At 64.5% G+C, this 56,054-nt stretch carries 50 protein-coding genes, 1 tRNA gene and 1 pseudogene (1 of these 52 running past the window's edge); 31 read left to right on the top strand and 21 right to left on the bottom strand.

Annotation, left to right across the window (positions count from 1 at the left end):
- The 5 genes from EJV47_RS22240 to EJV47_RS22220 all read right to left on the bottom strand — a co-directional run.
- Positions 1-710, bottom strand: the 5' portion of a protein-coding gene (locus EJV47_RS22240) for a pyridoxal phosphate-dependent aminotransferase (protein ID WP_126695414.1). Its footprint begins 514 nt before the window's first position; the window shows 710 of its 1,224 coding nt (coding positions 1-710); its start codon is at positions 708-710; the stop codon falls past the left edge of the window.
- A 338-nt stretch (positions 711-1,048) separates the two neighbouring features.
- A complete protein-coding gene (locus EJV47_RS22235) occupies positions 1,049-3,040 on the bottom strand; it encodes a glycosyltransferase family 2 protein (protein ID WP_126695413.1) in 1,992 nt (663 codons plus the stop codon).
- A gap of 45 nt (positions 3,041-3,085) precedes the next feature.
- Positions 3,086-4,048 (bottom strand): S41 family peptidase, encoded by a 963-nt coding sequence (locus EJV47_RS22230; protein ID WP_126695412.1) that lies wholly within the window; start codon positions 4,046-4,048, stop codon positions 3,086-3,088.
- 264 nt (positions 4,049-4,312) lie between these two features.
- A complete protein-coding gene (locus tag EJV47_RS22225) occupies positions 4,313-4,801 on the bottom strand; it encodes a hypothetical protein (RefSeq protein ID WP_165903879.1) in 489 nt (162 codons plus the stop codon).
- 107 nt (positions 4,802-4,908) lie between these two features.
- On the bottom strand, positions 4,909-6,111 hold the full coding sequence (locus EJV47_RS22220; RefSeq protein WP_126695410.1) for an acetate/propionate family kinase: 1,203 nt from the start codon (positions 6,109-6,111) through the stop codon (positions 4,909-4,911).
- 145 nt (positions 6,112-6,256) lie between these two features.
- Between EJV47_RS22220 and EJV47_RS22215 the strand changes: the two genes are divergently transcribed.
- The 4 genes from EJV47_RS22215 to EJV47_RS22200 all read left to right on the top strand — a co-directional run bounded on the left by EJV47_RS22215 (position 6,257) and on the right by EJV47_RS22200 (position 10,165).
- Positions 6,257-6,493: a hypothetical protein gene (locus tag EJV47_RS22215; RefSeq protein ID WP_165903878.1), complete on the top strand. Its 237-nt coding sequence runs from the start codon at positions 6,257-6,259 to the stop codon at positions 6,491-6,493.
- Between the two features lie 442 nt (positions 6,494-6,935).
- On the top strand, positions 6,936-7,940 hold the full coding sequence (locus tag EJV47_RS22210) for a hypothetical protein (protein WP_126695408.1): 1,005 nt from the start codon (positions 6,936-6,938) through the stop codon (positions 7,938-7,940).
- A gap of 316 nt (positions 7,941-8,256) precedes the next feature.
- Positions 8,257-8,775 (top strand): hypothetical protein, encoded by a 519-nt coding sequence (locus tag EJV47_RS22205; protein ID WP_126695407.1) that lies wholly within the window; start codon positions 8,257-8,259, stop codon positions 8,773-8,775.
- Between the two features lie 307 nt (positions 8,776-9,082).
- Entirely contained in the window at positions 9,083-10,165 is a 1,083-nt protein-coding gene (locus tag EJV47_RS22200) for a DUF695 domain-containing protein (protein WP_126695406.1), read from the top strand.
- A gap of 50 nt (positions 10,166-10,215) precedes the next feature.
- On the opposite strand, the gene EJV47_RS22195 is transcribed toward EJV47_RS22200, so the two are convergent.
- Positions 10,216-11,154, bottom strand: a complete 939-nt coding sequence (locus EJV47_RS22195; RefSeq protein WP_126695405.1) for a DUF808 domain-containing protein — start codon at positions 11,152-11,154, stop codon at positions 10,216-10,218.
- A gap of 312 nt (positions 11,155-11,466) precedes the next feature.
- Complete coding sequence (gene pta, locus EJV47_RS22190) at positions 11,467-13,560, bottom strand: phosphate acetyltransferase (protein ID WP_126695404.1); 2,094 nt, start codon at positions 13,558-13,560, stop codon at positions 11,467-11,469.
- A gap of 149 nt (positions 13,561-13,709) precedes the next feature.
- On the opposite strand from pta, the gene EJV47_RS22185 reads away from it, so the two are divergent.
- Positions 13,710-14,003 (top strand): hypothetical protein, encoded by a 294-nt coding sequence (locus EJV47_RS22185; protein ID WP_126695403.1) that lies wholly within the window; start codon positions 13,710-13,712, stop codon positions 14,001-14,003.
- Positions 14,004-14,213: 210 nt separating this feature from the next.
- On the opposite strand, the gene recR is transcribed toward EJV47_RS22185, so the two are convergent.
- Together recR and EJV47_RS22175 are read right to left on the bottom strand one after the other, a co-directional pair.
- A complete protein-coding gene (gene recR / locus EJV47_RS22180) occupies positions 14,214-14,828 on the bottom strand; it encodes a recombination mediator RecR (protein ID WP_126695402.1) in 615 nt (204 codons plus the stop codon).
- Positions 14,829-14,921: 93 nt separating this feature from the next.
- Positions 14,922-15,203: an ATP-dependent Clp protease adaptor ClpS gene (locus EJV47_RS22175; protein ID WP_126695401.1), complete on the bottom strand. Its 282-nt coding sequence runs from the start codon at positions 15,201-15,203 to the stop codon at positions 14,922-14,924.
- Between the two features lie 175 nt (positions 15,204-15,378).
- Here EJV47_RS22175 and EJV47_RS22170 point away from each other — a divergent pair, with 175 nt between their 5' ends.
- From EJV47_RS22170 to EJV47_RS22160, 3 genes are all read left to right on the top strand, one after another.
- On the top strand, positions 15,379-17,616 hold the full coding sequence (locus EJV47_RS22170; RefSeq protein ID WP_207895966.1) for a S9 family peptidase: 2,238 nt from the start codon (positions 15,379-15,381) through the stop codon (positions 17,614-17,616).
- A 259-nt stretch (positions 17,617-17,875) separates the two neighbouring features.
- Positions 17,876-18,427, top strand: a complete 552-nt coding sequence (locus tag EJV47_RS22165) for a hypothetical protein (RefSeq protein WP_126695400.1) — start codon at positions 17,876-17,878, stop codon at positions 18,425-18,427.
- A gap of 134 nt (positions 18,428-18,561) precedes the next feature.
- Positions 18,562-19,305: a hypothetical protein gene (locus EJV47_RS22160; RefSeq protein ID WP_126695399.1), complete on the top strand. Its 744-nt coding sequence runs from the start codon at positions 18,562-18,564 to the stop codon at positions 19,303-19,305.
- 98 nt (positions 19,306-19,403) lie between these two features.
- On the opposite strand, the gene EJV47_RS22155 is transcribed toward EJV47_RS22160, so the two are convergent.
- Both EJV47_RS22155 and EJV47_RS22150 read right to left on the bottom strand, forming a co-directional pair.
- Complete coding sequence (locus tag EJV47_RS22155; RefSeq protein WP_126695398.1) at positions 19,404-20,051, bottom strand: YceI family protein; 648 nt, start codon at positions 20,049-20,051, stop codon at positions 19,404-19,406.
- Positions 20,052-20,105: 54 nt separating this feature from the next.
- A complete protein-coding gene (locus EJV47_RS22150) occupies positions 20,106-20,555 on the bottom strand; it encodes a MarR family winged helix-turn-helix transcriptional regulator (RefSeq protein ID WP_126695397.1) in 450 nt (149 codons plus the stop codon).
- Positions 20,556-20,711: 156 nt separating this feature from the next.
- Here EJV47_RS22150 and EJV47_RS22145 point away from each other — a divergent pair, with 156 nt between their 5' ends.
- Entirely contained in the window at positions 20,712-21,305 is a 594-nt protein-coding gene (locus tag EJV47_RS22145) for a DUF6799 domain-containing protein (protein ID WP_126695396.1), read from the top strand.
- Between the two features lie 213 nt (positions 21,306-21,518).
- Here EJV47_RS22145 and EJV47_RS22140 read toward each other — a convergent pair whose 3' ends face one another.
- On the bottom strand, positions 21,519-22,541 hold the full coding sequence (locus EJV47_RS22140) for a dipeptide epimerase (protein WP_126695395.1): 1,023 nt from the start codon (positions 22,539-22,541) through the stop codon (positions 21,519-21,521).
- A gap of 181 nt (positions 22,542-22,722) precedes the next feature.
- Here EJV47_RS22140 and EJV47_RS22135 point away from each other — a divergent pair, with 181 nt between their 5' ends.
- From EJV47_RS22135 to EJV47_RS22100, 8 genes are all read left to right on the top strand, one after another.
- Positions 22,723-23,961 carry a DUF6799 domain-containing protein gene (locus EJV47_RS22135; RefSeq protein WP_243651273.1) on the top strand — a complete coding sequence of 413 codons (1,239 nt, stop codon included), beginning with the start codon at positions 22,723-22,725 and terminating at the stop codon, positions 23,959-23,961.
- A 113-nt stretch (positions 23,962-24,074) separates the two neighbouring features.
- On the top strand, positions 24,075-25,508 hold the full coding sequence (locus EJV47_RS22130) for a dicarboxylate/amino acid:cation symporter (protein WP_126695394.1): 1,434 nt from the start codon (positions 24,075-24,077) through the stop codon (positions 25,506-25,508).
- 221 nt (positions 25,509-25,729) lie between these two features.
- Entirely contained in the window at positions 25,730-26,407 is a 678-nt protein-coding gene (locus EJV47_RS22125) for a hypothetical protein (protein WP_126695393.1), read from the top strand.
- A 167-nt stretch (positions 26,408-26,574) separates the two neighbouring features.
- Positions 26,575-27,936 (top strand): M16 family metallopeptidase, encoded by a 1,362-nt coding sequence (locus EJV47_RS22120; protein ID WP_126695392.1) that lies wholly within the window; start codon positions 26,575-26,577, stop codon positions 27,934-27,936.
- Between the two features lie 139 nt (positions 27,937-28,075).
- A complete protein-coding gene (locus EJV47_RS22115; protein ID WP_126695391.1) occupies positions 28,076-29,635 on the top strand; it encodes a M16 family metallopeptidase in 1,560 nt (519 codons plus the stop codon).
- A gap of 362 nt (positions 29,636-29,997) precedes the next feature.
- Positions 29,998-30,945, top strand: coding sequence for a T9SS type A sorting domain-containing protein (locus tag EJV47_RS22110; RefSeq protein ID WP_126695390.1), 948 nt, complete (start codon positions 29,998-30,000; stop codon positions 30,943-30,945).
- A 303-nt stretch (positions 30,946-31,248) separates the two neighbouring features.
- Positions 31,249-31,875 carry a hypothetical protein gene (locus tag EJV47_RS22105; protein ID WP_126695389.1) on the top strand — a complete coding sequence of 209 codons (627 nt, stop codon included), beginning with the start codon at positions 31,249-31,251 and terminating at the stop codon, positions 31,873-31,875.
- Between the two features lie 76 nt (positions 31,876-31,951).
- Entirely contained in the window at positions 31,952-34,288 is a 2,337-nt protein-coding gene (locus tag EJV47_RS22100) for a GAF domain-containing protein (protein WP_126695388.1), read from the top strand.
- A 60-nt stretch (positions 34,289-34,348) separates the two neighbouring features.
- Here EJV47_RS22100 and EJV47_RS22095 read toward each other — a convergent pair whose 3' ends face one another.
- From EJV47_RS22095 to EJV47_RS22085, 3 genes are all read right to left on the bottom strand, one after another.
- Entirely contained in the window at positions 34,349-35,008 is a 660-nt protein-coding gene (locus EJV47_RS22095; protein ID WP_126695387.1) for a phosphatase PAP2 family protein, read from the bottom strand.
- Positions 35,009-35,289: 281 nt separating this feature from the next.
- A tRNA-Leu gene (locus tag EJV47_RS22090) sits at positions 35,290-35,371 on the bottom strand.
- 161 nt (positions 35,372-35,532) lie between these two features.
- Positions 35,533-36,249 (bottom strand): phosphatase PAP2 family protein, encoded by a 717-nt coding sequence (locus tag EJV47_RS22085; RefSeq protein WP_126695386.1) that lies wholly within the window; start codon positions 36,247-36,249, stop codon positions 35,533-35,535.
- Between the two features lie 100 nt (positions 36,250-36,349).
- Here EJV47_RS22085 and EJV47_RS22080 point away from each other — a divergent pair, with 100 nt between their 5' ends.
- The 3 genes from EJV47_RS22080 to EJV47_RS22070 all read left to right on the top strand — a co-directional run bounded on the left by EJV47_RS22080 (position 36,350) and on the right by EJV47_RS22070 (position 40,567).
- On the top strand, positions 36,350-36,994 hold the full coding sequence (locus EJV47_RS22080) for a class I SAM-dependent methyltransferase (protein ID WP_165903877.1): 645 nt from the start codon (positions 36,350-36,352) through the stop codon (positions 36,992-36,994).
- A 268-nt stretch (positions 36,995-37,262) separates the two neighbouring features.
- Complete coding sequence (locus EJV47_RS22075; protein ID WP_126695384.1) at positions 37,263-39,146, top strand: M61 family metallopeptidase; 1,884 nt, start codon at positions 37,263-37,265, stop codon at positions 39,144-39,146.
- 185 nt (positions 39,147-39,331) lie between these two features.
- Positions 39,332-40,567 carry an MFS transporter gene (locus tag EJV47_RS22070; protein ID WP_126695383.1) on the top strand — a complete coding sequence of 412 codons (1,236 nt, stop codon included), beginning with the start codon at positions 39,332-39,334 and terminating at the stop codon, positions 40,565-40,567.
- A 342-nt stretch (positions 40,568-40,909) separates the two neighbouring features.
- On the opposite strand, the gene EJV47_RS22065 is transcribed toward EJV47_RS22070, so the two are convergent.
- Together EJV47_RS22065 and EJV47_RS22060 are read right to left on the bottom strand one after the other, a co-directional pair.
- Positions 40,910-41,644: a Bax inhibitor-1/YccA family protein gene (locus tag EJV47_RS22065; protein WP_126695382.1), complete on the bottom strand. Its 735-nt coding sequence runs from the start codon at positions 41,642-41,644 to the stop codon at positions 40,910-40,912.
- A 96-nt stretch (positions 41,645-41,740) separates the two neighbouring features.
- Positions 41,741-42,397, bottom strand: a complete 657-nt coding sequence (locus EJV47_RS22060) for a hypothetical protein (RefSeq protein WP_126695381.1) — start codon at positions 42,395-42,397, stop codon at positions 41,741-41,743.
- A 112-nt stretch (positions 42,398-42,509) separates the two neighbouring features.
- On the opposite strand from EJV47_RS22060, the gene EJV47_RS22055 reads away from it, so the two are divergent.
- Positions 42,510-43,538 carry an MBL fold metallo-hydrolase gene (locus tag EJV47_RS22055; protein WP_126695380.1) on the top strand — a complete coding sequence of 343 codons (1,029 nt, stop codon included), beginning with the start codon at positions 42,510-42,512 and terminating at the stop codon, positions 43,536-43,538.
- Between the two features lie 303 nt (positions 43,539-43,841).
- Entirely contained in the window at positions 43,842-44,339 is a 498-nt protein-coding gene (locus EJV47_RS22050) for a YciE/YciF ferroxidase family protein (protein ID WP_126695379.1), read from the top strand.
- Positions 44,340-44,637: 298 nt separating this feature from the next.
- Here the strand turns inward: EJV47_RS22050 and EJV47_RS22045 are convergent, their stop codons facing one another.
- Positions 44,638-44,892: a hypothetical protein gene (locus EJV47_RS22045; protein ID WP_126695378.1), complete on the bottom strand. Its 255-nt coding sequence runs from the start codon at positions 44,890-44,892 to the stop codon at positions 44,638-44,640.
- Positions 44,893-45,021: 129 nt separating this feature from the next.
- Here EJV47_RS22045 and EJV47_RS22040 point away from each other — a divergent pair, with 129 nt between their 5' ends.
- The 9 genes from EJV47_RS22040 to EJV47_RS22000 all read left to right on the top strand — a co-directional run bounded on the left by EJV47_RS22040 (position 45,022) and on the right by EJV47_RS22000 (position 53,586).
- Positions 45,022-46,083, top strand: coding sequence for an NAD(P)H-dependent flavin oxidoreductase (locus EJV47_RS22040; RefSeq protein ID WP_126695377.1), 1,062 nt, complete (start codon positions 45,022-45,024; stop codon positions 46,081-46,083).
- Between the two features lie 240 nt (positions 46,084-46,323).
- On the top strand, positions 46,324-47,826 hold the full coding sequence (locus EJV47_RS22035; RefSeq protein WP_126695376.1) for a sodium:solute symporter: 1,503 nt from the start codon (positions 46,324-46,326) through the stop codon (positions 47,824-47,826).
- A 53-nt stretch (positions 47,827-47,879) separates the two neighbouring features.
- Complete coding sequence (locus EJV47_RS22030; RefSeq protein WP_126695375.1) at positions 47,880-48,362, top strand: energy transducer TonB; 483 nt, start codon at positions 47,880-47,882, stop codon at positions 48,360-48,362.
- A gap of 104 nt (positions 48,363-48,466) precedes the next feature.
- Complete coding sequence (locus tag EJV47_RS22025) at positions 48,467-50,317, top strand: ABC transporter ATP-binding protein (RefSeq protein ID WP_243651272.1); 1,851 nt, start codon at positions 48,467-48,469, stop codon at positions 50,315-50,317.
- Positions 50,318-50,351: 34 nt separating this feature from the next.
- On the top strand, positions 50,352-50,567 hold the full coding sequence (locus tag EJV47_RS28490) for a type II toxin-antitoxin system HicB family antitoxin (RefSeq protein ID WP_207895964.1): 216 nt from the start codon (positions 50,352-50,354) through the stop codon (positions 50,565-50,567).
- A complete protein-coding gene (locus tag EJV47_RS28745) occupies positions 50,567-50,755 on the top strand; it encodes a type II toxin-antitoxin system HicA family toxin (RefSeq protein ID WP_126695373.1) in 189 nt (62 codons plus the stop codon). Before EJV47_RS28490 ends, EJV47_RS28745 begins: the two co-directional genes overlap by 1 nt.
- Before the next feature lie 412 nt (positions 50,756-51,167).
- A complete protein-coding gene (locus EJV47_RS22010) occupies positions 51,168-52,175 on the top strand; it encodes a hypothetical protein (protein ID WP_126695372.1) in 1,008 nt (335 codons plus the stop codon).
- A gap of 8 nt (positions 52,176-52,183) precedes the next feature.
- Positions 52,184-52,432, top strand: a complete 249-nt coding sequence (locus EJV47_RS22005; protein ID WP_126695371.1) for a hypothetical protein — start codon at positions 52,184-52,186, stop codon at positions 52,430-52,432.
- 107 nt (positions 52,433-52,539) lie between these two features.
- The gene (locus EJV47_RS22000) at positions 52,540-53,586 is read left to right on the top strand and encodes a DUF2911 domain-containing protein (protein WP_126695370.1); all 1,047 of its coding nucleotides are present in this window, start codon (positions 52,540-52,542) and stop codon (positions 53,584-53,586) included.
- Between the two features lie 230 nt (positions 53,587-53,816).
- On the opposite strand, the gene EJV47_RS21995 is transcribed toward EJV47_RS22000, so the two are convergent.
- The 3 genes and pseudogenes from EJV47_RS21995 to EJV47_RS29170 form a co-directional block, all read right to left on the bottom strand.
- The gene (locus tag EJV47_RS21995) at positions 53,817-55,532 is read right to left on the bottom strand and encodes a sodium:solute symporter family protein (protein ID WP_126695369.1); all 1,716 of its coding nucleotides are present in this window, start codon (positions 55,530-55,532) and stop codon (positions 53,817-53,819) included.
- Complete coding sequence (locus EJV47_RS28180; RefSeq protein WP_165903876.1) at positions 55,529-55,684, bottom strand: hypothetical protein; 156 nt, start codon at positions 55,682-55,684, stop codon at positions 55,529-55,531. Before EJV47_RS28180 ends, EJV47_RS21995 begins: the two co-directional genes overlap by 4 nt.
- A gap of 263 nt (positions 55,685-55,947) precedes the next feature.
- Positions 55,948-56,054 (bottom strand): annotated as a pseudogene (locus tag EJV47_RS29170) (IS982 family transposase); the annotation flags it as partial.

Here is a 56,054-nt window from a genome sequence, read left to right as displayed (position 1 = left end):
TGGTCTTTTACTTCCTCGAACTGGGCCAGGCTGGCGTGCTCCCCCACGAAGTTGATGTACTCGTAAATCTCGTCGGCCACCACCAGCACCTGCGGGTGCCGGGCTAGTACCGCGGCAATATCGGCCAGCTCCTGCCGCGACCAAACGGCCCCGGTGGGGTTGCAGGGCGAAGAGTACATGACGAGCTTGGTGCGCGGCGTAATGGCGGCTTCCAACTGGGCGGCCGTCACTTTGTAATCGTTTTCGAGGGCTCCTTCCAGGCGCACCGTCACGCCCTCGGCCAGCTTCACCATCTCCTCGTAGCTTACCCAGAAGGGCGAGAAGATAATGACCTCGTCGCCGGGGTTCACCAGGGCCAGCACGGCGTTGGCCAGGGCCTGCTTGGCGCCGGTGCTCACCACGATGCTGTCGGGCTGATAATCCAGGTTGTTGTCGCGCTTGAGCTTGTCGCAGATGGCCTGCCGCAACTGCGGAATGCCGGGCACCGGGGTGTAGAAAGTGAAGCCCTCGTCGATGGCCTGCTTGGCCGCGTCCTTGATGTACTGGGGCGTCTGAAAGTCCGGCTCCCCGAAGCTCAGGCTGATGACGTCGACGCCCTGGGCGGCCAGGGCCCGCGCCTTTTTGGCCATTTCGATGGTCTGCGGGGCTTCAAGGGCATTGATGCGGTCGGAAATAACGGAAACGGCAGGCGTAGCGGCGTCGGTCGGCATGAGCAAGGGAAAAAGCGGGGTCGGGAAGATAGGAAAAGGCGGTAAAGGTACGCAGCCGGCGCGGGGCAGTCAGAACCTGGCGCCGGTTTAGCCGTCGAAGACGGCGTAACCGGTGCCCGAAATAAGGCAGGCTTTCAGCCTGCGTCCGGCGCCCTCACGTGCTGTCAGGTTTGATGCCGCAACGTTCCACGCAGTTGAGGCTCGGCTGGCTGCCGGGGACCTTCCCCAGCAACGGTCGGAGTCAGCAACACGCCACGCAGGTTGGAAACCTGCTTTATGGTGGGCACCGGTTACGCCGTCTTCGACGGCTAAACCGGCGCCAGCTACAAACTGTCCCGCTACTCCCTACCCAACCCGCGCAGGTTCTGCAGCACCAGGCGCAAGTCGTCGGTGGGGGTGTAGTCGCGGGCGTAGAGCAGCTCCAGGCGGCGGCGGGTGGCTTCGGTGAGCGGCAGGGTTTCGGCCTCGGCGCGGTCGGCGGGCGAGAGGACGGCCCGGGCCGAGCCTTGCCGCGGGGCGGAGTAGCGCAGGCCTACCCAGGTGCGGCGGCCGGCCAGCACCCGCAGCACGTTGCGCAGGTAGCCCCCGGCCTGCCGCTGCAGCCACAGCAGCAGCGGCGCCCCGATGAGCAGGCCCAGGCTGAGCAGGATGTCCACCAGGCGCTTGGCGCGGCGCTGCTGGGGCTTGTAGAGGTTCAGCTCGATGTCGAGGGCGTAATAGTCGCCGGGCGCGTCCTTCGAGGAGGAGCCGATGATGTACTGGCTGTCCTCGGGCAGGATCTTGAAGGCCACGTCGGGATGAGTCTGCTGCAGCTGCACCATGCGGGCCATGATCTGCCCGGCCGACAGGTCCTTGCCGCAGAAAATCAGCTCGTCCAGCGCGTAGATGCGCAGCACCTCGTCGAGCTGGCGCAGGGAGCCGAGCAAATCCTCGGGCCCGTCGGGGGCGTTGGCACCCTCCTCGGTGGGGCTCACGAAGCCAATGACGCGGGCCTTGACGGCGGCGGCTTCGAGCAAATGGCGCACCCGGCGGCTTTCGGCCTCGGAGCCCACGATGGCAATGTTTTTCTGCCGCCGCTCCGAGAGGCGCAAGTCCCGGTACTGAATGAAGTGCTGCACCAGCCGCCGCCCCACCATGGCCGCCACCGCCCAGGCGCCCCCGAGCACAATCAGCGCCTTGGAGAAGCGCCAGGCATCGAGGAAGTTGGAGGCGGCCGAGATGAGTACCGTGCCGATAAACACCCCGCGCACGATGCGCGACGACTGCGTGGGCTCGTCGTAGGCGCCGCTGAGGTAGCTGCTGCCCAGCCAGCCGGCAATGTAGGCCGGCACGGCCACCAGCATGTACTGCGGCGGGTAGGGCGTGGGCACGTACTTGTGGTTCCGCTCCCAGTACGTCTTCAGGAAGTACATGCCCACGAAGATGATCAGCGCGTCGAGCAGGATGGGCCAGGCCTGGTCCCAGAACCGCCGCGCAATGGCCACCCCGGCGCGCAGCCAGATGGCCATATTGATCAGCAGGGAGAACATGCCCGCCCGCTGCGGCGCGAAATGCTTGCGGGCGAAAATCACCATGGCGCGGTAGAACACGAACACGTAGTTCACCGACGTGCGCTTGGTACTCTCGCCCTTGTAGTGGATGATGCGGGTGCCCGGGTAGTAGTAGTTCTGCCAGCCGCCCTGCGTGAGCCGGTACGAGAGGTCGATGTCCTCCCCGTACATGAAGTAGTCCTCGTCGAGCAGCCCCACCTGGTCCAGCGCCGCCTTGCGCATCAGCATAAAGGCCCCGCTGAGCACCTGCACCGGGTGCGTCTCGTCCTTGTCGAGGAAGCCCAGGTGGTAGCGCCCGAAGCGCCGGGACTTGGGAAACAGGGCCGCCAGCCCGAACACCTTGTAGAAGGCCACCCAGGGCGTGGGCAGCCCCCGCTTGCTTTCGGGCAGGAACTTGCCCTGCCCGTCGAGCATCTTCACGCCCAGGCCGCCGCAGTCGGGGTGCTGGTCCATAAACTCGCAGCAGCGCAGGAAGGTGTCTTCCTCCACCACCGTGTCGGGGTTCAGCAGCAGCTGGTACTCGCCCCGGGCCACGCGCAGGGCCTGGTTGTTGGCCTTCGAGAAGCCCGGGTTGTCGTGGTTTTCGATGAGGATGACCTCGGGGAAGCGCTGCTTCACCATGGCCACCGAGCGGTCCACCGAGTTGTTATCGACCACGAACACCTCCACCGGCTGGCCCAGCTTTTCCACCGCGCGCCGCACCGACAGCAGCGTCTGCTCCAGGAAGTAGCAGACGTTGTAGTTGACGATGACGACGGAAAGCTTGACGGGGGCGGGCACGGGCGGGCGGTACGGACCGCGAAAGTTAAGCAGAGTTGTGGCTTCTCAGGGCTGCGCCTGAATCCAGCGGGCGGCCTGCGTCAGCGCGTCCCCGTCCTCTACGGGCTCATCGGGCAGCACGGCCTGGCCGTAGGGGCGGCAGCTGCGGTCGGCCATGACGGCGGTGGTCAGGTTCAGCAAGGAGCCGTCGGCGAGGCGAAACGTCTGGTTGGACGTCGACAGGCCGCGGGTGCCCGTACCGAAGCTGCGGGTGCGGGGGCGCCCGCGGAAGGCCACCGCCACGGCCTCGCCCGAGCTGGCCGTCTGCCGGCTGGTAAGCACCGCCACCGGCAGATCCGGCCGCTGGCAGCGCAGCTCGGCCGCTGCGAAGGGCAAGGCCTGCCCGGCCACGTACACCCGCCCCTCGCGGTAGCTCCACTCCGATACCTTACCGCGCAAATTGTCGAAGTAGCCGGCTACGCCCTCGCCCAGCACCGGCCCGATGCCCAGCAGCATGGGCCACATGTTGCCGCCGGTATTGCCCCGCAAATCGACCACCCAGCCCCGGAGGGCGGGGCCGTCCTGCTGCCGGATCTGGGCGTGCAGCTGCGCCACGTACTGCCGCACCAGCGAGTCGTTGCCCCCACTGAAACGGGGTATGCGCACGTAGCCCACGCCCGCGGGCAGTGCCGGCGGCCCGGGCGCGGCGGCGTTCAGTGCGGCGGCCTGCCGCCGCGTCTGCCCCGCCAGGGCCGAGGCCGGCACAAAATGGCTGTGGTGGTCGTCGAGGCTGCCCAGCGCCACCTGAATCAGGAGGTAGGTTTCGGGGATGCTGCTCACCTGAAAGGCCCGGCTTTTCAACTGCTGCCGCAGCTGCGGCCAGTCGACTTTGTCCCGGTTGAGGGCATACCGCTGCATCAGGTCCAGCGCGTCATCGAAGTATTTTTCGGCCGCCAGGGTGAAATTCTGGGCCGCAGCGGCACCGGAATAAAGCGCGCAGCACAAGGCGAGGGTAATTGTTCGGAGCATTGGCGGGCTGATAAGGCAGTTAATGAATATTGCCTGAACGCCCGGATGGCCGGTGGTATTATCTGACTACCCCGGGCTTCCCTGCTCGGAGACGGGCCTGCGCCGTCGGCTTCGAGCACCGCCACGCACTGCCGGGCTCTTGCCAGCTCCTCGTTATTTCGGCCCGGCCGCCAGCGTTTCCGGAGTTGTTGCCACCGGTTACTGATGCTGACGAGCCGCTGCCAATACCTGCAAACCGCCAGCCCGTCGGCGGCCGGCGGCCCCCTACTGCGCAGCCGCCCGAGTTCCTTGGTGCTCGGTCAGGTGCCCGTGCGAATCCACTTCCCGGGCAACTTTCAGTTGGTTGACGGTGACGAAATCGGCCATTACCTTCCTCTGGCCGGTTTCGGCTACGTATTCGGCCGTTAGTTGGCGCGCCCCGTGGAAGCGCAAGCCCAGCAGCCGGCCGTCGGTGGTGAGCAGTAACTGGTTGTACCGCCGGGCGGTCAGGCGCGTGCCATCCGCGCGGCAGACGATGAGCCGGCTACGCTTGGTTTTCCAGCCCCAGTATTTTTCCGTGGCCACGCTATGGCAACCGGTACGATAATGCTTGACTACGAGCCCGAAAAAGCGGGTACGATGCTGCACCACCGTTACACCAGGCGTCAGCACGATGCGCGTGGTCGTCCGCAGCGGCCAGGTGCGCGGTTTGGTTGCCTGGGCCGATACCGTGGCTACTGGCAGTAACAAGCAACAGAGAGTCCCAAAGCGCATAATCCCCGCCCCTGGTTAGGTTCGACAGTGCTAATCTAACACCATAACGGTCCGACTCCAGCTCTTACCCGCTTGGCTTTCGGAACTTTGGGTGATAAACCAGGCCATCAGGCCAGCAGCGCCGCGCACTGCCGGGCTATTTCCAGCTCCTCATTGGTGGGCACCACCAGCACCCGCACCGCCGCCCCGGCCGGGCTGATTTCGCGCAGTTCCCGGCTGCGCACGGCGTTGCGCTCCTCATCCACCTGCACGCCCAGAAACGCCAGGCCCTGGCAGGCCAGGCGGCGCACCGTGGCGTCATTCTCCCCCACCCCGGCCGTGAAGACCACCGCGTCGAGGCCGCCGAGCACGGCCGCGTAGGCGCCCAGGTACTTGCGGATGCGGTAGGCGTACAGCTCCAGGGCCAGGGTGGCTTCGGTGTCGCCCTCGGCTACGGCCCGGCCCACGTCGCGCATGTCGCTGTGGCCGGTGAGGCCCAGCATACCGCTCCGCTTGTTGAGCAGGGCGCTGACCTCGTCCACCGAGTAGCCCAGCTGCTGCACCAGGTGAAAGATGACCGAGGGGTCCAGGTCGCCGGAGCGGGTGCCCATCACCAGGCCGCTGAGCGGGCCAAACCCCATGCTGGTATCGAGGCAGCGGCCGGCCTGCACGGCGGCCATGCTGCAGCCGTTGCCCAGGTGCACCGTCACGAGGCGGGCGGCGGGGTTCTGCAGGTAGGCGGCAGCCTGCCCGGCCACGTACTTGTGGCTGGTGCCGTGGAAGCCGTAGGCGCGGATGCCGTGCTCGTGGTAAAGAGCAGCGGGCAGGGCGTAGCGGAAGGCGTACTCGGGCATGGTCTGGTGAAACGCCGTATCGAATACGGCCACCTGCCGGGCCTGCGGAAACAGCTCCTCGCACACCTCGATGCCGAGGTAGTTGGCCGGGTTGTGCAGCGGGGCCAGGGCAAACAGGCGCTTGATTTCGGCCTTCACGGCGGCGTCAATCAGCGTGGTGGCCGCAAATTTCTCCCCGCCGTGCACCACCCGGTGCCCGATGACGCGGACATCGGCCGGGTCGCGGATGACGCCGGTTTTGGGTGCCGTCAGCAGCTGCACTACCTCGCGCAGGCCGGCGGCGTGGTCGGGCAGGGCCAGGGTCAACTGCTGCTGCTGCTGCGCTTCTTCGTCGGCCCCGAACACGGTATGGGTGATAACCGAATCGGGCAGGCCCAGGCGCTCCACCAGGCCGGTGCAAATGGGCTGCTCGGCGGGCCAGCGAAACAGCTGGTACTTGATGGAGGAGCTGCCGGAGTTGACGACGAAAATATTCATGCAAAGGAAGTTGCTAGCCGGTTTGCGCGCCGCCGGCCACCGGCCGGGGGTTGACTTTGTGCGCGGAGTTGCAGTAGTTACGGGACAAAGTAAACCGGCGCCGGCCTTTAGTCGCGCCCGGAGTCATTTTCAGCCGTTTATTCCTATGTTTCTCCGCCGCCAAAAGGAAACCTACTTAATGAAAACGCTCGGCCGCCGCGCCGTTAGCCCGCTGATGGATTTGCCCGACTACACCAACCGCCTCGGCCGGCGCACCAAGGAGCACCGCCTCTGCCGCCTGCTATCGGGCTGGCCGGCGTGGGTGGAAGAGGAGGTCGAGGAGGCACCGTTTGGCCGGGTGGAGGAGCCTGTAGTCGCATACGCCACCCGGCGGGCGGCGTGAGGTTTCGGGGCGGCGGTTTCGCCCTGTCTGCGCCCGTTGGAGCCGCTTCCTTGTCACAACTACCGCCGTTTCCGCTGGCAGCAGCGGGCGTCATATTAGATTCTACCGGGGCCGTTGGATTTAAGTCGGCAGGTCATTATCTGGCTTGGGTCTATATACAGGCACCCAGATACTCCGGCGGGGTGGCCCTGCTGCCCCCGAAAATTAGCTACGGGCTGGGCGCGGGCTGACCGGCCCCAGAACCAATCCTATTTGGTCCTGGGCCGCCGGCGCGCACCTGAATTGCGTCCAATGGCGGAGAAGTAAAACCGACGCTGGAATAGTGAAAGGGCAGAAAGGGCCCCACCCTTCCTTTCCCAAAGGCGGTAAGCGGGGCTATGTTTGCAGCAGATTCAGCTGAACATCAACCGCTTACCCCTCCCCAACACTTTTCCTTTATTTTATGAAAAAGGTTTCTTTCCTGCTGCCGACCCTCGCGGCTATTACCCTGCTGGGTAGCTCCTGCGAACGAAACGAGCCGCAGCCGCAGCAGCCCGCCCTCCAGGCCGACACCGTCGCCAAGGATGTCACGGTTGTTGATGGCCGTCTGGTATTCGCCGACCGCCAAGCCGTTAGCCGCGTCCTCGCCAAGCTGTACAACCATCCGGTAGCGGAAATGCAGGCCTGGGAGCGGCAGCAGAAGGGCTTTACCTCGCTGCGCGCCGCCACCAAGGACTTGACCGCACTGCAGCAAGAAAACAGCTTGATTAATCAGGCTTATTTCTCCCTGTTCAACGACCAGGGCATTGTGCAGATGGGTAATGAAATTATCATGCTGCACCAGAATGCGATGATCGTGCTGCCCGCCGGCGAGGCGGCGCTGCTGACGCGCGTTAAAGACGCCGTAGCTGCGCACACGCAGGTGGATGATGCCCGGGTAAGCGTGCACCCCATCAAAGAAGTAGTACGCTCGCGCCGGGAGACGAGCCCGACGCCCGAACAACTCCGCCAGATTGCTCAGCAGCACTCGGGCTCGGGCCAGACGGCAGAGCTGGCGAGCTACGGCGACGCCAAATACCAGATGCAGTTCACGGCCAACGGCGTTTCTTTCAAGCACGTGCACGAAGTGATTGGCCGCCCCAACTACATGATTTGCGAAATCCTGGTGCGGGTTAAATTCGAGTACAAGAAAAAGAGCGGCTGGGCCCAGGCCGGCGAATCCATCGAAAAGCGCATCAGCAACCTGAACATTACGGGCAACGCCCTGTCGCCGCTCGGAATGAACCAGATCAGCCTGGTCAACGCCAGCGCCTACAGCTTCGATAACCAGCCCCTGGAATACTACTTCCCCGTGCCGGCCAACGAAGTATGGGCGCAAGTAAGCGCCAGCATGTACTCCACCGCTTTCGGCTATACCTACAATAACTTCGCGGCCTACTGGGGCGATGTATATATCAACACCTACTAATCTGCGTCATCCCTAGTCGCACCAAGCAAGCCCTTCCATCGGAAGGGCTTGTTTTGTTATGTGGCAGGCGCAAGCTTGCGGCCGGGGCTGCCCTGACTCCATATGCTATGCTGGCGGCGCGAGCCGCAGGGGCATCACAGTAAGCCGGATAGGGCTTGGCAAAAGGTTAGCAACGCATGCATCCACACACTGAGCCTGATTAGAAAGTGCTATCCGGCGCAGCGCAGGATGACGGGGGTTGTTGCGAATCGACCTGCCCCATAGCTTCAATGCCAAACGACAACACCGGTAATTTATGCGCACAAAACACTTGCCCGTGCTTGCACTTTGGCTCCTCTCAACGGCTTGCTTTCAGGACAACAACGCAAAACCGAGCGTCCCATCCGCCTTCAGCCGCCTGGTAAAATCGTATGAGCCGCCGGCTTATAAAGGCAAGGTACCCCAGCCGTATTACACCGACCGGGGCGCCTTTGATTATTGGCGCTACCCACTGGTGTACCCCTACGCCATCCACTGCGTGGATACCAACGACTACGGCAGCGTTTGCAGCGAGAAAGGCAAAGTCAATTACGATGAAGGCGGCAACTATCAGCTGCTGACGGCCTATTTCGACAAGTTCACCTTCGACGCGCATCACCTGGTGGCCCGGCGGTGCAAAACCCCGTTTGACAGCGACACCGCCGACGTTGCCAACCACTACTTCATTTTCTCCTTTGCCGACGGTAAAAGCAAAGACGTCCGAGGCCTCGACAGCCTCCGGCAGGAGCTTAAGCACCTCGGGTTTCGCGGCGACACGGCGCTGATGACCATCCGGCAGTATGAGGACCGGCTGTAGGACCGACGGCGCATCCGGGGCGTTCGGCCCCGGATCAGTCCATCACCTGGCTGCTCCTACGGCTCCGGTTACTCCTTCCCCACTTCCTCTGACGGCCGGCTCGCGCGGCTAATCTGCCCGAGGGAGGATTTTCTGACGGTAGCTACTCGCTGGCAGCTGAACTGTTTATTCCCCAACACTCTGACGCTCAACAGGCAGCAAGTTGACAGAACCTTCCCTGTCATCGGCCCGGTAGCTTGCTTCGGCCCAGTACAGCCGGCAACAACTGGCGGCTGTGCTTTCTTGCGCCAACGCAAACCTGCTATTCATGCAAACGCTCCCGGAACTAGCCCAGCGACAACAAGACCTGTATTCTGACTTCTGGCAGTGGTTTGGGGCCAACCACCAGCGCTTCTTTGACGCCGTCAAGCGTCACGACAACCTGGATGAGGAGTTTTTCGACGAGCTTAGCCCCCAGCTCGACGAGGTCAACCCCGACTACTACTTCCTGGTGGGTATGGACGACGATACGGCCGAGCTGGTCATCACCGTCGACGGGGCCGTGCAGAATATCGTCTTTGCCGAAGAGCTGGTGGCGGCGGCCCCCTCGCTGCCGGGCTGGCGGTTTGTGGCGCTCAAGCCGGCCGTCGGCGACAGTATCAGCCTGACGATGGACGGGCGCGCCTACAACGCGGACAACCTGAGCTTCTACGCCACCACCAGCTCCGCCTACCCCGACGAAATCGACCTGACGTTTGTGTACGCCGACTGGCAGCCGGCCGACGAAGACGCCATTCGCACCGGGGTATTGATTTTCCTCGACAATTACCTGGGTGAGTTGAGCCTGGCTACCCAGATTGATGAAACGGCGGTGGTGGGGCCCGCGGCGGCCACCGGGGAGCTGATTCCGCTCAGCAAGCTCCAGGACTACCTTCACTGGCGTCAGCAGGAGTTCGTGGAGAAATACGAGGGCCTGCGCCGCGACACCGACGAGGACACGTACGCCGGCTTCGAGGCCGAACTGGAAAACGGCAACCCGCTGCTGGCCGTCTTCAATACCGACCTGCTGAACTGGGACAGCACGCCCTCCCACCCCTGGATAGCGCGCCTCGACTTCGTGTACGGCGACGAAACCACTGCCAAGGGCATGCCCGACGAGGCCGCGTATGCGCTGCTGAACGAGCTGGAAGACCTCATCGTGCAGGAGTTGCCCGACTTTGAGGGCTACCTGAACATCGGCCGCGAAACCGGCAACGGCGTGCGCCGGCTCTACCTAGCCTGCAAGGACTTCCGCAAGCCGTCCAAGGTCTTTTACTTTCTGCGGCAAGCTTATGCCGAGCAGTTCGACATCAGCTTCGACGTGTACAAGGACAAATACTGGCGCACGTTCGACCGATCCCGGCAGGTATAAGCAAGCCGCCGCATCGGTCGGCGCGTGCCCCGGCAGTACGGTACCCGGCTCTACGCCGCCGGCACCTCTTTTTTGCCCGGCCACACCTTTTTCACCAGTCCCACGATTTTCTCGACCACAAAGCCCACGGCCAGCCCGAACAGGGCGCAGGCTACCACTTTGGCCAGCCAGGCCAGGGCCGGCACCCCGGCCAGAGCGTGCTCCAGCTCGTGCAGCAGGTGGGCGGTGAACGGAATGCCGTGGGCAATAATTTCGGCCCCGACCCAGAGCATGGCGGCCGTGCCCACGTAGCTCAGAATGCTTAGAAAGCGCGGCATAAACTTGACGATGCCGCGGCCCAGCTTCTGGGTGGCTGGGCCGTTGCCTTCCCGGGCCAGGTGCACGCCGATGTCGTCCATCTTCACAATCAGCCCCACGAAGCCATACACCGCTACGGTGATGAACACGGCCACCGCCAGCATCACCGCAATCTGGTTGACGATGGGCTGGCCGGTAACCTGGCTGTAGGCAATGGCCATGATTTCGGCCGACAGGATGATGTCGGTGCGCACGGCCCCGGCCACCCGCTGCTGCTCCAGCTCCTCGGGCGTAATGGCCGTCAGCTCGTCGCCTTCGGCCTCCGCTTCGTGGTGCGGACTCAGCATGGAATGCACCTTCTCGTAGCCCTCGAAGCACAAATAGGCCCCGCCTACCATCAGGATGGGCGTAATGGCCCAGGGCGCGAAGTAGCCGAGCAGCAGCGCCGCCGGGCTCAGAATCAGCAGCTTGTTGATCAGCGACTTTTTGGCAATCCGGAAGATGATGGACAGCTCCCGGCTGGGGTCCAGCCCCACCACGTACTTGGGCGTCACGGCCGTGTCGTCGATGACGATGCCGGACACCTTGCCGGTGGTTTTGGCCACCTGCGCGGGCACGTCGTCGAGGCTGGCGGCGCTGACTTTCACCAGGGCCGAAATATCATCTAGGAGAGCAAAAAATCCGGAGGGCATAAGGAGTGGTGGCGCTAGGAAAAGTGGCAGAAAGGGTAAGTCAGAACGCACGCAACCAGCCGTTTGGCGGCCCGAAAGTGACACGCGAAGCCCGGCTTCGCCTGACAGTTCCCGCCGTAAAAATCGGTACTGCGCCCTGTCTGTACGGTTTTTTTTGCCGGCGGTCAGTGCTGCGGGCGTGCAGAAACGCCTGCTCATGTCGCATCATTAAAGGATGCCGCCCCGACAACGCGGACTGGAAGGCGCAACCGCAGGAAGGCAGCAGCCAGCTATCCGCCTCTACACCAACCCCATAGAACTTCCCCCAGGCCCCTACTCCTGCTGGCTCTGAATGGCCGTGATGACGACGGTATTAAAAACGTCGTCCACGGTGCAGCCGCGGCTCAAATCGTTCACCGGCTTGTTGAGCCCCTGCAGCACCGGACCGATGGCCAGGGCCCCGGTTTCGCGCTGCACGGCCTTGTAGGTGTTGTTGCCGGTGTTCAGGTCGGGGAAGATGAGCACGCTGGCCTGCCCCGCCACGGCCGAGCCGGGTAGCTTCTGCTGGCCCACCAGCGGGTCCACGGCGGCGTCGTACTGAATGGGGCCTTCCACCGGCAGCTCGGGGCGCAGCTGCCGCACCAGCTCGGTGGCCCGGCGCACCTTGTCCACTTCGGCTCCTTCACCCGAAGTTCCCGAGGAGTACGAAAGCATGGCTACGCGCGGGGCCACGCCGAAGCGCTGGGCGCTTTCGGCCGAGGAAATGGCAATTTCGGCCAGCTGCTCAGCCGTAGGGTTGGGGTTGACGGCGCAGTCGCCAAACACGGCCACGCGGTCGGGCAGGCACATGAAGAACACCGACGAGACGAGCGAGATGCCCGGCTTGGTCTTGATGAACTGCAGCGCCGGCCGAATGGTGTGCTGGGTGGTGTGCACCGCCCCCGACACCATGCCGTCGGCGTGGCCCTTGTACACCATCATCGAGCCGAAGTACGACACGTCGCGCATCAGGTCCCGGGCCATATCCTCGTTGACGCCCTTGCTCTTGCGCAGCTCGTAGAACGTCTGCACGTAGTCCGGGTAGTACTCCGAATTCACCGGGTCGATAACGCGCAGGTGGCCCACCGGCAGATTGATACCCAGGCGCTTGGCCGAGGCAGCTACTTCCGCGGGGTTGCCCAGGATGGTGAGGTCCACCACGTCCTGCTGCAGCAGCAGGGCGGCGGCGCGCAGAATCCGGTCGTCGTTGCCCTCGGGCAGCACGATGTGGCGGCGCTGCTGCTTGGCCCACTGCATGAGCCGGTACTGGAACATGTGCGGCGTAATGCCCTCCGACTGGTAAGCCGCCAGCTGCCGGTCCAGCGCCGGCACGTCCACGTAACGCTCGAAGGTGCGAATGGCCAGCTGCACCTTCTTGGGGTTGTCGGCCGACAGGCGCGACTTGACCGCCGCCAGCCGGGCGCTGGTTTCGAAGGTGCCGGTGTCGACGGCCAGGATGGGCATCACGCCCTGCAGGCCGCGCAGCAGGCGCAGAATGGGCTCCTCGGGCTGCCAGCCGGCCGTCAGCACCACGCCCGCCACCTTGGGGTAGCTGGCCGACATATTGGCCTGCACCGCGCAGATGACGATGTCGCCCCGGTCGCCGGGCGTGACGATGACCACGTTGGGCTTGAGGTAGTTAAGGAAGTTGGGCACCTGCATGGCCCCGGTCACGAAGTTGTCGACCTGGTTGCCCAGCAGCTCCTCGCCGAAGAGCAGCCGCCCGCCCAGGGCCGCGTGCAGCTCCTGCACGGTGGGGTTGAGCAGGGCCTTGTCCTCGGGAATCACCGACAGCCCCACCTCGGCCGGCAGCTGGACGCGCAGCAGCTCCTGCACGTCGGCCACCTGCTCGGGCTGCACCTTGTTGGCCACCACCGTCAGCACCGGCACCTCGCGGGCCTCGAAGCCGCGCAAGGCCGTGAGCGTGCTGCTGATGAGCTGGGCCGTGGTTTTGCCCTCCCCCGACACCACCAGCAGCACCGGCACGCCCAGGTTTTTGGCCATGGTCACGTTCAGGTCGAATTCGAAGGCGGTGCCCTGGCCCACGAAATCGGTGCCTTCCACCACCGTGAAGTCGTGCTGCTCCTCCAGCTGCTTGTAGCGGCGGATGATGGTATCGAGCAGCTCGCCCTGCCGCTCCGTCTCGATCAGGCGCAGCACCTCCTGCCCGGTGTAGGCGAAGGTGTCGGCGTAGGCGGTGGGCAGCTGGAAGTAGCGCAGCACCGTGTCGATGTGGGCGTCGGGCTGGCCGCTGGGCTGCTCGTTGATGACGGGCTTGAAATAGCCCACGCGCTGGGCCTTGCTGAGCAGCATGTTCACCAGGCCCAGGGTGACGAGGGACTTGCCGCTGTAGGGCTCGGCGGAGGCAATAAAGACGGTGTTGGTCATGCCGGAAGGTGGTTCGGATGGTCAGCAGCATAACCGCTGGCCGCGGGTTTCGGCCGTAACTACGCAAGATTTGGCTTGCTTGCTGCCCGCACCGGGCCGCGGGGCCATGTTTCGCCCCGCAAAAGTCCGTTATCCGCCGTCGTAGCCCCATGACAAACGTCACGTTGGTAGCCGAAGTCACTTTTCACCCCGACTCCTGGCTGCGCTTCCCGCTGAGCCAGCCGCTGCGCCTGTCGCTGTGGCCGGCCGCCAACCCGGTTTCGGCCCCCGCCGAGTTTCGCATCCTGGCCCCGCTGCGGGCCGGCGCGGCTTACACGCTGCGCATCGATACCCTGCTGCTGCCGGGTCTGGAAGCCCTGATGCAGCCCGGCGCGGCCATCCGGTTTGGCATGCCGCCCACCCGTATTGCCGGCGCAGGGCGGATTCTGCGCCTTGAGTTTTAGGAGTGATGCCCCAACTGGGCGCTACCATAAAACACCAAACGGCCCCGTCTGCGCAGACGGGGCCGTTTTCGTGCTGGTGACTTTTGGACTTGCCGGTATTATGGAGGCAAAGCTATTTTCGGTCAGTAGGTATTGCATCGGCGCTGCTACTAGGGGAAGGATTGCCGCGCTTCGCTCGCAATGACGGCCAGTGTGGCCGCCGGCCGGGCCTTACCGCGCCTGCCGCTGGCGCTCCACGATGGAGCGGCCCAGGGTAATTTCGTCGGCGTATTCCAGCTCGCCGCCCACCGGGATGCCGCGGGCAATGCTGCTGATGTGCACCTCGGGAAACTCGCGCAGGCGGCGGGTGAGGTAGAAGGCGGTGGTGTCGCCTTCCATGGTGGGGCTGATGGCCAGAATGACCTCCTTCACCTCCGAGTCTTCGGCCTGCACCCGGTTCAGCAGCGGCTCGATGTGCAGGTCGGCCGGACCAATGCCTTCGATGGGCGAAATGACGCCGCCGAGCACGTGGTAGACGCCCTGGTACTGCCCGGTGTTTTCGATGGCAATAACGTCGCGGATGTCGCAGACCACGCAGACGGTGCTATGGTCGCGCAGCTTGTTGGCGCAGATGGAGCACTGCTCCGTGTCGGAGATGTTGTGGCAGGTCTGGCAGTAACGGATGTCGAAGCGCATCTTGGCCAGGGCTTCGGCCAGGTTGCTGGTGGTATCGGTGTCGGCCTTGAGCAGGTGCAGGGCCAGGCGCAGGGCCGTTTTGCGGCCAATACCCGGCAGCTTCGCCAGCTCACCGACGGCGTTTTCAATGAGTTTGGAGGGGAATTCCATTTATCGATGAATTGCTAAATGGCTGGATGGTTAAATGGCTGGTCGTTCTGACGTTGAACGGCCAACCATTTAACCATCCAGCCATTCAACCATTTAAACAACGTCGGCCGAGATGCCACGGTCGTGAATGGCGGTGCACATGGGCTCCAGCTCCTCGTAAGAGCCGATTTTGACCGTGCACTGGCCTTTGTAGTGAATCAGCAGGGTGCACTGCTCGGCCTGCATGGCGTCGTGCTGGCACACGTCGATGAGCGTCTGAATGACGTGGTCGAAGGTGTTCACGTCGTCGTTGTAGACCACGAGGTCACGCAGGTCGGTGGTTTCCTCGAGCAACAGAACGTCCTCGTCGTGTGCAATCTGCGGGTTGGTGTTCATGGGGTAAAGGTACGGATTCGGGCGCTAGGTTAAGGGCTTCGCAAAGAGCACCCCATAACAGCCGCCGGCGCGGGATAGTTGCCCGGCGGGGCGGAATTTGTGGCGGGGTTTGTCTGTTGATTCCGCCGTAAATTTCCGACTCCATTCCGCCCTGTTTCCCCTCCCCCTCCCCCGTATGTTGCCTTCTATGACCCTGACTTACCGGCGCCTTGCCCTGCCCGCCCTGCTGCTGACCCTGACCGCCACGCCCGCCACCCTGCGCGCCCAGCAGCAACTGCTCACCGTGGAGGACGCCTTCCGTAACCCCGCGCTGCTGCCGGCCAACCTCAAGCAGCTCAGCTGGATTCCCGGCACGAAGGACGAGTTCAGCTACGCCCGCACCGAGAACGGGCAGGACGAGCTGGTGCGCGGCCGGGCCGCGGGCGGCCCGGTGCAGCAGGTGGTGACGATGGCGAATCTGTACAAAGCCCTGCAGGCCGCCGGCGCCCCCACCCTTAAGGCCACGGCCTTCCCCACGGTGCAGTGGACCGGCCCCGACGCCTTTTTGGTGAGTATGCCCAGCCGCGAAGTCTTCCGCTACTCGGTGGCCGACGGTAAGGCCAGCAAGCTGCTAGGCTTCCAGGCCGGCGCCGACAACGTGGACTTCGACCCCGCAAAAACCCGCGTGGCCTACACCAAGGAGCAGAACCTGTACGTGAGCCTGCCGGGCAAGGAAAACGTGGCCGTGACCAACGAGCCGAATGCGGCCATCGTGAACGGGCAGGCGGCGCACCGCTCGGAATTTGGCATTACGAAGGGCACGTTCTGGAGCCCCAAAGGCAACAAGCTGGCCTACTACCGCATGGACCAGACCATGGTGACGGACTACCCGCTGGTATCGGTGGCCCCGACGCCCGCGCAGGCCGAGCCCATCAAGTACCCCATGGCTGGCGACAAAAGCCACGAGGTGACGGTGGGCGTGTACGACGTGGCCTCGGGCAAGACGGTGTTCTTGCAGACCGGGGAGCCGAAAGAGCAGTACCTCACCAACATTACGTGGAGCCCGGACGAGCGGAGCATCTACGTGGCCGTGCTCAACCGCGACCAGAACCACATGTGGCTGCGCCAGTACGACGCCACGACGGGCGTGCTGGTCAAGACCCTGTTTGAGGAAACCGACCAGGAGTACGTAGAGCCGCTGAACCCGCTGAGCTTCGTGCCTGGCCACCCGGACCAGTTTATCTACCAGAGCAGCCGCGACGGGTACAACCACCTCTACCTCTACAACACTTCGGGCAAGCTGCTGCGCCAGCTCACCAGCGGCAATTGGCTGGTGACGGACCTGCTGGGTTTCGATGCCAAGGGCAAAACCGCCTACTACGCCAGCAACCAGGACGGCACCATTCAGCGCCACCTCTACGCGGTGAGCCTGGGCGGCGGCAAGCCCCAGAAGCTGTCGGCGCAGGCCGGCACGCACGCGGGCGTGCTCAGCCCCAGCGGGGAAGCTTTGCTCGATACCTACAGTAGCCAGACCACGCCGCGCACCATTTCGGTCGTCGGCACCAAGGATGGCAAGAGCCGGCAGCAGCTGCTGAATGCCCCGAACCCGCTGACGGCTTACCGCCTCGGGCAGACCAAGGTGCAGACCATCAAGGCCGCCGACGGGCAGACGGATCTGTACGCCCGCATCATCACGCCGCCCAACTTCGACCCCAATAAGAAATATCCGGCCGTGGTGTACGTGTACGGCGGGCCGCACGTGCAACTCGTCACCGACTCCTGGCTGGGCGGCGGCAACCTGTGGATGCAGATGATGGCCGAAAAGGGCTACGTAGTCTTCACCGTCGACTCGCGCGGCTCCGGCAACCGCGGGCTGCCCTTCGAGCAGGCCACCTTCCGGCAGCTCGGCACCCAAGAGCTGGCCGACCAGCTCAAAGGCGTGGATTACCTCAAGTCCCTGCCCTACGTGGACCCGAGCCGCATCGGCGTGCACGGCTGGAGCTTCGGCGGCTTCATGACGACGACCATGCTCACCCGCGCCCCCGAGGGCACTTTTAAAGTGGGCGTGGCTGGCGGGCCGGTTATCGACTGGCGCATGTACGAGGTGATGTACACGGAGCGCTACATGGATACCCCGCAGCAAAACCCCGAGGGCTACCAGAAAGCCAACCTGCTGGGCTACGTGCAGAACCTGAAAGCCCCGCTGCTGATGATTCACGGCACCGTCGACGACGTGGTAGTGTGGCAGCACAGCCTCGACTACCTCAAAACCGCCGTCGACCACGGCGTGCAGCTCGACTACTTCGTGTACCCCGGCCACCCGCACAACGTGGGCGGCAAGGACCGCGTGCACCTCTACACCAAGATTACCAACTACCTCGACCAGCAGCTGAAGCCCGAAGCCCCGGCGGCGGGTGCCAGCAGCGGGCAGTAAGTGGCATTAAAAAGAACGTCATCCTGAGCAGAGCGAAGGACCTTCCTCTTACCCTGCACCGACGGCAAAGTCCAGGCACCGACTAGCTTCCGTGCCGAGGGCAGCTCAGCCACACGAGCAAGTCGTTTGCGCATTGATTTGACCTTCGGTGCGAGGAAGGTCCTTCGCTAAGGCTCAGGATGACGTTCTTATTTATCCAATTCCTTCTACGCCCGTATTCTTTTCCTTCCTCACTCCTCATTCTTCCTTCAACTAAAGAATGCCCGCTCCCGCCTCCGATTTCAAGCGCGCCCTGCGCCAGCTCAGCCCCAAGGAACTGGAAGACCTGTTGCTCAAAGCCGTGCGCCGCGACGCGGAGCTGTACGATTTGGTGCGCTACGAAATCCTGCCCGAAGTGGACCTGCGCGTGGTGCAGGACGAGCACGCCGAGCGCATAACCGAGCTGCTGCAGAAGGCTAACGGCCGGGTGATGAACCGCGCCCTGGCCCGGGCCCTGGGTAAAGCCGCCAAGGAAGTGGCCCGCGCCAAGCGCATTACCAAGGACAAACGCCTGGAAGTGGAGCTGAACATGTTTACCCTGCGCCTGGTGCTCGACGAGTACCCCAGCTACTTTGACGGCTACTTCCACCTGTTCTACGTGGCCACCGTGCGCCTGCTGCTGCGCACGGCCAAGCTCATTCCCAAGCTGCACGAGGACCTCTGGCTGGAATACCAGGACGAGTTCAACGACATGCTCCAGACCCTGCGCGCCCACGACAAGCACCGGCAGCTGCGCTATCCGCTGCCCACGGCGCTGGAGCTGCCGCAGTAACGTTGCCGCCACTTTAGAGCTATTCTGCGGGCAGCCTACCAAGCTGGGGCCCCGCGCCGGGAATCGTTGAGCCGCCAGCCAGCGGAGCTGCCGACAACCTTGGGCGTCCCCCGGGAATTACTGTATTTGCCCGTATGATGTCACGCCTCTTCCCGCTGGCCCTGCTGACGACCCTGGCGGCCTGTTCCGCCGACCCCGCCCCGCCGGCGGTGCCCGAAACGCCCGCCGCCAAGGCCGTGCGCGAGTACCGCCTCGACTACTCCGCCCCCGAGCTGATTGACAGCGGCGGCACCTATTACTACCAGCGCGTGGGCCTGACCGACCGCAACGAGCCAGCGGCCCGCCGCCGCGGCTACGACAGCAGCATCGGCAGCTACGACGACAGCGGCAGCAATTACGAAACCACAAGCTTCAACGTCGCCTTTTTCGGGGCCGACGGGGCTGATGCCCACCTGCTGCTGCCCCACAGCCGCTGGCGCGTCTACGAGCTGGACGCGGCCCCTCTCCCGGCCGCCCGCGCCGCCTTCCTGTTCTACCGCCTCATCAAAGCCGACAGCAACCAGGACGGGCAGCAGAACGGTTACGACCCGCTGGTGCTCTTCGCCACCGACCGCCGGGGCCGGCAGTTGCAGCAGGTCACGCCCGACACGGTTTCGGTGCTCAGCTGGCAGGTGGCCGCCCCGCACCACCTGCTGGTGCACGAGCAGCACGACTCCGACCGCAACCGCCAGTTCGGCACCGGCGACGCCGGGCAGTGGCGCCGCTACGATTTGCGCAACCTGCGGGCCCCGGCCACGCCCCTGCTGCCCGACGAGCTGCGCGCCACCCTGCAGCAGCAGCTCGTCAGCCGCCGCCTGCAGCTGCCCGGCGAGGATTAGAGTCACGGTACTCCAACAACAAACGGCCCCTTCACCGCGCGGTGAAGGGGCCGTTTGCTGCTTTTGGTCCGGGTTACGGATGGGGAGAAACCTCGCGGTTATTGCTTGGCAATGACGTGGAAGCTCAGGGTGAAGTTGTCTTCGATGGCCTTGTCGGCGGCGGCGCCAAACAGGGTCGAGCCGTACTTCACGTCGTACTTGGTGCGGTCTACCGTGGCCACGCCCGAAGCGGAGGCTACGCCGTCTTTCACGCCTACTTTGGCGGGGAAGGTCACCGGGTTGGTTTTGCCCTTGATGGTCAGGTTGCCCGAAATCTGGGCGTTGTTGCCGCTGGCGTCAGCTTTGATGGGCTTCACCGAGGTGATGACGAAGTTGGCCGTGGGGTTGCTGGATACGCCGAAGAAGTCGTCGTTTTTCAAGTGGCCCACCAGCTTGCCGTTCCACTCAGCGTCCTTCAGGTCTTCTACCTTGATGGAGTTCATATCGAAGGCGAAGGTGCCGCCAACAATCTGGTTGCCTTTTACTTGCACGGAGCCATCCTTCACGGCCACGGTGCCGTTGTGCTGGCCGCCTACTTTCTTGCCCACCCAGCCGAGGGTGCTCAGCTGCGGCTGCACGGTGTAGGTCTGAGCGCCTTTGGTGGACTTGCTCACGGCGGCGGCGGCTACGGGGTTTTGTTTCTGAGCGTAAGCGGGGGCGGCAAACAGGGCGCCGGCTACGAGCAGGGGCAGGATGAATTTTTTCATGGGGTTGGAAACGGTGAGAGAGTTCTGAGGAGGGTTGACTGAAAACGGCAGCCGTCAGTCGCGGATTTTATCGAGCAGGTCGCTCAGCTGAGCGGCTTCTTCGGCGGAGAGGTTGTGCAGGCCCTGGCTTTGGCCGTCGGCCAGGCTTTCGGTCTGGCGCAGCAGCTCCAGGCCGGCCTCGGTGATGCGGATGTCCACGGCGCGGCGGTTGCTGGGGCAGATCTGCCGGGTTACCAGGTGCTTGGCCTCCAGCTTGTCGACGATGCGCGAGGCGTTGCTGGTTTTGTCCAGCATCCGCTCGATGAGCAGGTTGACGGTAGCCGGCTTGGGATGCTGCCCGCGCAGGATGCGCAGCACGTTGTACTGGGGCAACGTCAGGCCGTAGGGCTTGAAGGCGGCGGCCAGGCGCTGCTGCAGCCAGCCCGCCGTAAATACCACGTTCAGGTGGGCTTTCTGGTAGGCGTTCTTAAAGGCGCGCTGCTGAATTTCGTCTTCGAGCTTCATGGGGAGAACCGGATGGCGTTGCAAATATATGTACATACATTATATGTCGCAACATTGGTTCCCAACTTTTTTCAAAACCCCGGCGGTTTTACCCTAGCGGCCCCGGCTACGTATGCAAGAGCCTCTCAGCACAAACCACACCATCTGCTTTTCGCTATGAAGCCGTTTGCCCCCCTTTTGGTTTTCGCCGCTCTGCTGCTAACCAGTCCGGCCGCCCTCGCCCAGAAAACGCCCGCCCGCAGCGCCACCACCGCCGACGGCCGCCTGGACCTGCAGAACGGCGACCAGTTTGTGATGCAGAACGGGGCCGTGGTGCGCCGCCGCGACGGGCAGACTACTGGCCTGAGCCAGAACGTACGCTTGCCCGGCGGCACGAAAATAAACGTCAAAAGCGGTATCGTGGAGCTGACCACGGGCAAGATGATAACGCTCAAGGAGGGCGACTACGTGAAAGCCGACGGGGGCGTGATGTTTGCCACGCCGCAAAACGCGGCCGCCTCGCGCGGCGAAACGGCCCCGCCCGACGCTAAGTTCAACGAAGTGGTGGAAGTGCGCGCCGCCCCCAGTGGCGCCAACGTCGACAGCCGCCTCGGGGAGCTGAACCGCCGCGTGGAGCTGATGGCCCAGAAGATTCAGCTGCTGAACCAGAAAATCAGCCTGCTCAGCCAGAACAACCCCAAAGCCCCCGACACCAGCCAGCTCGACGGCCAGATCAAAGCCCTGGACGAGCAGTTGCGGGCGGTGAAATGAATAATGAGGTTATATAGAAGTCAGCTGGCGCCGGTTTAGCCGTCGCAGACGGCGTAACCGGTGCCTATCATAAAGCAGGTTTCCAACCTGCGTGGAACGTTACTGAGGTTGGGCGGTTCCGCTCGTCCAGGTGCCGGACGCAGGCTGAAAGCCTGCCTTATTTTAGGCACCGGTTACACTCGCTTCGCTCGTTAAACCGGCGCCAGCTTATCCTTACCCTAATTCCGGCACCGCCGCTTGCGCCAGCAGCCGGCCCTGCTCCTCCTGCACCAGGCCGAAGGGCTCGTCGCGGATGATGAGCAGGCCGTCCAGGTCGCAGATTTCGCAGAGGCCGCTGAGCTGCAGCGCCGACCAGATGCCCAGCGAGGTTTCGACCATGCAGCCAATCATGGTGCGCAGGCCGTGGGCGCGGGCTTGGTTCAGGAGCCGGATGCCATTGAGGTAGCCGCCGGCCTTCATCAGCTTCATGTTCAGCACGTGAAACTGCCGGGCAATGTCCTCGAAGTCGGCCGCATCCGTTACCGATTCGTCGGCAATGAGCGGCCAGGGGCTGCGCGGGCGCAGGTAGCGGTAGTCGGCGGCGTGGGCGGCGGGCAGGGGCTGCTCCAGCAGCTGCGCATTCAGGCCGGGCAGCGCCTGCACCTGCTCGCAGAAGCGCAGTAGCGCGTCGGCCTCGGTCCAGGCCTCGTTGCCGTCGATGAGTACGGGGCGCCCGGGCAGCCGGCGGGCCACTTCGCGCAGCAAATCGAGGCCCAGCTCCTGATTGACCTTCACCTTTAAGATGGGAAAACGCGCCAGGCCGTGCTGCTCGATAAAGGCGGCCACCTGCCCCGGCTCCATGATGGGCAGCGTAAACGCCGTGCTCACGGCCGGCAGCGGGGCGGGCACGCCCAGCAGCGCCGGCACCGCCTGCCCGCGTTGCCGGGCCAGCCAGTGCACGTAGGCCGATTCGAGGGCGAAGCGCAGGGCGTGGGCGGGCGCGGTGGCGTCGAGCAGGGCGGTAAGGTCGGGAAGGCTGCTGACGCGGGCCAGCGCCGGCTGCAGCTGCTCAAACTGCGCCAGCAGCAGCCCGGGCGACTCGCCGTAGCGCACGTTGGGCGCGGCTTCGCCCCAGCCGGCGGCGGCATCATCGGCCACGCGCACAATCAGGTTGGTTTTGGCATCGGAAGCGTTGCGGGAAATCTTCCAGGTAAAACGCAGGGGCAGCTCCAGGGAGCGGATGGACCAGTGCAGCATGAGGCGGGGAAAAGGCGGGGCGGCCGAAGATGGGACAAATCCGCTTCGCAGAGAAATAACGGGCTTTCAACCAGCCCCGGCTACTGTTGGGCCAGTCGGGTTAAACTGCATTAATTTTATTATTTCATGGTATTATAATATTAGTAACTTGCACCCTTCTTCGCTCCCATCATTTCCCTCCATGAAAAACCTATTGCTCTTTCTTCTCCTCTGCCTGCTCACGCTGCCGGTCCGCCTGATGGGCCAAACCGCCAGCTCCGCAGGCTTTACCTCGTGGTTTACCGTCAAAGGCAACACCTTGGTAGTGCAAACCAATACCAAGAGCACCCCGCTCACCAAGAACGTGGTGCTCATCAACGGCACCCGCCTCGACTACCAGACGCGCACGGTCCAGCTGCCCGGCGGCCAGAAAGTGGTGCTGCGGGAGGGCGACACCGTGACCTTATACGGGGAAGTCAGCCAGACCCCGGCCAACGCTGCCGCCGCAACGGCCACGGCCTCGACGGCCAAAGCCACTCCGGCTCCGGCCCCTGCAGTAACCCCCGAACCAGCCCCGAAGCCCGAGCCGGCGCCGGTGGCCAAGGCCGCGCCGGCCGCCAAGCCCGCCGCGCCGGCCAGCTTCACCTTCCGCCCCACCGCCCCGGTCGGCGGCAAGCTCAAGGGCGTGGTGGAGCTGGGTGCCTCGGGCTTCAACTCCTTTATCGTGCGCATCGACCAGCAGCGCAACTGGCAGCTGGAGAAGTCCGAGTTCGGCAACAGCCTGGTAATGGAGAACATGGCCACCGAGGATGACATTCGGAAGGGCCTCAAGACCTACATCGGCCAGATGCTCGATTACGGCGTGGGCGGCCGCGACATTCACTTCGTGGTCAGCTCCGGGGCCATGGCGGCCAGCGGCACCCAGAAAATCATCAAGTCGCTGAAGGCGCTGAACTACGTGGTCATCACCGTCACGCCGGAGCGCGAAGCCGCCCTGGGGTTGCGCGCCGCCCTGCCCGCCGCCTACGCCGATAAGGCCTTCCTCACCGACATGGGCTCGGGCAATACCAAGCTGGCCTGGCTGGAAGACGGCACGGTGAAAACCGCCGAAACCTACGGCTCGAAGTATTACCAGGCCAACACGCCCGCCACCACCGTGGCCGCCGACGTGCAGGCCAAGGCTACGCCCATCCCGGCCGAGCTGCGCGGCACCTGCTTTATCATCGGCGGCATTCCGTACGAGCTGGCCAAGCCCGCCCGCCAGGGCACGGAGCGCTACACCGTGCTGCAGGCCCCCGGCAGCTACGCCGCGCTGAACGGCGCCAAGGCCCAGGCCGGCGTCAATATTTACCAGGCCCTGGCCCAGACCACCGGCTGCCAGCAGTTCGTGTTCGACTGGGACGCCAACTTCACCATCGGCTACCTGCTCACGCTGCCCTAGCGGCCCCGCCAGCTGCTCCTGGAAGCCCCGCCGGGCCTCTGGCCTAAACGGCTATCTTTGCTGAGCTTCGCCCCCCTCCCACCGGGCGAAGCTCAGCTTTTTTATCCCCTCCTATGAAGCTTTCACGCTTTGCCGTGCCGGCCCTGGCCCTGCTGCTGCTGGCCGCACTGCTCACTGCCCTTGCCCACTACGGCGTGGTGGCCCTGCCCCCGCTACTGCCAATGGCCGCCCGCTGGGTAGCCTTGCTGGCCCTGGTGGTATGGGCCTCGCAGCGCCGCTCCCTCACGTTCTGGATTGTGACCAGCATGCTGGTGGGCGCCGAAGCCGGGGCCGACTTCCCCCAGGCCGCGCAGAACCTGAAAGTGCTGTCCGACGTGTTCCTGCGCCTGGTCAAGACCATTATTGCCCCGTTGGTGTTTGCCACGCTGGTGGTGGGCATTGCCGGCCACGCCGACCTCAAGAAAGTGGGCCGCATGGGCGTCAAAGCCCTGGTGTACTTCGAGGTCGTGACGACGTTTGCCCTGTTTATCGGGCTGGCGGCCATCAACCTGACGCGGGCCGGCAAGCTGGACCCGGCCGTACTGGCCGCCGCCCAGGCCGGCAACAACGCCTCCGACGCCATTGCCACCGCGCCCAAGCAGTCGGCGGCCGACATCATCCTGCACATCTTCCCCGACAACATTGCCAAATCAGTGGCTGAGGGCCAGGTGCTGCAGGTGGTGGTTTTCGCCATCATCTTCGCCATCGGCCTGGCTATGGTGCCCGAAAAGCACCGCCGGCCCATGCTGCAGTGGTCGGAAAGCCTCTCGGAGGTGATGTTCAAGTTCACCAACGTGGTCATGTTCTTCGCTCCGCTGGGCGTGGGCGGGGCCATTGCCTACACCGTGGGCAAGATGGGCTTCGCGCCCCTTCTCAACGCCCTGCAGCTGCTGCTCACGCTCTACGGCGCCCTTATTGCCTTTGTGCTCATCGTGCTACTGCCGGTGGCCCTCATTGCCCGCCTGCCGCTCAAGCGTTTTTTGCAGGCCGTGGCCGAGCCCGTCAGCATTGCCTTTGCCACCACGTCGTCGGAAGCGGCGCTGCCCCGGGCCATGGAGGCCATGGAAAGCATCGGGGTGCCGCGCCGGGTGGTGGCCTTCGTGATGCCCACGGGCTACTCCTTCAACCTCGACGGCACCACGCTCTACCTGTCCCTGGCCTCGATTTTCGTGGCCCAGGCGGCCGGCATCGAGCTGTCGGTGGGCCAGCAGCTGGTGATGGTATTCACGCTGATGCTGACCTCCAAGGGCGTGGCTGGCGTGCCCCGCGCCTCCCTGGTGATTCTGCTGGCCACGGTGTCCTCGTTCGGGCTGCCGCCCTGGCCGGTGTTCATCATTCTGGGCATCGACGCGCTGATGGACATGGCCCGCACGGCCGTGAACGTGCTCGGCAACTGCCTGGCTTCGGCCGTCATTGCCCGCTGGGAAGGCGAGTTTATCGACGACTACCAGGCTCCGGCCGTAACGGAGCTGTTCGAGGAAACCCAGTCGGTGGGCAGCCTGCACTAGCCGACACAGCGTCAGCCGCTTGACGACAAAGCGCCCGGATAACCATCGAGGTTGTTCGGGCGCTTTTGCATTGGCGCTATTCCGGGAATGATTAACCCGAATCCAACATATTCATATAATTTATTTTTAAAGTAATATTTATGTCCGCGAATAAGTTATACTTGCACCAGACATTGTCCTATGTAGTCCACCTCCGGCCCGCGGGCCCTACTGCTGTTGCCATGCCTAGCCTGTTCCGCTTCGTTCTGCCGCTCCTGGCCCCGGCCCTGCTGCTCGGCGGCTGCAAATCCGTCGACCGGGTCATCTTCCAGCCTTCCCCGGCTTCGCTGGCCGATCGGCTGCCCTCCCTGGAAATTGCCGTCGACAACGGGCCGCTGCTGGATTCGCAGGGCGCCTACCCGGACGATGCGGAGCGGCTGTTTGAGCGGGAAGTGCGCATGAACCTCTCCGACCCTGAGGATACAGCCCGCTTCGGCTACGCCCGGCTGCAGGTGACGCAGGTGGCCACCGCCCGCCGCGGCAAGGTGCTGCAGGGCCTGCAGATGCTCACCTTTATGACGCCCTCCCTGCTGGGCGTGCCGCTGGAGTGGTACGAAACCGAACTACGGGCCAATATGCAGATTGTCAGCGCCAAGGGCGACACCCTGGGCCGCTATACTGGCCTGGGCAAATCCCGCATCCGGGTGGCTATGTACCACGGCTACCCCCAGACCCAGGCCCACCGCCTCGCCGACCTGGAAGCCCTGCGCCTGGCCCTGGCCCAAATGAAGTCCCAGCTTAGCCTCGATGCTCAGCGCCTGCGTGGGCAACTGCTGACGGCGGGTCGGGTGGCACGGCAGCCCGCCGAAACCGGCGCTACCGCCCCTCCCGAAACGCAGGTGGTTCAGGTTGCCCGGTAAGCCGCAGCTCATACTCCGGCTGCATCTGCGGCGCCCTGCCTTCCGGCGGGGCACCGCGGCGTTTCGGGGCCTGTGCGGGGTGCAACTTTCGGGGAAGCGGCGTTTCTTTGGCGCGCCGCCCCGCCTGCGGGGCGGCGCCTTTGTTGTTTTCCCACTTCATAGTTGCTATGAAACACACATTTTGGGCCCTCGGCCTGGCCGCCTGCCTGCTGAGCGCCGGGGCCCCGGCCGCCCGGGCCCAGCAGGCCGCCAAGGGCGCCTTTCCCTACGCCATCGAGCAAAGCCAGCTGCCCAACGGGCTGAAAGTCGTGACCGTGCCCTACGCCTCCCCGGGCCTGGCCTCGGTGTTTCTGGTGGTGCGCGCCGGCTCCCGCGACGAAGTGGAAGCCGGCAAAACCGGCTTTGCGCACTTCTTCGAGCACGTGATGTTCCGCGGCACCGAGAAGTATTCCAAGGAGAAGTACGACGAGGTGCTCAAGAGCCTGGGTGCGGCCGCCAACGCCAATACCTCGCTCGACCGCACCGTGTACCACATGACCGGCAACGCCCGCATGCTCGACAAGATGCTGGAGGTGGAGGCCGACCGCTTTCAGCACCTGAAATACTCCGAGCACGACTTCAAAACCGAGGCCGGCGCGGTGAAGGGCGAGTACACCAAGAACTCCGCCTCGCTCTACACCCAGCTCAACGAGAAGGTAGCCGACGCGGCCTTCGACCAGCACACCTACGAGCACACGACCATGGGCTTCTTCAAGGACGTGGTGGACATGCCCAACCAGTACGCCTACTCCAAGGTGTTCTTCGACCGGTTTTACCGCCCCGAGTACACCACCCTGCTGGTGGTAGGCGACGTGAAAGCGGCCGAAGTCAACCAGCTGGCCCAGAAATACTTTGCCGGCTGGCAGCGCGGCTCCTACGTGCCCAACATGAAGCAGGAAGCCGAGCAGACGGCCCCGCGCTACGTGCACATTCAGAACGCCAACTTCCCGCCCCTGCTCAGCCTGAGCTACAAGGGCCCGGCCTTTTCGGACCAGAGCAAGGACCTGCCCGCCCTGGACGTGCTGATGACCCTGCTCTTCGCCGAAAACTCCGAGTTGTACCAGCAGCTGGTGGTGAAGGAGCAGAAAGTGCGCTTCGTGGGCGGCGCCCCCAACATGACCCGCGACCCGTACCTGACGAGCATCCGCGCCTCGGTGGTGAAGGCCGACGATATTCCGTACGTGAAGCAGCGCATTGTGCAGGCCCTGGAGGAGGCCAAGAGCAAGCCCGTGGACGCCCAAAAGCTGGCCGACACCAAATCGGCGCTCAAGTACGGCAACCTGATGAACCTGGACGCGCCCGACAACATCGCCAACGCCCTGTCGGAATTTATCTGGCTGACCGGCGACGTGCAGTCCATCAACCGCTACCTGGCCCTCTACGACCAGGTGACGCCCGCCGACCTACAGATGGTGGCCAAGAAGTACTTCGTGCCCGAGCACCTGACGTTGGGCACCATCGGCCCGAAAGACACCGGCGGCGTGCAGTAAGGGCGGCTGTAGCGCGGGCTTGGCTTCGCCTTCCTTCGGTTTAGCCCGCGTCCGCCAGATAGTAATTTTCATTTGCCCGGACGATGCCGCTCACCAGCCGTCGTTCTACAAGACGCGGGCTGAAGCCCGCGCTACTCCTATGAAACAACCCATTCTCCGCGCCGCCTTCCTGCTGCTGGGCGCGGCTTCCATCAGCACCGCCCCGGCCCTGGCCGCCGATGTGGTGGAGCTCAAGCAGCCCTCGGCCGCCAAAGTGGTGGTAATGCTGCGCTTCCAGAACGGCTCGGCCTCCGACCCCAAGGGCAAGGAAGGCCTGGCGTTCCTCACCTCCCAGCTCGTGACCGAGGGCGGCACCAAGGAGCTGACCGCGGCCCAGCTCAAGGACAAGCTCTACCCCATGGCCGCCCGCTACGGCGCCCGCACCGACAAAGAGGTGACTACCTTCACCTTCGAGTTTCACCGCGACTTTCTCACCCAGTTTTACCCGGTGCTGAAGGGGCTGATGCTTACCCCGAGCTTCACCCAGGAGGATTTTGCCCGCCTCAAGTCCAACCAGCTCAACTACGTGGAGCAGGTTATCCGGGCCTCTTCGGATGAGGACTACAGCAAGTTTGCCCTCGAAGACCAGCTCTTCCGCGGCACCCGCTATCAGCACATGACGCGCGGCACCGCCGCCGGCGTGCAGGGCCTGACCCTGGACGACGTGAAGAAGTTCTACGCCCAGGCCTACGGCAAAAACAACCTCACCATCGGCATCAGCGGCAACTACCCCGAATCCTTCGTGCAGCAGCTCAAGAAGGATATGGACGCGCTGCCCACCGCCACGGTGAAGCCCGAAGTGCCCAAGGTGGCCGCGCCCAAGGGCGTGCAGGTGGAAATCGTGAGCAAGCCGGATGCCCTGGGCTCGGCCGTGTACGCGGGCTTTCCCATCGAAACCACCCGCGCCAAGGACGACTTCGCCGCGCTGATGGTGGCCAACTCCTACCTCGGGGAGCACCGCAAAAGCTACGGCAAGCTGTACGACAAAATCCGCACGGCCCGCTCGATGAACTACGGCGACTACAGCTACATCGAGTGGTACGAGGCCGGCGGCAACAACATGCTGCCCGTGCCCGGCGTACCGCGCCACGCCAACTACGCCAGCATCTGGATCCGGCCGGTGCAGATTGCCGAGGGCCTGCGCAAGCAGTACCCCACCGAGCTGGGCGACCTGAAAGTGGGCCAGGCCCCCTTCGCCCTGCGCCTGGCGCTGCGCGAAATGGACGGGCTGGTGAAAAACGGCATGTCGAAGGAAGACTTCGAGCTGACGCGCACCTTCCTGCGCTCCTACACCAAGCTCTACGGCCTGACTTCGGCCAAGCAGCTCGGCTTCATGCTCGACTCGAAGTTCTACGGCCGCAAGGACTGGCTGCAGGAGCTGGACGGGCAGCTGGCCAAGCTCACCCTCGACGACGTGAACAAGGCCATCAAGAAGTACTGGCAGGTGCAGAACATGTACGTGACCATCGTCACCGACGACAGCGAAGCCCAGCCCCTGGCCGACGTGCTCAAAAACAACACGCCCTCGCCCATGAGCTACGCCAAAGTGGTGCGCGAAGGCCTGCCCAAGGAAATTCTCACCGAGGACGAGCAGGTAGCCAACTACAAGGTGAACGTGACCGGCGTGAAGGTGGTCGACACCAAGGACACGTTCAAATAAGGTCGACGACGCTTCACCCGCTGTCATTGCGAGCGAAGCGCGGCACCCGTAGGAAGGCGTAGCCAATCTTTCCCCTCGCAGCACACACGGCCCAACTGGCAGAAGCCCCAAAACACTACCGCCCGAAACTGCAGTTGCAGTTTCGGGCGGTAGTGTTTTGGGCTTGGGGGCATTGAACCGTCGTACCGGGAGGGGAAAGATTGGCTACGCCTTGCCACGGCTGCGCCTCCGCAATGACTACCAGCGTTACCGCCCGCCCCGCTTGCCCGGATATTTTTTCTAACTGCCGGTTAAACTCCGCCCCGCCCTCGGCCTCTATGGGAGCAGAACACGGTAACAACCTCCTACCCCGCTCCATAAGCATGAAAACCCCCTCCTGGCTCCGCGCCCTGGCCCTGGCCGCGGCCATTCTGCCCGCCGCTCCTAGCTTCAGCCTGGCCCAGGCCGGCCCCGACAGCCAAGCGCCGCGCGCTGCCTTCGGGCACCACGGCCGCGACGGCCACCACAAGGGCAACGGCGAACTGCGCGCCTACGTGCAGCAGAACGTAATGCCCGTGCTGCGCCAGCAGCGCCAGAAGCTGGAAGCCCAGCTTTCGGCCGCCGACAAAACCCAGCTCAGCGCCTACCGCAGCCAGCTGAAAGCCCTGCGCGAGCAAGGCCAAACGCTCCGCAAGGCGCTGCGCCCGGCCGAGGGCAGCACGCCCGGCCAGCGGCCCCAGCTCACCGACGCCCAGAAGCAGCAGCTGGAGAAACTGCATTCGGAAAAGCGCACCGTGCTGCAGGGCGTGGCCCAGCTGGCCCAGAAGTACGACGCCCAGATTCAGCAGCTCAAGGCCGAAGTGCAGCCCCAGCGCGATAAGTGGGCCGCCGACCTGCAGGCCCTGGCCCAGAAAAACCGCACGCCCGAGCAGCAGCAGCAGCTGGAGCAGCGTAAAGCCGCGGGCAAGCACCACGGCCGCGGCCAGCACGGCTTCGGCACGAAGAACTTCTTCGGGGCCACCCGCTTCCTGCTCATGGACCCAAATGCCCCCGCGCAGCCCGCTGTAACCGAAGCTGGCCGCCCCGCCGCCATGTACCCCAACCCCGCCACCAGCACTCAGCGCCTCGACTACGAGGTGAAAAAGGAGGGCAACGTGAAAGTGGAGCTGCTGGATGAGCGCGGCAAAACCGTGCGCACCGTGTTCGAGGGCAGGCAGGACAAGGGCAGCCACTCGCTCGACGTGAACCTGGCCGAGCTGGGCCGCGGCACCTACTACTACAAAATCACCAGCAAGGGCGGCTCCGAAACGCGCCGCTTCGTGAAGGAGTAGTCAAGCCCCGACCCTGACTTATTTAAACGACGTGGTGCCACGGCTCGAAGCCGTGGCACCACTATTTTTAAGCTACCGGTAGGTTATTCCTGCCCTCCAAACCCCGTAGCGCAAACGTAGCAGTACCCTCGCATTGGAATCGTGGCCCCATTTGCCGCCGCTGAATTGCCCGCCGCTACCCCAGCTGCTGCCTTTTCAGCGGCGGCACCACTATTTTTACGGCCCGCTCGTTAGTCTGCTGCGGCCAGCCGGCTGCCGACGACCGAGCAAGACCTTCGCGTAAAGGCCGCGTAGCTACTCCCGATGACTTTGATTTCTGCGGCCCTGCGGCCTGTTCTGTTCCTGCTGCTGTGCGCGGCGCTGTTTGCCGGCTGCTGCGGCGCCAAATCCTGCGAGTGCGCCAACAACCAGGTCGACGCGCTGCTGTTCCAGTTCAGCGCCGATTCCCTGGGTCCTAATCCCACCGGCTTCCGCGCCGGCCAGCTCGATACCATCCTCATCGTGCGCTCGGCCTACCCGCGCCGCGACTCGGTAGCCGTGGGCAACATCCCGGCGGGCAGCAAGTCCGATACAGCGCGCGTGGTGCGGCCCCGCAGCACCGTGTTCCGCACGCCCATCGTCATCGACAACACCGGGCCGTTTGCCGTCGTGACCGGCTACAAGGTGGGCTCCCAGTATCCCGATTCCTCTTTCCGCTACACCATCATCGTGCCCGACACCCTGCGCCGGCGCCCGGCCGTCAAGCGCTACTACATCGGGCGGGTGGAAATTCAGGGCCAGGTGGAAGGCGACGGCTGCTGCTCCTGCTACCGCAACAAGCACAAGCGCTTCACCCTGCGCGACCTGAGCCGCCCGGCCAGCACCACCGAGTGGATTGATGCCACCAGCCCCGTGGGCGCCCCGCGCGTCGTTACCGAGCTGAAGCGGTAAGCGTTGGCCGCCGGGGCAGCGGCTGCGTATACACCGGCAGCCACGCCCTAGCCGCTGCGCGGCCACCCCTACCCCTATGCCCCGCCCTTCCGACGCTACTCCGGCGCCCCCGCCAGTCTTTTTCTTTCAAACCACGCTCAGCCTGGAGCCCATCATTGCGTGGTGGCAGGCCCGCACCGACGACGCCAATCCCGGCGTGGCCATGCTGGCGCGCGGTATTCTGCGCGAAGTGGAAAATGCCCCCGAACTGCGCGGCCCCCTGCCCGACGCCAGCGTCCTCGACGCCCACCAGCCGCTGGTGCAGGCCCTGATGGTGGCCATGTTCCCGCCCGCTTCCTTCGAGCAGGACATCAGCGGGGCCATTCCGCCCTTTCAGCGCCAGAGCTTCTACCACACCCCGCGCTTCGCGGAGGTGCTGCTCACGCCCGATAAGCGGGTGAAGCAGCCCCTGAACATCGACGCGGCCACCATGGAGCGCCACATGGTGCACATGGTGTACGCCCAGATCTTGGAGAAGCTCTACGGCGAGGACATGCCCGACCACTACGGCAGCATCATCTTCACCGTGCCCGACTACCGCATCGGCCTGTACCGACACTACAGCGTGTCGTTCAACTCGGCCTTTCTCGACGTGCGCGTGGTGGGCGAAAAGCCCGTGCTCGATGCCGCGCAGCTGGAGCAGCTGCGCCGCCACCCCTACAACGTGTCGCTCTGGCGCGAGCTGCTGCCGCCCGAAAACTTCGCCCTCGAAGGCTTCAACCTGCTGCACCTGAGCGACGTGACCGAGCAGGAAATTCTCTCGGAGCTGAAGTACGACCTGCTGGAGCGCGACGTGCTGCAGGCCTCCGACCGGCTGGAGCAGATTCAGGAAAAGCTGCGCGTGCTCTTCGGCCGGCCCTTCCTGCAGCTCGGCATTGCGGCCTACGACGAGAAGAAAAAGGCCTTCGTGGACTTCGGGCGGAAGATCAACCACTCCTTCCTGATGAAGCAGCTGCAGCGCCAGGACGCCAGCTCGGGCTTCCGGCGCATCTACCAGCAGCTTAGTGAGCTGCGCCGCCCGCTGGTGCTCGAAGACGTGGCCACGGCCGACATCCCGGAGGACTTGCGCGAGCAGCTCACCAGCATCGGCATCCGCTCGGCCATCCTGGCCCTGCTGCCCTACGGCGACGACGCGGTGGGCCTGCTGGAGCTGGGCTCCCCCAATCCCGGCGACCTGGACGAGTTTGCCATCGACAAGGTCACGGCTTTTCTGCCGCTAGTGGCCGTGGCCGTAAAGCGCAACGCGGAGGAAATTCAGACCCGGGTGCAGGCTATCGTGAAGGAAAAGTTCACCGCCATTCACCCCAGCATGGAGTGGCGCTTCACCGACGCGGCCCTGAACCTGCTCGAAAAAATCGACGAGGGCAACAAAAACGCGGAGATGGAGCCCATCGTGTTCCAGGACGTGTACCCGCTCTACGCCTCCTCCGATGTGCGCGGCAGCAGCACCGCCCGCAACGAAGCCATTCAGGGTGACCTGATTGAGCACCTTACCCTGGCCAACCGGGTGCTCAAGAAAGCCACCGAGTTTCAGGCCCTGCCCATTCTGGACGAGCTGAAGTTCTACGTGGGCAAGAACCTGCGCAAGCTGCGCCAGGGCATCCTGTCGGGCGACGAGGTAAGCATCCTGGAGTCGCTCAAGTCGGAGGTGGAGCCGCTGTTTGAGTACCTGGCCCAGCACACGGCCGAGCTGCGCCCGGTTATCAGCGAGTATTGGTCGAATATCGACCCCGAGCTGGGCATTCTGTACAAGCGCCGCAAGGCCTTCGAGCAGAGCATCACCCAGCTCAACGACGCCGTCAGCGACTACCTCGACGAGGAGGACCGCCGCGCCCAGGCCATGTTCCCGCACTACTTCCAGCGCTTCAAAACCGACGGGGTGGAGTACAACATTTACGTGGGCGCCTCGCTGGTGCACGACAAGCCCTTCGACCTCATCTTCCTGAAAAACCTGCGCCTGTGGCAGCTGCTGGTGACCTGCGAAATCACCCGCCTCACCCACCGCCTCAAGCCCACCCTGCCCGTCCCGCTCGATACCACCCAGCTGGTGCTCATCCACTCGCAGCCGCTGAGCATCCGCTTCCGCATGGACGAGCGGCAGTTCGACGTGGACGGGGCCTACAACATCCGCTACGAAATCATCAAGAAGCGCGTGGACAAGGCCACCGTAGCCGGTACCGGGGAGCGGCTGACCCAGCCCGGCCACATCGCGCTGGTGTACGCCCAGGCCCGCGAAGCCGCCGAGTACCGCGAGTACGTGGACTATCTGCAGGACCGCGGCCTGCTCGAGCCCGGCGTGGAGGAGCTGGAGCTGGAGGAGCTGCAGGGCGTGAAAGGCCTCATGGCCATCCGGGTGAAAGTGAAGGTTGGGTAAGAGGGTATGAGGGTAGGAGTTTGGGAGTTAGTCAGAACAATAACCCCTAAACTCCTACCCTCACACCCGCCTACCCTTTTCTCTTACCGTCCACTGCACCACTATCACCCACACCACGCCTGCCGCGAAGCCGGCCAGCACGTCGGTGGCGTAGTGCACGTGCAGGAAGATGCGGGTACAGCCGATGAGCAGGGCCCAGAGCAGCAGGGCCGCGGCCCCGACCGGATGCCGGCCGTGGCGCCAGAGCTGCCAGGCCAGCATGCCGTACAGGGCCAGTCCGATCATGGCGTGGCCGCTGGGAAAGCTCAGCCCGGGCTGGTAGATCAGGGCCGACACGGGCCGGACGCGGCCGAAAAAGTGCTTGATGAGCTGGTTCAGCAGGGCCGAGCCGGCAATGGCGGCGAAGATTTCCACGGCCTCGCGCCGGCGGCCCAGCCACCACAGCAGCGCCGGCCCCAGCACGGCCACCGCCACAAACCAGCGCAGGGAGCCAAAAAACGTGACGCGCTTCACCCAGGGCTCCAGCCCCGGCCAGGCGGCGCGCAGCCGGTCGGCGGCATCGAAGGCAGCTTGGTCGAAGTGCTCGGGGTGGCCGCCAAATACGAAGCGGGTAAGCAGCAGAAAGGCGGTGAAGGCCAGCACAAAGGCTCCGCCAACCAGCAGCAGCTCGGCGGTGAGCTGGCCCAGCAGGCGAAGCAGAAATTGCGTCAGTCGGTTCATGGGTAGCTTCTCGGCTTACGACAAACCGGTGCGGGGCGCCACGACTTCCAGGTCGTGGCAACACTTTTTTAAGCTCCGCGGCGGCGGTAAGCTGAAGGGCCGGGTCTTACCGCGGAATTGGGCCAGCTGTTCGGCCAGGCCCGTCAAGCGGATGAAAACGGAAAAGCCATTCCCAGCGGTGCGGGGTAAACGCCGTGGTGCCAAGACTTCTGGAGTCTTGGCACCACGGAAAACGCCTGAAAACACGAAAGCCGGTCCTTTCGGAACCGGCTTTCGGTTTGTGCGGTCGGAGAGACTCGAACTCTCACACCTTTCGGAACTGCCGCCTGAAGACAGCGCGTCTACCAATTTCGCCACAACCGCAGCTTTTCAATTTTCGGCGCTGTTGGTAGTGCAGCGCCGAATTGTGATACAAAAGTAGAGGCACTTGGGGCAGTTGTCAAGCCCCGGCGCAAAAGATTTTCTTAACAAAACAGTTGCCTACTGATAATCAGCGGGAAAAATTTCATTCCCCCGCTACAGTTTCACTCTGCGGGCAGAATGGAATCGGCGGGGGCGCTGCGCACGCGGCGCTTGATGAGCTCCTCCAGGCGGTTGAGCATGGGAATGGCCACCAGCAGCCACAGCGCCCCGGCGCAGAAACCGGCCAGCACGTCGGAGGCATAGTGCACGCGCAGGTACACCCGGGTGAGGCCGATGAGCAGAATGAGCGTGCTCAGCAGCACGATGAGCAGCCAGCGCAGGGACTTGTTGTCGACGTGACGCCAGGTGAGGTAGATGAGCAAACCGTAGAAGGAAGCCGAAATCATGGCGTGGCCGCTGGGAAAGCTCAGGCCCGAAGCCGACACCAGCGGGCTATCAGGGCGCGGGCGGTGGTAGAAGGCCTTCAGCAGCAGGTTCAGCGAGATGCTGCCCAGGGCCACCACCGGCACCCGCAGGGAGTACCAACGGTGGCGGCGGATGACGAGGAAGTAGCCAATCAGCAGCAGGGCGGCGGCGGTAATGAAGTTGCGCGTCGCCAAGAAGGTAATGGCTTCGGCCCAGGCCCGGTTTTCGGGGCCGATAAAGCGCTGCGCCCAGTGGTAGGCCCCCAGGTCGAAGCCCAACTGCCCGTCGCCGAGCACCTGCCGGCCCAGCAGCAGGAAGATGAGCACGGCCGCCGTGCCGACGGCCAACGTGAGGGCAAACTCGGAGATGAACAGCACGAAGCCGGCGTAGAGGCGGCGCAGGTGGGTGGTCATGGGCGCAGAAGTAGTGGCCCTGGGAAAACGTAAACCCGCCGCCCGGGGATGTGCCCGCGCCCCGGCTGTGCGTATGTTGCACCCTCACCCTACCCCCGCCATGCCCGCTCCCGACTTCGATTCCGTGGCCCGCTACTACGATGCCCTGGCCGGGCTGGTGTTCGGCCCGCGGCTGCTGGCGGCCCAGCGCCTCGCCCTCGCGCGCGGCCTGCCCGATGAAGCGGCGCGGGTGCTGTTTATCGGCGGGGGCACGGGGCGGGTGCTGCCGGAGCTGCTGCAGGCGGGCCGGGCCGGGCAGGTGCTGTACCTGGAAGCCTCGGCCGAAATGCTGGCCCGGGCCGCGCAGCACCTGGCCGCCACGGCGCCGGAGCTACTGGCGCGGGTGGAGTTCCGGCACGGCACCGAGGCGGCGCTGCGGCCCGACGAGCAGTTCGACGCGGTGCTGGCCTTCTTCCTGTTCGATTTGTTTCCGGCGCCCGAGCTGCACGCCTTGCTCCAGCGCCTGCAGCCTCATACCCACGCCCGCACCCGCTGGCTGGTGGCCGACTTCGCCCCACCGCGCCAGAGCTGGCAGCGCGGCCTGCAGTGGCTCATGTACCGCTTTTTCGGGCTGACCTCGGGCGTAGCGGGCCGGCAGCTGCCCGATATAGCCGGGGCGCTGGCGCGGCTGGGCCTGCGGCCGCAGTGGCAGCAACGGCTGTCCGGCGGGCTGGTGGAAGCCAGTGCCTGGGAGGCCGGAGCGTAGCGCCGGCTGTGCTTCGTCCGCGTGTAGCGCGAACCGAAGGTCGACGTAGTCAAGCTCCGCTTCGCGTATCCCAGATAGTAATCTTACTCATTCTCATTCGGCTGATTTCGCTCTGCGCCTGTCGTTCAGGATACGCGAAGCAGAGCTTTGCGCTACACGCACGCGGCGCGGCTGACGCGCTACCGCGCTACGACGCTAGCGGCAACGGTGGCCCGGGTTTCGGTGTCTGCTGGGCGGCTTGTACTTTCGGGCCTTTCCCGCTTTCCGTATGCTTTTGACTTCTTCTGCCCGGCTGCTGCTGGGCCTGGGCCTGCTGGCTTCCCCGCTGGCTGGCCGCGCTCAGCAAGCTCCTGCCGTGCAATACCGCATCAGCTTCCCCAACGCCGCCCACTACGAGGCGCAAGTGGAGGCCACCTTCGCGCAGGTGCCCGCCGGTCGGCCCCTGCAGGTGCGCATGGCCCGCTCCTCGCCCGGCCGCTACGCCCTGCACGAATTCGCCAAGAACGTGTACGACGTGCAGGCTTCCGATGCCCAGGGCCGGCCCCTGCCCCTCGCCCACCCCGACCCCTACGGCTGGGACGTGACGCCCGGCGCCGACGGCACCGTGCGCCTGCGCTACACCCTCTACGGCGACCGGACCGACGGCACCTACGCCGGCATCGACGCGCAGCACGCCCACCTCAACATCCCGGCCACCTTCGCCTACGCCCGCGGGCTGGAGCAGCGGCCGGTACGCGTGAGCTTCGAGCAGCTGCCGGCGGGCTGGACGGTGGCCACCCAGCTGCAGCCGGTGCAGCAAAACGGGGCGGCCGTGCCGGGCCAGTACGAGGCCCCGCACCTGCAGTATTTCATGGATTCGCCCACTTCGCTGGGGGCCCAGAAAGTCCGCAGCTGGGACGAGGCCGGGCAGCGCATCGAGCTGGCGGTGCTGCACGCGGGCACCGACGCCGAGCTGGACCGCTTCGCCGAGCTGAGCAAGGGCGTGGTGAAGGAGGCCCGGGCCGTGTTCGGCGAGCTGCCGCAGTACGACTTCGGGCGCTACACCTTCGTGGCCAACTACCTGCCCCAGGCCAGCGGCGACGGCATGGAGCACCGCAACTCCACTTCGCTCACCAGCCCGCGCCCGATTAGCGGCCCCGGCGCGCTCGACAACCTGGGCACCGTCTCGCATGAGTTCTTCCACAGCTGGAACGTGGAGCGCATCCGCCCGCGCGACCTGGAGCCCTTCGACTTCGAGCGGGCCAACATGAGCGACATGCTCTGGTTTGCCGAGGGCTTCACCCAGTACTACGGTGAGCTGCTGCTGCGCCGCTCCGGGGCCTACACCACCGACCAGCAGTACTGCCAGGAAGCACTGACGGGCCTCGTCAACTCCATGCAGGTGCCTGGGGCCAAGCGCTACGGGGCCATCTACATGAGCCAGCAGGCCCCCTTCGTCGACGCGGCCCGCGCCATCGACCCGAACAACCGCACCAACACTTTCCAGTCGTACTACTACGTGGGCGGGGCCAACGCCCTGGCCCTGGACCTGCTGCTGCGCCAGCGCTACAAGTCGGACCTCGACCAGTACATGCGCCTGGTGTGGCAGCAGCACGGCAAGCCCCAGCAGAACTTTGCCCCGCAGCGGCCCTACACCGTGCCCGAGCTGCAGCGTCTGCTGGGCCAGGTGAGCGGCGACACGGCCTTTGCCGGGCAGTTTTTCCGCCAGCACATCTACTCAGCCGCCGCACCGCACGATTACGCCGCCCTGCTGGCCCCGGCCGGCTTGCTGGTGCGCCCGGCCCGGCCCACCGAGCCCACCTTCGGCCAGCCCGGGCAGGTGGAGTTTGCGGGCGGCCGCTTCGTGGTGGGCACCGCTACGGCCATCGGTACGCCGCTCTACCAGGCCGGCCTCGACCGCGGCGACGAAATCCGGCGCTTCGACGGGCGGGAGCTGAAAAAGGAGGACGACCTGGCCAAAGCGCTCAAGAAGCACAAGGTCGGCGACGTGGTGGCGGTGGAAGTCCGCTCGCGCGGGCAGGTGCGCACGGTGCAGGTACCGCTGGCGGCCACCTCGGCGCTGGAAGTGGTGCCCGCCGAGCAGGCCGGGCAGCAGCCCACGGCCGAGCAGCTGGCCTTCCGGGCCGCCTGGCTGGGTGCCAAGGCGAAGTAAACCCCGCTACTGACCCGACCTAAGTACCCCGAAACAATGCGCAAAGTGGTGTAGGGTTGGGGGGCTTGTGCCAGTTCAGCCCTTCCTATGGGGTAGGGTGGAGCCGGCACAGATGCTCCAACCCTACACCCTATTCGAATGCCTTGAGCCCGCGGTTTACGTACTTGCTGGCTCAACCGCCCCGCATGCCCCGCCCCGACCGCCGCCTCTGGCTGCTTTACGCCGTAATTCTGCTCGACGTCATCGTGGGGGCGGCCACCGGGCCCATCGTGCCGGAATTTGTGCGCGGGCTGCCGCGGCCGCAGCTGTGGCTGGCCCTGGGCACTGGGCTGTTTCTGGGCATGCAGCTGGTGTCGGCGCCGCTGCTGGGCAAGCTCTCCGACGGCTACGGGCGCCGGCCCATCCTGATTTTATCGGCCCTCGGCACCTTGCTGGCCAACGGGCTGCTGCTGCCGGTGCGGGCCGGGCTGTACTTTGTCAACCGCCTCAGCGACGGGCTCACCAACGGCATGTACGCCACGGTGCGCTCGGCCATTACCGACCTGTCGCCGCCCGAGCGGCTATTTCGCAACCTGGGCATCGAGGGGGCCATTATTTCGCTGGGCTTCGTCATCGGGCCGATGGCCGGCGGGCTGCTGCTGACCCTGTACGACGTGCCGCCGGGCCAGCAGGCCCGTTACGTGGTGGGGCTGGCCATGGCGCTGGCGGCCCTGAACGTGGGCCTGAGCTGCCTGGTGCGCGAAACCCACGCCGAGCACCCCGGCCTGAGCCGCCGGGCCCTGCGCCACGCCGTGAGCGAGGCCCTGAACGTGCCCCGGCTGTGGCGGCGCATCCGGCAGAAAGACCGGCAGCACCCGGGGCTGGCCCCGCTGGTCGTCACGCAGCTCTTGTTCACGCTCAGCATCGGCTACTACTCCTACTTCGTGCCCTACGCCAGCCTGGGCGCACTGCGCATGGATGCCCGGGCGCTGTCGTGGTTTTTCATCTTCTTCGGCACACTCAGCATTGGCGTCAACTACGTGTTCTTCACCTTCCTGGCCGACCGGCTGAACCAGCGCCGCGCCATTCTGTGGCTGGCCCTGCTAGGCGTGCCGGTGCTGGCGGCTTACGGGCTGGTGGGCGCCTCCCGCCTGGCCCTGTTCGTCACCGTCGCCGTCGACTGCCTCACCCTCTCGCTGATTCCCGGGCTGCTGGAAGGCCTCATTGCCCGGCGCACCTCGGAGCAGGACCGCGGCGAAATATTTGGGCTGAACCAGGCCGTGCAGGGGCTGGGCAGCATTGCCTCCACCGTGGTGTACGGGGCCTTGTCGGTGGCCGATTTGCGCCTGCCCTGGCTGTGGTTTGCCCTGTGCCTGGCGGGCGTAGCCGGGCTGGCCTGGCGCTGGCGGGCGGCGCCGGAGCCGGCAGCCGGGGCAGAGTAGTCCTCAGCCGCGTAGCGGCGCCACGTCAGTAGTAGAACGGATGGACAGAACGACTGAGCTCCGGAGGAGCGGCACCGAACCTGCGCGGTCAAGGTGCCGCTCCTCCGGAGCTCGGATTTTCGTTCGACCGACTTCGGCTATTGCTGTGGCGCCGCTACGCGGCTGGGACGGCCTGTGTGGTTGTTGACGTGGTACCACCGCGCGGGTGGCGGCGGCACGAGCTGGCTGCTGCACAAATCCTCGGCGGCATCCATGACAGTCGTGCGGGAGCTGCTACCCCAAACAAAAAGCGCTGATTCGGGGCGAATCAGCGCTTTTTACGGCTGGCTTATCAGGTCAGGCTTAGCGCCGGCGCCCGAAGAAGCGCAGCAGGTACAGGAACAGGTTCACGAAGTCGAGGTAGAGCGTGAGGGCGCCCCACACGGCGGCTTTGCGGTCCAGCTCCTCGTCTTCGAGGCCCACGAAGGCCATGGCTTTGACCTTCTGGGTGTCGTAGGCCGTGAGGGCCACGAACAGCAGCACGCCGATGCTGGACAGAATCCAGTAGAAGGTGCCGTTGTGCCAGAACAGGTTGACGAGCGAGGCCAGGAACAGGCCGACCAGGGCCATAAACAGCAGGTTGCCCCAGCTGCTGAGGTCGGTGCGGGTGAAGTAGCCGTAGAGGCTCATGGCTCCGAAGGTGCCGGCCGTGATGAAGAACACCGAGCCCACGCTGTCGGCCGTGTACACCATGAAGACGATGCCCAGCGTGAGGCCGTTGAGCACGGAGTAAGCCGCGAAGGCCCCGATGGCCTGGCTGGCCGACATGCTCATCAGCCGGGCGCCGATGTAGCCGACCAGGAATATTTCCAGCAGCAGCATCGCCCAGAATACCAGCCGGTTGCCGAATACCAGCTCCTGCAAATCGGAGGAAGCGCCCACGAGCATGGCCACGCCGCCCGACACGGCCAGGGCGCCGGCCATCCAGCCGTATACCTGCGTCATAAAGCGCGCCTGAATGGCCGCGGCCTCCTCGGCCGACAGCATAATCTGGGTTTCCCGCGGCTCCTGGGCCTGGTCGGGGGTGAAGTTTTCCATCGGAGAAACGGTGGGGAATAGAAAGTGAGAAAACGAGTGGACGATAAGGGCCGAAAAATAGCACGGCGCCGCCGCCCGCCCAACGTGCCCGGACCTTCAGCCGGCCAGCAGGCGCAGGGCGGTAAAGCCCAGCAGGGCCACCAGGCCCAGGCCCATTATCCAGAGGCCGTGCACCCGGTCGTGGGCCGAGAAGGTGTGGTGCTGGCGGCCGTCGGGCAGGGTTTCGCGGCTGGAGTACAGGTGCCAGCCGAGCAGAATGCCCCCTACCCCGCCCAGCAGGGCCGTGACGTAGCCCCAGATCAGCCAGCCGGGGCGGCTGCGCTCGGGCGCGGGCAGCTGGCGGGCCTGGTCGGTGTGGAGCTGCTGCAGGCCCTGCACCTCGGGGGCGTGGCCGCGCTGGCGCAGCAGGTGCTCGGCCAGCTGCACGTCGTAGCGGCTCCAGTCGGCGCGGTGAGCCAGTACGTCCATCAGCTCCTGGTCGGTGAAGCCAAACAGGTAGTGCCCGGGGTCGGCGTCGGCAATGAGGCGGCGGTTTTCCTCGTCCTGCAGGGCATTGGCCCGGGGCACGTCGGCGGGGCGCAGGTGCACCAGGTAGCCCTGGTGGGCGTCGTGGAAGGCGAAGCTGGGCTCGGCGGCGGGCCGGGTGCGGCTGGTCTGGTACGGAATGTCGTGCTCTTCGAGCAGGGCCAGCAACGCCTGGGCGGCGCCGGCGGTGGAAAACTGCTGGTACTGGATAAAGCCGGAATCGGGCATCGGGACGCGAAGTGTAATAACGGAACAAGATAACAGCCGCCGTCGGCCAGGCAACACCGCTCCTTGGGGAAAGGCGGGGAGTTTCGGGCCGCCCCCCGATATTGCCGGCCCTATGCCTACCTCCCGCCGCGTCCGCAACGAGCAGCTGCCGACCATTCGCCCCAATTACCCCGGCAACCTGCTGGTCGGCCGCCAGTTTGCCAACGCCGACGAGCAGCTCTACGAGCCCACCTTCTCGAACGTGCTGCGCTGGAAAGTGCTGCAGAAAAACCCGCAGGCCGAGGCCAAAAAGCTCGATACCTGGGCGCCCGCGGTGCAGGACTGCGCCGCGCAGCTGCGCCAGCCCGCCGAGGGCACGCTCATCTGGCTGGGCCACGCCTCGTTCTGGCTGCGCTGGGGCGGCAAGACGTTTCTATTCGACCCGGTGCTGTTCGATTTGCCCCTCATCAAGCGCCGCCACGCCCTGCCCTGCGCCCCTTCGGACCTCACCGGCATCGACTACCTGCTGCTCAGCCACGGCCACCGCGACCATCTCGACGACTACTCCATCCGGCTGCTGGCCCGGCAGAACCCGCGCCTGCAGGTGCTCGGGCCGCTGCGGGTGGCGGGGCTGCTGCGGCGCACGGCGGGCACGCTGCCGCCCACCCAGGAAGCCGGCTGGTGGCAGCAGTTCGACCTCGGCCCCGACGCCGCGCTGGAGGTGTTCTACCTGCCCGCCGCCCACTGGCACCGCCGCGGCCTGGCCGACTTGAACACCGTGCTCTGGGGCTCGTTTCTGCTGCGCGACCAAGCCAGCGGCCGCACCCTGTACTTCGGCGGCGACTCGGCCTACGGCCCGCACTACGAGCAGATTGAGGCGCAGTTCGGGCCGCTGGACGTGGTGCTGCTGCCCATCGGGGCCTACAAGCCGGCCTTTATGATGCAGCGCAGCCACATGAACCCCAACGAGGCGGCCAAAGTCAGCAACCAGCTGCGCGCCGGCCACTTCATTCCCATGCACTACGGCACCTTCGATTTGAGCGACGAGCCGGCCTCCGAGCCGCTGCGCATCCTGGAGCAGATTGGGGCCGAAGGCTGGCTGAACGCCCAGCTGCACACGCCCGCCGTGGGCCAGCCCCTGCGCCTCGACGACATGGAGTAGCCGCAGGCAAAGCTGGCGCCGGTTTAGGAGCCGCAGGCGACGTAACCGGTGCCCGACATAAAGCAGGTTTTCAACCTGCGTCGAACGTTGCTGTATTCTGCCGGAACACGACTGGTCCGGACGCCCGACGCAGGCTGAAAGCCTGCCTGATTGGGGGCACCGGTTACGTCGCCGGCGGCTCCTAAACCGGCGCCAGTTCTCCGCCCGTGGCCCCAGCTCGACCTTAACACCAGCCGGGCCAGCGCGTAGGTGCAGGCGGGCGGCCGGATGCTCCGGCCGCCGCGCACCCAAACCCAACCGACGATGCTGTTCGACAAACTGGAAACCCTGGACGATTTGCTGCTGATGTGCCTGAAGGACCTCTACAGCGCCGAAACCCAACTGGTAGAAGCCCTGCCGCAGATGGCCGCCGCGGCCAAGGACGGCCGCCTGCGCCGCGGCTTCGAGCGGCACCTGCGCGAGACGGAGGAGCAGGTGCAGCGCCTGGAGCGCATCGGCAAGTCCCTGAATCAGGACCTGAGCGGCGAAACCTGCGTGGCCATGAAGGGCCTCATCAAGGAAGGCCAGAAGCTGATGTCGGAAAACGCCACCGACGAAGTAATGGATGCGGCCCTGATCGGGGCTTCACAGAAAATCGAGCACTATGAAATAGCGGCCTACGGCACCGCCGCCCACTACGCCGAGCGCCTGGGCTACACCGACGCGGCTGAGCTGCTGCGCAAGACGCTGGAGGAAGAGCAGCTCACCGACACCAAGCTCAACGAGCTGGCCAAGAACTACCTGAACCAGAAAGCGGAGTAGGTCCGGTACGCCGCAAGCGGTAACATTGGCCGTCATTGCGAGGAGGCACGACATTCCGCGCATCAAGCGGCGTCAAGCTTTCCTCCAGTAGCACTGCCGACCCAATACTTACTATCCAAAAACGGCCCCGCCCGAAACTCCAAATGCGAAGTTTCGGGCGGGGCCATTTTCGTTCGGATGCTTTTTCGGTTGCTGCCAGTCTAGCCGTTTGTACCGCGAGATGAAAGATTAGCTACGTCTTCCTGTGGTTGCCGCGGCTACGCTTCGCAATGACTACGGGGTTAACCGTTTGCTTGCGCTACCGGATTTTGCCCTGCAAGTCCCAGTGGCTGTGCTGCACGTCGAGGGTGCCGGGCACGCGCTTGATGGTGCGGGTGTACCGCTCGCCGGCAATGGCGCCATCGGGCCGGCGGCGGCCAAAGAACAACAGCATCGGCTCCCCGTGCTCGTTGGTGAGGAAGGTGATGTCGTAGCCCTTAAATACGTCGTCGATGCGGGTTTTGGGCTCGTACTTCTTGCTGAGCTTTTTATCCAGTTCGGGGTGCAGGGGCATAAGCGGGCAGGAAAGGTGTTGCCTCACTGTACGCAGCGGCCAGCGGCCCGTTTTGGTCGAGCTAGGCGGCTGCGGCCAACTTTTTAGCGGCGGTCGGCTTTACCTTACCGGCACATCCGTTCCGCGCTTATGACTGCTCTGCTCGACCGCCTTGGCATCCGGCACCCCATTATTCAGGCCCCGATGGCCGGCGTTTCTACCCCGGCTCTGGCCGCGGCCGTGTCGGAGGCTGGGGCGCTGGGCTCCGTGGCCGCGGGTACGGCCCCGGCCGCGGCCCTGGCCCAGCAGATAGCGGAAGTGCGCGCCCGCACCGGCCGGCCCTTCAACGTCAACCTGTTCTGCCACCAGCCGCCCGCGCCCGATGCGGCGGGCGACGCGGCCTGGCTGGCTTACCTGCGCCCCTTCTTCGCCGAATTCGACGCCGAGCCGCCCGCCACGCTGGCCGCGCCCTACCCCAGCTTCGTGGACAACGACGAGCTGCTGCGCCTGCTGCTGGAGCTGCGCCCACCGGTGGTCAGCTTCCACTTCGGCCTGCCCCCGGCCGACAAGCTGGCGGCCCTGCGCGCCACGGGCGCCGCGCTGCTGGCCAGCGCCACCACCCCGGCCGAAGCCCGGCTGGCCGCCGCAGCCGGCCTCGATGCCGTGGTGGCCCAGGGTGTGGAAGCCGGCGGGCACCGCGGCGTGTTTCGGCCCGAGCTGGGCGACGCCGGCCTGGGCACCCTGGCCCTGACGCGCCTGCTGGGGCGGGAGCTGCGCCTGCCGGTAATAGCCGCCGGCGGCCTCATGGACGGGGCCGGCATTGCCGCGGTGCTGCGCCTGGGTGCCGCGGCCGCTCAGCTCGGCACCGCCTTCGTGGCCTGCCCCGAGTCGGCGGCCGATGCGGCGTACCGGGCCCGGCTGCTCAGCCCCGACCAGCCGCCCACGGCCATTACCAGCGTCATTTCGGGCCGGCCGGCCCGCGGCTTCGTCGGGCGCTTCACCGCGGAAGTAGATGGGCCGGGGCGGCCGGCGGTAGCGGCTTACCCGCGGGCCTACGAGGCCGGCCGGGCGCTGATTGCGGCGGCGCGGGCACAGGGCAGCCCCGACTTTGCGGTGCAGTGGGCCGGGCAGGGTGCGCCGCTGGCCCGGGCCCTGCCGGCCGCCGAGCTGGTGCGGACGCTGGTAGCCGAGCTGAGGGCTGCGGCGGGATAAGGCTGGCGCCGGTTGCGCCGACTTCGACGGCCAGACCGGCGCCTATCAGCAAGCAGGTTTTTAACCTGCGGACAGCGTTGTCGAGCTGACTCAACCGCTCGTTCGGGCGCCGGACGCAGGCTGAAAGCCTGTCTTATTTTCGGCGCCGGTTACGCCGCTGCGCGGCTAAACCGGCGCCAGCCTGCTGAAGTCTGCCACGGGGGTGGCATTGCGTATCTTTGCCGCCTACTTTTCCCGCCTATGTCGCCCACCCTGGTTCTGAGCCTGATTGCCGGCTACTTCGTCATTCTCATCATCATTGCCTTCCTGACCTCGCGCAAGGCTACCAGCGCCTCGTTTTTCGTGGCCAACCGCAACGCGCCCTGGTACATGGTGGCCTTCGCCATGATTGGCACCTCCCTGTCGGGCGTGAGCTTTATTTCGGTGCCGGGCATGGTGCACGCGCAGGCCTGGAGCTACATGGCCGTGGTGCTGGGCTACCTAGTGGGCTATCTGGTTATCGGCACGGTGCTGCTGCCCCTGTACTACCGGCTCAACCTGGTCAGCATTTACACCTACCTGGAAAAGCGCTTCGGCTTCTGGAGCTACAAGACCGGGGCGGCCCTGTTCCTGATTTCCCGCGCCATCGGGGCGGCGCTGCGCCTGTACGTGGTGGCCGGGGTGCTGCAGTTTGCCGTGTTCGACCAGCTGGGCGTGCCCTTCGCCGTGACGGTGGCCGTGAGCATCCTGCTCATCTACCTCTACACCTTCCGCGGCGGCCTGAGCACCATTCTCTGGACCGACACCTTCCAGACGCTGGCCATGCTCACCTGCGTGGCCGTGAGCGTGTACCTGATTTCGGAGGAGCTGAACCTGGGCTTCGCGCAGGTGGTCAGCACCATCAAGAACTCGGACATGTCGCGCATCTTCTTCTGGGAGTGGACGGACTCGCGCAAGTTCTGGACGCAGTTCGTCTCGGGCATCTTCATCACCATCGTGATGACCGGCCTTGATCAGGACCTGATGCAGAAAAACCTGAGCTGCCGCTCCCTCAAGGACGCGCAGAAGAACATGTTCTGGTTTGCCCTCATCCTGGTGCCGGTCAACATGCTGTTCCTGTCGCTGGGCGTGCTGCTCTACCAATACGCCGCCGCCAAGGGCATTCAGCTACCCGTGGGGCCCACCGGCAAGATTATCGGCGACGACGTGTTTCCGATGCTGGCCACCCAGCACTTCTCCCTGTTTGCGGGCATCATCTTCATCCTGGGCATCATTGCCGTCACCTATTCCTCCGCCGACTCGGCCCTGACGGCCCTGACCACCTCCTTCTGCGTGGACTTCCTCAACATCGGCCGGCACCCGGAGGAGCGGCAGACCACGCTGCGCCACCGCACCCACCTCATGTTTACGGTGGTGCTGGTGGTGATTATCCTGATTTTCCGGGCCCTGAACGACCAGTCGCTCATCACGGCCGTGTTCAAGGCGGCCGGCTACACCTACGGGCCGATGCTGGGCCTGTTTGCCTTCGGCATCTTCACCCGGCGCCAGCTCCTCGACAAATACGTACCCTGGATGTGCGTGTGGCCGCCGGTGGCCTGCTATTTCCTCGACCGGTGCTCCGAAGTCCTGCTCGGCGGCTACAAGTTCGGCTTCGAGATTCTGCTGGTGAACGGGCTGTTCACTTTCCTGGGCTTGCTGGCCATTTCGCGCCCGGCCGAAGTAGGCTCCGCGGTGAACCCCGCTGCCCGCGAATTGGTTAGCTAAGCCGTACCTTTGCGCCGCGCGCCGGCGCCTTTCTTCACCCGCTTCTCCCCGCCGTGAAATATCATTTGCTCTTCATCCTGCTGCTGGCAACTTGCGCCAGCGCCGCGGCTCAGCAGCGCCGCCCGCCCAATGTGCGCGGCCCGGTGGTCATGCGCGCCGACCAGATGCGCCCCCAGCTGAAGCCCGGTGAAAACCGCCCCGACGTGGCGCCCTCCTACCCCGGTGGGCAGCCCGCCCTGAGCGAGTTTATCCAGCAGAATGTGAAGACGCCGCAGGCCCTGCTCGACCAGCAGAAGTCGGGCATCGTCTTCACCAGCTTCAACGTGGGCGAGGACGGCCGCCTGACCAACGTCAAGGTGGAGAAGGGCTTCACGCCCGAGGCCGACGCCGAAGCCCTGCGCGTGCTGGCGCTGATGCCGGCTTGGAAACCCGCCACCCGCAAGGGCAAGCCCGTGGCCGTCGACGTGACGCTGGCCGTGCCCGTGGGCCACTCCGGCGAGTTGATTGTGGAGAAGGGTAAAGTAAAATTCGAGTAACTACGTCAGGTGAAATGGTGAGCTGGTGAAATGGTGAGTGACGTGCTGGCATCCCGAACGTCAAACTCACCACTTCACCAACTCACCATTTCACCGTTCAGAAGATGGCAGCCAGAAGCGGAATGAATACCAGCGGCCAGGTGGGGGCCGATGTACCCAAAGTCAAGCTCACCAAAGAAAACTTCCAGCGCGGCATGCGGATTTTCCGCTTCGTGCTGCCGTACAAAGTTCCGTTTATCCTGGGCCTGCTGCTGCTGCTGCTCAGCAGCATTTCCACGATGGTGATGCCCAAGATGCTGGGCTACCTCGTCAACATTGCCAACCACCAAGCGCACACGCTGCCGCGCTTTCTGCCCAAGACGATTACCGGCATTGCGCTGGTGCTGTTCGGCGTGGTGCTGCTGCAGGGGCTGTTTTCCTTTCTACGCATCTTCTTCTTCTCGCGCGTCAGCGAGTTCTCGGTGCGCGACATTCGCCGCACGCTCTACCAGAAGCTCGTTACGCTGCCGATTCCCTTCTTCGAGCAGCGCCGGGTGGGCGAAATTACCTCCCGCCTGACCTCCGACGTGGCCAATATCCAGGACACATTTACGCTGACGCTGGCCGAGTTTCTGCGCCAGATTCTGACCCTGCTAGCCGGCGTGGCTTTCATCATGTGGGAGTCGTGGCGGCTGTCGTTGTTTATGCTGGCCACGTTTCCGCCGCTGGTGCTGATGGCTTTCTTGTTTGGGCGCAGCATCCGCAAGCTTTCCAAGCAAACCCAGGACGAGCTGGCCAAGACCAACGTCATCGTGGAAGAGACCATGCAGGGAATCAATTCGGTGAAGGCCTTTACCAGTGAGCAGCACGAGGTAAGCCGCTACGGAGCCGGCCTGAACCGCACCGTGGAAGCGGCCCTGAAAGCCAGCGTGTTCCGCGGCGGCTTCGTGTCGTTTATCATCGTGGCCATCTTCGGCGGCATCTTCCTGGTGCTCTGGCGCGGCGCCTCGTACGTGGAGCTGCCCGCCTCCGACCCGCGCCACCTGCCCATGGGCGACCTGGTGTCGTTTATCCTCTACACCATGTTTATCGGCGCTTCGGTGGCCGGGCTGGGCGAGATGTACGGCAAGATTCAGAGCAGCCTGGGCGCCTCGGAGCGCATTCTGGAAATCCTGGACGAAGAATCGGAGCCGGTGCACCAGCCGCGGCCAGCCGGCACGGCGCCGCTCCAGGTGCACGGTGACATTGAGTACGAGCACGTGCAGTTCCGCTACCCCACGCGGCCCGATCTGCAGGTGCTCAAGGACATCAGCTTCCACATCGAGGCCGGGGAGAAAGTAGCTTTGGTGGGCCCCTCGGGTGCGGGCAAGAGTACCATTGTGCAGCTGCTCATGCACCTGTACCCGCTCAGCGGCGGCTCCATCCGCGTGGACGGGCGCGACATCAACGAGCTGGACCTGACGGAGCTGCGCCAGCACATCGGCATCGTGCCCCAGGAAACGCTGCTGTTCGGCGGCACCATCCGCGAGAACATTCTCTACGGCCGCCCCGGCGCCCCGGAGGCTGACGTGGTCGACGCGGCCCGGCGGGCTAACGCCTGGCAGTTTATCCAGTCGTTTCCCGAGGGGCTGGATACGGTGGTGGGCGAGCGGGGCATCAAGCTCTCGGGCGGACAGCGGCAGCGCATTGCCATTGCCCGCGCCATCCTGAAAAACCCCGCCATCCTGCTGCTCGACGAAGCCACCTCGGCCCTCGACTCCGAGAGCGAGCAGCTAGTGCAGCAGGCCATGGACGAGCTGATGCAGAACCGCACCAGCATCATCATTGCCCACCGCCTGAGCACCATCCGCAAAGTCGACAAGATTCTGGTTATCGACGGCGGGCGCATCGTGGAGCAGGGCACACACGAGGAGCTGAGCCACGACGAGCACGGGCAGTACGCCCACCTGCTCAAGCTGCAGCTGCAGCCGTCGTAGTATATCTTTACTTCACACCTAACGCTTGTTAATCATGCAGTTCACCGCAATCATCCAAGAAGGCGAAAATGGCTGGCTAGTTGGTCAACTAGAGGAACTACCAGCCGTTATCGAGCAAGGAAAAAATGTAGAGGAGTTGAAAGCAAATCTGCTTTCGGCACTAAATTTCTACTTAGAGACGCAGCGCGAACAAACTAAGCGGGGCTATGTTGGACAGAAAGTAACTCGTGAATTATTATTGGTTGCCTGATGAAGCGGCTGGAGCTGATTCAACACCTGACTAAGCACGGCTGCATCCTCTTGCGGGAGGGCGCAAACCATTCAATTTACGTCAATACGGCTACTGGTCAGCAATCAACTGTTGGCCGTCATCGTGAGTTGGACAACTTAATGTGCCGGATAATTTGTCGTCAATTAGGCATTCCTATTATTGCATAGCGTAGTTGCTTTTCAATTATGCAAAACAGAATTACCATTGTCTTTAATGATAATCATTTGGATAGCGAAACAGTCATCCAACTGGTATACGAGTGCATGGATAGGAATGTAGCGCTTGAAGACGTATCAGGGCATTCTCGCAACACCGTGGCGTTCATCATCCACGGTTTTGCTTCCGAATTATCATTTTACCGTCTTGGGAGCAGATTACAACGCCTTGACCCTTTCGTTCGGTTCTTGGTTGATGGAAAGTCCTACTGATTAGCCGTTGTTTCCAGCGCTGCCGGACTTGCAACTACGCGCGGGTATCAACCAGTATATTCACACGTGGCAGCGGCAACAGTTATCCAGGTTCTACGCTACTTTCCCATAAGCTCCAGCTCTTTCAACCCCGCCTGGCTAACTTGCCCCGATGCAGCCGATTGTTATTGCCGACGTGACGGTGTCATTGAAGGATTTTATTCACTTTCACAAGCAGCTACTGGGCTGGCGGGCCTGGGCCCTGCGCCTGGCTCCGGCAGCCGTGCTCCTGTATTTTCTCTGGTCAAGTGGCACCATCTTTCCCTCCACAGGCTGGGGTATCGTTACTTCCGGGCTTATCGTAGCCGCGCTGCTGGTGCTGGGTCATTTCTCCCTGCGCCGGGCGCTGCGGAAGACCTACCGGGGCAATCCAGTGTTCAGCCAGCCCCTCAGCTATACGCTTACCGATGAGGCCATTGCCATGGTCAGCTCGGCCGGGCAAGGCACCTTCCAATGGGCCGCCATCCGCAAGGTGCAGTCGTTGCCGGGCTGGTGGCTACTGAACACCACCAATAGCACCACCATTTTCCTGCAGACCAGCCGGGTGCAGCCCCCCCGCTACCGCCGACGACGTAACGGCCCTGTTCCGGCGCCGTGGCCTGCTGTAACGCCCGCCCTCATGACGCCCATTATCATTCCGCAGGTTCACTTATCCTTCGGCCGGTATTTCTGGCTGGCCTGGCGCTTCACGCTGAAAACCAAGCCTTCCATGTGGCTCGTGGTTTTCCCGCTGCTATCCATCGTTTCCCTGGTGCGCGGGGCGGTGGCGGGCGACGCTCAGCCAACCGCTAATCCGGGCCTGGCGCTGCTGCAGCTGGTCGGTATAGCGGCGGTGCTGCTTATCCCCTACCAGATGTGGCGCACCTACCGTCGGGCGCCTCTGCTGAGCGGCTTCAATCGGTACGAGTTCAATGCCGACGGTCTGCTGCTTCAAAACGACGTGCAGCAGAGCCAGCTGGCGTGGGTGGCACTGCTACGGTTTCACCGCTTCGGGCGGTGGATTCTGCTGCTCAGCGGCGAACAGGTAGGGGTATACATCGACCTGGACCGGGTACAGGCCCCGCATACGGCCGCCGATGTGCTCCGGCTGCTGGAGCAGCACGGCATTCAGCGCGCCTGACCGCCACCATGCAAACCCGCTTGCGCGTCTCCTTCAACGCCAACTACCTGGATGGGCCCACGGTGCAGCAGCTGTTCTACGGCGCCATGGACGCCGGGGCCCGCTACAGCCGCGGCTTCAGCCCGGCGCCGGATACGGTCACGTTTACCATCTACGGGCCCTACACCCGGGTGTCGCTGCAGCGCTTCTGGCGCCTGCTGCACCACCACGACTCCTTCGCGCGCCTGCTGGTAGACGGGCTGCCGTACGCGGGCTGATTGCGACTTTTGCTAATATCATTGACAAAGCCAGCCGAATTAGCAAGCATACTTCAACCGAAAGCCGTACTTTTACCGCAACGTATCAACTCACTTACTCCTCTCTCATGTTGCTACAACACCGCGTTTCGCGGCTGGCCGGCTCGGTGCTGGCGGGCGTCCTTCTCCTGACCGCCTCGGCCGCGCAGGCTCAGCTCAACACCCCGGCCGCCAGCCCCAAAAGCACCGTGCAGCAGCGCGTAGGCCTCACCGACGTCACCATCACCTACTCGCGCCCCAGCGCCAAGGGCCGCGCCATCTTCGGCGAATTGGTGCCCTTCGGCAAGCGCTGGCGCACCGGCGCCAACCAGACCACCAGCATCAAGTTCTCGGACGACGTGACGGTGGAAGGCAAGAAGATTCCGGCCGGGGAGTACGGCATCTACACTATTCCGAACAAGGCGGAGTGGCTGGTGGTGTTCAACAAGAACCTCAAGCAGGGCGCCAACGTCGACGGCTTCAAGGACGACGAGGACGTGGCCCGCGTGAGCATCAAGCCCTACAAGCTGGCTTCGAAGGTGGAAACCTTCACCATCAACTTCGCCGACATGACCCCGGCCACGGCCAACGTGGACATGCAGTGGGAGCTGACCGGCGCCAAGTTTAAAATCACGGCCGACGTGGAGCCCAAGGTAATGGCCCAGATCGACGAGAAAGTGGTGAAAAACGCCACGCCCGCCGCCAACGACCTGGCCGCCGCCGCCCTCTACTACTACGACAACGGCAAGGACCTGAACCAGGCCCTGACCTGGATTCAGAAGGCCAACGAGAAGGAGCCCAAGTTCTGGAACGTGCACACCGAAGCCAAAATCAAGCTGAAGCTCAAGGACTACAAGGGCGCCACGGCCTCGGCCGAACAGTCGCGCACCCTGGCCCTGGAGGCCAAGAACGTGGACTACGTGAAGCTGAACGAGGCCCTGATGATTGACGCCAAGAACGGGGAGCTGAAGCCCGCCGGCGACGCCAAGGTGAAAGTAAAAACCGAGGACAAGAAGGGCGAGGAGAAAACCAAGGTGAAAGCCGAGGTGAAGAAGGACAAGGCCGAGGTGAAAGCCGAAAGCAAAGAGGTGAAGGACAAGGCCCTCTACAAGCCGAAGGAAGACAAGAAGAGCTAACCTGCTTTCCGTCTGACGGAAAAAGGCCCGCTGCCATCCGGTAGCGGGCCTTTTTTTGTCGAGGCTGGCGCCGGTTACGCCGTCGAAGACGGCGTAACCGGTGCCTGAAATAAGGCAGGCTTTCAGCCTGCGGCCGGCGCCTGGACGACCAGTTCCGCCCGAGGTAACAACGCGGTACGCAGGTTGGAAACCTGCTTTATGGTGGGCACCGGTTACGCCGTCTTCGACGGCTAAACCGGCGCCAGGGCGCGTTTGGCGGGTTCGGGCCAGAGGCGCTGGAGCAGTTCGGCGAGCAGCATCACGGCGGCGCAGCCGAGGAGGTTGTACCAGAGGTAGGCAATGTCGGTGAGCCAGAAGCAGAGCACGGTGGCCAGCTGCACGGCGGCGGCGGCCCAGAACACGGCCCGGCCGTGAACGTGCTTCAGGAAGAAGGCTACGGCGAAAATGCCCAGGATGGTGCCGTAGAACAGGGAGCCAAGGATGTTGACGGCCTGAATGAGGTTTTCCATGCGGGCCGCAAACAGGGCGAAGCCAATGCCGAGCACGCCCCAGCCCACGGTGGCCCAGCGCGAGACGCGCACCAGGTGGGCCTCGGTGGGCAGCTGGCGGCGGGTGAAGGGGCGGTATAGGTCGATGAGGGTGGTGGAGCCCAGGGAGTTCAGGCCGCCGGCGGCGCTGCCGAGGGCGGCGCTGAGCACCACGGCTATCAGCAGGCCGACGAGGCCCTGGGGCAGGTAGCGCAGCACAAAGGAGATGAACACGTAGTCGGTGTCTTTGGCGTCGGTGGCGGGGGCGGCTTGCTTGACCAGGGCCTGCCAATCGGTGCGCAGTCCGGCGGTAGCGGCCTGGGTGGCCTGCAGGCGCTGCTCGGCTACGGTTTGGGCGGCCGCATCGTGGGCGTGGCGGGCGGTGATGAGGGTGGTGGCGGTTTGCTGCTGGGCCTGCTGGATGAGGGCGTACTCCTGCTCCAGGCGGCGGGCCTGGGGGGCCTGGGGGCTGCTCATCACCTGCTCGTAGAGGGGGCGGTTGAAGCTGAGCGGGGCGGGCTGGAAGAGGTAGAACACGAACAAGAGCACGCCGATAAGCAGAATGCCGAGCTGCATGGGCACTTTCACCAGGCCGTTCATGAGCAGGCCGAGGCGGCTTTGGGTGATGCTCTGCCCCGAGAGGTAGCGCTGCACCTGGCTTTGGTCGGTGCCGAAGTACGAGAGGGCCAGGAACAGGCCGCCCGTCATGCCGGTCCAGAAGTTGTAACGGTCGGTCCAGCTGAAATCGAAGCTCACCAGGTTGAGCTTGCCGAGGCGGCCGGCCAGGTGCAGGGCATCGGTGAAGCCGACCTGCGGGGGCAGGTAGTGCACCAGCAGGTAGCCGGCGGTGGCCATGCCGGCGAAGATGACGGCCACCTGGCCCTGCTGGGTGACGGTGACGGCGCGGGTACCGCCGCTGACGGTGTAGAGAATCATCACCGCGCCCAGCAGCAGCACGGTGAGGGACGGGTTCCAGCCCAGGATGGCGGACAGCACCAGCGCGGGGGCGTAGAGCGAGAGGCCGTTGCTGAAGCCGCGCTGCACCAGGAACAGGCCCGCGGCCAGGGTGCGGGTGCGGCGGTCGAAGCGCGTCTGCAGGTACTCGTAGGCGGTGTAGACGCGCAGGCGGTGGTAGATGGGCACGGCCACGACGGCAATCAGCACCATGGCCAGGGGCAGGCCGAAGTAGAACTGAATGAAGCGCATGCCGTCGGCGTAGGCCTGGCCGGGGGTGCTGAGGAAGGTAACGGCCGAGGCCTGGGTGGCAATGATGCTCAGGCCCACGCCCCACCAGCGCGTTTGGCGGCCGCCGAGCAGGTAGCCGTCGAGGGAGCGGCCGGCCTTGCGGGTGCGCCAGGTGCCGTAGCCGATGATGAACAGCAGGGTGCCGATGAGCACGGCCCAGTCGAGGGGGCTCATGCGGCGAAGTAGCGCGTTACAACTACCATCAGGGCTACTTCGGCGGCCAGGGCCAGCAGCACCAGCGCGTACCAGGCCCGCCACGAGGGCAGCAGCGGGGGGCGGGCGTCGTTGGCGGGGGCATCGGGAGGCGAAGCGGCGGGCTGGGGCATGGCGGGCGGGGCTGGGGTGCGGAAGGGACGCGGCCGCGGCGGCGCAGGTTGCGGGCGCAGCGCGGAGTCAGCCGGCAATATCGTGCCAGATGGCGGTAGCGGCGCGCTCGGAGGCAGTAGGTCGCGTCTGCGAGGTTGTAGGTGAATGCTCCGGGGCTGTAGGTAACATCTCTGGGGTAGTAGGTGGCATCTCCGAGGCTGTAGGTAACATCTCTGGGGTAGTAGGTGGCATCTCAGAGGCTGTAGCTTACCCAAGTTGCGGGTTACAGTCCGAAGCGGTCGATTGCGTGTACAAAGACGAAGAGGCCGATTTTAAGGGCGAAGCCGGCGGCCGTGGTGGCGTGGATCTTCTTGGGGAAGCGCTCAGTCA

It is taken from the genome of Hymenobacter gummosus (assembly GCF_003970915.1).
Taxonomy (GTDB): domain Bacteria; phylum Bacteroidota; class Bacteroidia; order Cytophagales; family Hymenobacteraceae; genus Solirubrum; species Solirubrum gummosum.
This window is presented reverse-complemented; position numbering and strand designations above follow the sequence as displayed.

Excerpts from the sequence above, each read along its gene's own strand:
- EJV47_RS22150 (WP_126695397.1), bottom strand. The coding sequence starts at position 20,555 with ATGAAGCTCGAAGACGAAATTCAGCAGCGCGCCTTTAAGAACGCCTAC.
- EJV47_RS28745 (WP_126695373.1), top strand. The coding sequence starts at position 50,567 with ATGAAGCGGCTGGAGCTGATTCAACACCTGACTAAGCACGGCTGCATC.
- EJV47_RS22155 (WP_126695398.1), bottom strand. The coding sequence starts at position 20,051 with ATGAAAAAATTCATCCTGCCCCTGCTCGTAGCCGGCGCCCTGTTTGCC.
- EJV47_RS22135 (WP_243651273.1), top strand. The coding sequence starts at position 22,723 with ATGAAAAACCTATTGCTCTTTCTTCTCCTCTGCCTGCTCACGCTGCCG.
- EJV47_RS22120 (WP_126695392.1), top strand. The coding sequence starts at position 26,575 with ATGAAACACACATTTTGGGCCCTCGGCCTGGCCGCCTGCCTGCTGAGC.
- EJV47_RS22140 (WP_126695395.1), bottom strand. The coding sequence starts at position 22,541 with ATGCTGCACTGGTCCATCCGCTCCCTGGAGCTGCCCCTGCGTTTTACC.
- EJV47_RS22170 (WP_207895966.1), top strand. The coding sequence starts at position 15,379 with ATGTTGCCTTCTATGACCCTGACTTACCGGCGCCTTGCCCTGCCCGCC.
- EJV47_RS28490 (WP_207895964.1), top strand. The coding sequence starts at position 50,352 with ATGCAGTTCACCGCAATCATCCAAGAAGGCGAAAATGGCTGGCTAGTT.
- EJV47_RS22065 (WP_126695382.1), bottom strand. The coding sequence starts at position 41,644 with ATGGAAAACTTCACCCCCGACCAGGCCCAGGAGCCGCGGGAAACCCAG.
- EJV47_RS22175 (WP_126695401.1), bottom strand. The coding sequence starts at position 15,203 with ATGAACACCAACCCGCAGATTGCACACGACGAGGACGTTCTGTTGCTC.
- EJV47_RS22145 (WP_126695396.1), top strand. The coding sequence starts at position 20,712 with ATGAAGCCGTTTGCCCCCCTTTTGGTTTTCGCCGCTCTGCTGCTAACC.
- EJV47_RS22010 (WP_126695372.1), top strand. The coding sequence starts at position 51,168 with ATGCAGCCGATTGTTATTGCCGACGTGACGGTGTCATTGAAGGATTTT.
- EJV47_RS22130 (WP_126695394.1), top strand. The coding sequence starts at position 24,075 with ATGAAGCTTTCACGCTTTGCCGTGCCGGCCCTGGCCCTGCTGCTGCTG.
- EJV47_RS22040 (WP_126695377.1), top strand. The coding sequence starts at position 45,022 with ATGACTGCTCTGCTCGACCGCCTTGGCATCCGGCACCCCATTATTCAG.
- EJV47_RS22025 (WP_243651272.1), top strand. The coding sequence starts at position 48,467 with ATGGCAGCCAGAAGCGGAATGAATACCAGCGGCCAGGTGGGGGCCGAT.
- EJV47_RS22075 (WP_126695384.1), top strand. The coding sequence starts at position 37,263 with ATGCTTTTGACTTCTTCTGCCCGGCTGCTGCTGGGCCTGGGCCTGCTG.
- EJV47_RS22055 (WP_126695380.1), top strand. The coding sequence starts at position 42,510 with ATGCCTACCTCCCGCCGCGTCCGCAACGAGCAGCTGCCGACCATTCGC.
- EJV47_RS21995 (WP_126695369.1), bottom strand. The coding sequence starts at position 55,532 with ATGAGCCCCCTCGACTGGGCCGTGCTCATCGGCACCCTGCTGTTCATC.
- EJV47_RS22195 (WP_126695405.1), bottom strand. The coding sequence starts at position 11,154 with ATGCCCTCCGGATTTTTTGCTCTCCTAGATGATATTTCGGCCCTGGTG.
- EJV47_RS22115 (WP_126695391.1), top strand. The coding sequence starts at position 28,076 with ATGAAACAACCCATTCTCCGCGCCGCCTTCCTGCTGCTGGGCGCGGCT.
- EJV47_RS28180 (WP_165903876.1), bottom strand. The coding sequence starts at position 55,684 with ATGCCCCAGCCCGCCGCTTCGCCTCCCGATGCCCCCGCCAACGACGCC.
- EJV47_RS22045 (WP_126695378.1), bottom strand. The coding sequence starts at position 44,892 with ATGCCCCTGCACCCCGAACTGGATAAAAAGCTCAGCAAGAAGTACGAG.
- EJV47_RS22070 (WP_126695383.1), top strand. The coding sequence starts at position 39,332 with ATGCCCCGCCCCGACCGCCGCCTCTGGCTGCTTTACGCCGTAATTCTG.
- EJV47_RS22225 (WP_165903879.1), bottom strand. The coding sequence starts at position 4,801 with ATGCGCTTTGGGACTCTCTGTTGCTTGTTACTGCCAGTAGCCACGGTA.
- EJV47_RS22160 (WP_126695399.1), top strand. The coding sequence starts at position 18,562 with ATGATGTCACGCCTCTTCCCGCTGGCCCTGCTGACGACCCTGGCGGCC.
- EJV47_RS22185 (WP_126695403.1), top strand. The coding sequence starts at position 13,710 with ATGACAAACGTCACGTTGGTAGCCGAAGTCACTTTTCACCCCGACTCC.
- EJV47_RS22060 (WP_126695381.1), bottom strand. The coding sequence starts at position 42,397 with ATGCCCGATTCCGGCTTTATCCAGTACCAGCAGTTTTCCACCGCCGGC.
- EJV47_RS22080 (WP_165903877.1), top strand. The coding sequence starts at position 36,350 with ATGCCCGCTCCCGACTTCGATTCCGTGGCCCGCTACTACGATGCCCTG.
- EJV47_RS22105 (WP_126695389.1), top strand. The coding sequence starts at position 31,249 with ATGACTTTGATTTCTGCGGCCCTGCGGCCTGTTCTGTTCCTGCTGCTG.
- pta (WP_126695404.1), bottom strand. The coding sequence starts at position 13,560 with ATGACCAACACCGTCTTTATTGCCTCCGCCGAGCCCTACAGCGGCAAG.
- EJV47_RS22215 (WP_165903878.1), top strand. The coding sequence starts at position 6,257 with ATGTTTCTCCGCCGCCAAAAGGAAACCTACTTAATGAAAACGCTCGGC.
- EJV47_RS22085 (WP_126695386.1), bottom strand. The coding sequence starts at position 36,249 with ATGACCACCCACCTGCGCCGCCTCTACGCCGGCTTCGTGCTGTTCATC.
- EJV47_RS22110 (WP_126695390.1), top strand. The coding sequence starts at position 29,998 with ATGAAAACCCCCTCCTGGCTCCGCGCCCTGGCCCTGGCCGCGGCCATT.
- EJV47_RS22000 (WP_126695370.1), top strand. The coding sequence starts at position 52,540 with ATGTTGCTACAACACCGCGTTTCGCGGCTGGCCGGCTCGGTGCTGGCG.
- EJV47_RS22200 (WP_126695406.1), top strand. The coding sequence starts at position 9,083 with ATGCAAACGCTCCCGGAACTAGCCCAGCGACAACAAGACCTGTATTCT.
- EJV47_RS22005 (WP_126695371.1), top strand. The coding sequence starts at position 52,184 with ATGCAAACCCGCTTGCGCGTCTCCTTCAACGCCAACTACCTGGATGGG.
- EJV47_RS22050 (WP_126695379.1), top strand. The coding sequence starts at position 43,842 with ATGCTGTTCGACAAACTGGAAACCCTGGACGATTTGCTGCTGATGTGC.
- EJV47_RS22095 (WP_126695387.1), bottom strand. The coding sequence starts at position 35,008 with ATGAACCGACTGACGCAATTTCTGCTTCGCCTGCTGGGCCAGCTCACC.
- EJV47_RS22220 (WP_126695410.1), bottom strand. The coding sequence starts at position 6,111 with ATGAATATTTTCGTCGTCAACTCCGGCAGCTCCTCCATCAAGTACCAG.
- EJV47_RS22125 (WP_126695393.1), top strand. The coding sequence starts at position 25,730 with ATGCCTAGCCTGTTCCGCTTCGTTCTGCCGCTCCTGGCCCCGGCCCTG.
- EJV47_RS22230 (WP_126695412.1), bottom strand. The coding sequence starts at position 4,048 with ATGCTCCGAACAATTACCCTCGCCTTGTGCTGCGCGCTTTATTCCGGT.
- EJV47_RS22035 (WP_126695376.1), top strand. The coding sequence starts at position 46,324 with ATGTCGCCCACCCTGGTTCTGAGCCTGATTGCCGGCTACTTCGTCATT.
- EJV47_RS22165 (WP_126695400.1), top strand. The coding sequence starts at position 17,876 with ATGCCCGCTCCCGCCTCCGATTTCAAGCGCGCCCTGCGCCAGCTCAGC.
- EJV47_RS22210 (WP_126695408.1), top strand. The coding sequence starts at position 6,936 with ATGAAAAAGGTTTCTTTCCTGCTGCCGACCCTCGCGGCTATTACCCTG.
- EJV47_RS22100 (WP_126695388.1), top strand. The coding sequence starts at position 31,952 with ATGCCCCGCCCTTCCGACGCTACTCCGGCGCCCCCGCCAGTCTTTTTC.
- recR (WP_126695402.1), bottom strand. The coding sequence starts at position 14,828 with ATGGAATTCCCCTCCAAACTCATTGAAAACGCCGTCGGTGAGCTGGCG.